Origin of the sequence: Brytella acorum (genome assembly GCF_029309905.1) — a bacterium.
Lineage (GTDB): Bacteria > Pseudomonadota > Alphaproteobacteria > Acetobacterales > Acetobacteraceae > Brytella > Brytella acorum.
In genome coordinates, this window is record NZ_JARBJP010000011.1 from 1 (window position 1) to 52852 (window position 52852).

The 52852-nt window shown below is 61.0% G+C and carries 61 protein-coding genes, 2 tRNA genes and 1 pseudogene; 39 read left to right on the plus strand and 25 right to left on the minus strand.

The genetic code is table 11. The annotated features are described in order from the left end of the window. Positions 1 to 196: 196 nt before the first annotated feature. The gene (locus PWM43_RS13145) at positions 197 to 1309 is read right to left on the minus strand and encodes an FAD-dependent oxidoreductase (RefSeq protein WP_289842981.1); all 1113 of its coding nucleotides are present in this window, start codon (positions 1307 to 1309) and stop codon (positions 197 to 199) included. 54 nt (positions 1310 to 1363) lie between these two features. On the opposite strand from PWM43_RS13145, the gene PWM43_RS13150 reads away from it, so the two are divergent. Together PWM43_RS13150 and PWM43_RS13155 are read left to right on the plus strand one after the other, a co-directional pair. After that, positions 1364 to 1813, plus strand: a complete 450-nt coding sequence (locus tag PWM43_RS13150) for a MarR family winged helix-turn-helix transcriptional regulator (RefSeq protein WP_289842982.1) — start codon at positions 1364 to 1366, stop codon at positions 1811 to 1813. 344 nt (positions 1814 to 2157) lie between these two features. Continuing rightward, complete coding sequence (locus tag PWM43_RS13155; RefSeq protein ID WP_289842983.1) at positions 2158 to 3105, plus strand: GlxA family transcriptional regulator; 948 nt, start codon at positions 2158 to 2160, stop codon at positions 3103 to 3105. A 20-nt stretch (positions 3106 to 3125) separates the two neighbouring features. On the opposite strand, the gene PWM43_RS13160 is transcribed toward PWM43_RS13155, so the two are convergent. Beyond that, the gene (locus PWM43_RS13160) at positions 3126 to 3701 is read right to left on the minus strand and encodes a TetR/AcrR family transcriptional regulator (protein WP_289842984.1); all 576 of its coding nucleotides are present in this window, start codon (positions 3699 to 3701) and stop codon (positions 3126 to 3128) included. Between the two features lie 76 nt (positions 3702 to 3777). Between PWM43_RS13160 and PWM43_RS13165 the strand changes: the two genes are divergently transcribed. Next, positions 3778 to 5154 carry a carotenoid oxygenase family protein gene (locus tag PWM43_RS13165; protein ID WP_289842985.1) on the plus strand — a complete coding sequence of 459 codons (1377 nt, stop codon included), beginning with the start codon at positions 3778 to 3780 and terminating at the stop codon, positions 5152 to 5154. A gap of 91 nt (positions 5155 to 5245) precedes the next feature. Here PWM43_RS13165 and PWM43_RS13170 read toward each other — a convergent pair whose 3' ends face one another. Further along, entirely contained in the window at positions 5246 to 6061 is an 816-nt protein-coding gene (locus tag PWM43_RS13170) for a DJ-1/PfpI family protein (protein ID WP_289842986.1), read from the minus strand. A 245-nt stretch (positions 6062 to 6306) separates the two neighbouring features. Here PWM43_RS13170 and PWM43_RS13175 point away from each other — a divergent pair, with 245 nt between their 5' ends. Beyond that, positions 6307 to 7053 (plus strand): SDR family oxidoreductase, encoded by a 747-nt coding sequence (locus PWM43_RS13175; protein WP_289842987.1) that lies wholly within the window; start codon positions 6307 to 6309, stop codon positions 7051 to 7053. A gap of 49 nt (positions 7054 to 7102) precedes the next feature. Next, complete coding sequence (locus tag PWM43_RS13180) at positions 7103 to 7582, plus strand: YybH family protein (protein WP_289842988.1); 480 nt, start codon at positions 7103 to 7105, stop codon at positions 7580 to 7582. Between the two features lie 461 nt (positions 7583 to 8043). Here PWM43_RS13180 and PWM43_RS13185 read toward each other — a convergent pair whose 3' ends face one another. Then, a complete protein-coding gene (locus PWM43_RS13185; protein ID WP_289842989.1) occupies positions 8044 to 8928 on the minus strand; it encodes a LysR family transcriptional regulator in 885 nt (294 codons plus the stop codon). Positions 8929 to 8973: 45 nt separating this feature from the next. On the opposite strand from PWM43_RS13185, the gene PWM43_RS13190 reads away from it, so the two are divergent. The 8 genes from PWM43_RS13190 (at position 8974) to PWM43_RS13225 (ending at position 13889) form a co-directional block, all read left to right on the plus strand. Continuing rightward, positions 8974 to 9204 (plus strand): hypothetical protein, encoded by a 231-nt coding sequence (locus PWM43_RS13190; protein WP_289842990.1) that lies wholly within the window; start codon positions 8974 to 8976, stop codon positions 9202 to 9204. Then, a complete protein-coding gene (locus PWM43_RS13195) occupies positions 9197 to 9832 on the plus strand; it encodes a glutathione S-transferase family protein (protein ID WP_289842991.1) in 636 nt (211 codons plus the stop codon). The genes PWM43_RS13190 and PWM43_RS13195 overlap by 8 nt, the downstream gene beginning before the upstream one ends. Positions 9833 to 9857: 25 nt before the next feature. Continuing rightward, positions 9858 to 10952 (plus strand): alkene reductase, encoded by a 1095-nt coding sequence (locus tag PWM43_RS13200; RefSeq protein ID WP_289842992.1) that lies wholly within the window; start codon positions 9858 to 9860, stop codon positions 10950 to 10952. Between the two features lie 107 nt (positions 10953 to 11059). Next, positions 11060 to 11734 carry a peroxiredoxin-like family protein gene (locus tag PWM43_RS13205; protein ID WP_289842993.1) on the plus strand — a complete coding sequence of 225 codons (675 nt, stop codon included), beginning with the start codon at positions 11060 to 11062 and terminating at the stop codon, positions 11732 to 11734. A 70-nt stretch (positions 11735 to 11804) separates the two neighbouring features. Then, a complete protein-coding gene (locus PWM43_RS13210) occupies positions 11805 to 11951 on the plus strand; it encodes a hypothetical protein (RefSeq protein ID WP_289842994.1) in 147 nt (48 codons plus the stop codon). Between the two features lie 41 nt (positions 11952 to 11992). Continuing rightward, positions 11993 to 12220 carry a carboxymuconolactone decarboxylase family protein gene (locus PWM43_RS13215; RefSeq protein ID WP_394356085.1) on the plus strand — a complete coding sequence of 76 codons (228 nt, stop codon included), beginning with the start codon at positions 11993 to 11995 and terminating at the stop codon, positions 12218 to 12220. Positions 12221 to 12314: 94 nt separating this feature from the next. Then, positions 12315 to 13025, plus strand: coding sequence for an SDR family oxidoreductase (locus PWM43_RS13220; protein ID WP_289842995.1), 711 nt, complete (start codon positions 12315 to 12317; stop codon positions 13023 to 13025). Between the two features lie 165 nt (positions 13026 to 13190). Continuing rightward, positions 13191 to 13889 (plus strand): glutathione S-transferase family protein, encoded by a 699-nt coding sequence (locus tag PWM43_RS13225; protein WP_289842996.1) that lies wholly within the window; start codon positions 13191 to 13193, stop codon positions 13887 to 13889. Positions 13890 to 14049: 160 nt separating this feature from the next. On the opposite strand, the gene PWM43_RS13230 is transcribed toward PWM43_RS13225, so the two are convergent. From PWM43_RS13230 to PWM43_RS13250, 5 genes are read right to left on the minus strand one after another with little or no spacing between them, the layout of a single operon-like run. Further along, positions 14050 to 14691, minus strand: coding sequence for a DUF1109 domain-containing protein (locus tag PWM43_RS13230; protein WP_289842997.1), 642 nt, complete (start codon positions 14689 to 14691; stop codon positions 14050 to 14052). Continuing rightward, the gene (locus PWM43_RS13235) at positions 14681 to 15211 is read right to left on the minus strand and encodes a sigma-70 family RNA polymerase sigma factor (RefSeq protein ID WP_289842998.1); all 531 of its coding nucleotides are present in this window, start codon (positions 15209 to 15211) and stop codon (positions 14681 to 14683) included. The genes PWM43_RS13230 and PWM43_RS13235 overlap by 11 nt, the downstream gene beginning before the upstream one ends. Positions 15212 to 15240: 29 nt before the next feature. Then, on the minus strand, positions 15241 to 15948 hold the full coding sequence (gene msrA / locus PWM43_RS13240) for a peptide-methionine (S)-S-oxide reductase MsrA (protein ID WP_289842999.1): 708 nt from the start codon (positions 15946 to 15948) through the stop codon (positions 15241 to 15243). 13 nt (positions 15949 to 15961) lie between these two features. Further along, positions 15962 to 16288: a peptide-methionine (R)-S-oxide reductase MsrB gene (msrB, locus tag PWM43_RS13245; RefSeq protein ID WP_289843000.1), complete on the minus strand. Its 327-nt coding sequence runs from the start codon at positions 16286 to 16288 to the stop codon at positions 15962 to 15964. 3 nt (positions 16289 to 16291) lie between these two features. Next, on the minus strand, positions 16292 to 16423 hold the full coding sequence (locus PWM43_RS13250) for a hypothetical protein (protein ID WP_289843001.1): 132 nt from the start codon (positions 16421 to 16423) through the stop codon (positions 16292 to 16294). 178 nt (positions 16424 to 16601) lie between these two features. Between PWM43_RS13250 and PWM43_RS13255 the strand changes: the two genes are divergently transcribed. The 4 genes from PWM43_RS13255 (at position 16602) to PWM43_RS13270 (ending at position 18441) form a co-directional block, all read left to right on the plus strand. Next, positions 16602 to 17255 (plus strand): cytochrome b/b6 domain-containing protein, encoded by a 654-nt coding sequence (locus PWM43_RS13255; protein WP_289843002.1) that lies wholly within the window; start codon positions 16602 to 16604, stop codon positions 17253 to 17255. After that, a complete protein-coding gene (locus PWM43_RS13260) occupies positions 17252 to 17770 on the plus strand; it encodes a molybdopterin-binding protein (RefSeq protein WP_289843041.1) in 519 nt (172 codons plus the stop codon). The genes PWM43_RS13255 and PWM43_RS13260 overlap by 4 nt, the downstream gene beginning before the upstream one ends. Further along, complete coding sequence (locus PWM43_RS13265) at positions 17709 to 18002, plus strand: molybdopterin-dependent oxidoreductase (RefSeq protein ID WP_394356086.1); 294 nt, start codon at positions 17709 to 17711, stop codon at positions 18000 to 18002. The genes PWM43_RS13260 and PWM43_RS13265 overlap by 62 nt, the downstream gene beginning before the upstream one ends. 103 nt (positions 18003 to 18105) lie before the next feature. Next, a complete protein-coding gene (locus PWM43_RS13270) occupies positions 18106 to 18441 on the plus strand; it encodes a pentapeptide MXKDX repeat protein (protein ID WP_289843003.1) in 336 nt (111 codons plus the stop codon). Positions 18442 to 18738: 297 nt separating this feature from the next. On the opposite strand, the gene PWM43_RS13275 is transcribed toward PWM43_RS13270, so the two are convergent. The 5 genes from PWM43_RS13275 to PWM43_RS13295 all read right to left on the minus strand — a co-directional run bounded on the left by PWM43_RS13275 (position 18739) and on the right by PWM43_RS13295 (position 25638). After that, positions 18739 to 20931: a TonB-dependent siderophore receptor gene (locus PWM43_RS13275; RefSeq protein WP_289843004.1), complete on the minus strand. Its 2193-nt coding sequence runs from the start codon at positions 20929 to 20931 to the stop codon at positions 18739 to 18741. Positions 20932 to 21396: 465 nt separating this feature from the next. After that, a complete protein-coding gene (locus PWM43_RS13280; protein ID WP_289843005.1) occupies positions 21397 to 21699 on the minus strand; it encodes a hypothetical protein in 303 nt (100 codons plus the stop codon). A 6-nt stretch (positions 21700 to 21705) separates the two neighbouring features. Further along, positions 21706 to 23274 (minus strand): PepSY-associated TM helix domain-containing protein, encoded by a 1569-nt coding sequence (locus PWM43_RS13285; RefSeq protein ID WP_289843037.1) that lies wholly within the window; start codon positions 23272 to 23274, stop codon positions 21706 to 21708. Continuing rightward, positions 23184 to 23453, minus strand: coding sequence for a hypothetical protein (locus PWM43_RS13290; protein WP_289843006.1), 270 nt, complete (start codon positions 23451 to 23453; stop codon positions 23184 to 23186). Before PWM43_RS13290 ends, PWM43_RS13285 begins: the two co-directional genes overlap by 91 nt. Positions 23454 to 23472: 19 nt before the next feature. Beyond that, a complete protein-coding gene (locus PWM43_RS13295) occupies positions 23473 to 25638 on the minus strand; it encodes a TonB-dependent siderophore receptor (RefSeq protein WP_394356087.1) in 2166 nt (721 codons plus the stop codon). 324 nt (positions 25639 to 25962) lie between these two features. Here PWM43_RS13295 and PWM43_RS13300 point away from each other — a divergent pair. Further along, a pseudogene (locus PWM43_RS13300) lies at positions 25963 to 26100 on the plus strand (IS481 family transposase); the annotation flags it as partial. 96 nt (positions 26101 to 26196) lie between these two features. Here the strand turns inward: PWM43_RS13300 and PWM43_RS13305 are convergent. Continuing rightward, positions 26197 to 26520, minus strand: a complete 324-nt coding sequence (locus PWM43_RS13305) for a hypothetical protein (protein ID WP_289843008.1) — start codon at positions 26518 to 26520, stop codon at positions 26197 to 26199. 102 nt (positions 26521 to 26622) lie between these two features. Here PWM43_RS13305 and PWM43_RS13310 point away from each other — a divergent pair, with 102 nt between their 5' ends. Continuing rightward, positions 26623 to 27165 (plus strand): LysR substrate-binding domain-containing protein, encoded by a 543-nt coding sequence (locus PWM43_RS13310; protein WP_289843009.1) that lies wholly within the window; start codon positions 26623 to 26625, stop codon positions 27163 to 27165. Between the two features lie 159 nt (positions 27166 to 27324). Here PWM43_RS13310 and PWM43_RS13315 read toward each other — a convergent pair whose 3' ends face one another. Next, positions 27325 to 27963 (minus strand): TetR/AcrR family transcriptional regulator, encoded by a 639-nt coding sequence (locus tag PWM43_RS13315; protein WP_289843010.1) that lies wholly within the window; start codon positions 27961 to 27963, stop codon positions 27325 to 27327. A gap of 107 nt (positions 27964 to 28070) precedes the next feature. Between PWM43_RS13315 and PWM43_RS13320 the strand changes: the two genes are divergently transcribed. Continuing rightward, a complete protein-coding gene (locus tag PWM43_RS13320) occupies positions 28071 to 28637 on the plus strand; it encodes a hydrolase (protein ID WP_289843011.1) in 567 nt (188 codons plus the stop codon). Between the two features lie 1229 nt (positions 28638 to 29866). On the opposite strand, the gene PWM43_RS13325 is transcribed toward PWM43_RS13320, so the two are convergent. Then, positions 29867 to 29943 (minus strand) — tRNA-Arg (locus PWM43_RS13325). Positions 29944 to 30022: 79 nt separating this feature from the next. Then, on the minus strand, positions 30023 to 31036 hold the full coding sequence (locus PWM43_RS13330) for an alpha/beta fold hydrolase (RefSeq protein WP_289843012.1): 1014 nt from the start codon (positions 31034 to 31036) through the stop codon (positions 30023 to 30025). A gap of 174 nt (positions 31037 to 31210) precedes the next feature. On the opposite strand from PWM43_RS13330, the gene polA reads away from it, so the two are divergent. The 3 genes from polA (at position 31211) to PWM43_RS13345 (ending at position 35284) form a co-directional block, all read left to right on the plus strand. After that, a complete protein-coding gene (polA, locus tag PWM43_RS13335) occupies positions 31211 to 33994 on the plus strand; it encodes a DNA polymerase I (protein ID WP_289843013.1) in 2784 nt (927 codons plus the stop codon). Positions 33995 to 34070: 76 nt separating this feature from the next. Then, positions 34071 to 34685 carry an SCO family protein gene (locus tag PWM43_RS13340; RefSeq protein ID WP_289843014.1) on the plus strand — a complete coding sequence of 205 codons (615 nt, stop codon included), beginning with the start codon at positions 34071 to 34073 and terminating at the stop codon, positions 34683 to 34685. Positions 34686 to 34867: 182 nt separating this feature from the next. Next, positions 34868 to 35284, plus strand: a complete 417-nt coding sequence (locus PWM43_RS13345; protein WP_289843015.1) for a hypothetical protein — start codon at positions 34868 to 34870, stop codon at positions 35282 to 35284. Positions 35285 to 35364: 80 nt separating this feature from the next. Here the strand turns inward: PWM43_RS13345 and PWM43_RS13350 are convergent. From PWM43_RS13350 to PWM43_RS13370, 5 genes are all read right to left on the minus strand, one after another. Next, positions 35365 to 35439: transfer RNA gene (locus PWM43_RS13350), tRNA-Gln, on the minus strand. 96 nt (positions 35440 to 35535) lie between these two features. After that, positions 35536 to 36210 carry a TetR family transcriptional regulator gene (locus PWM43_RS13355; RefSeq protein ID WP_289843016.1) on the minus strand — a complete coding sequence of 225 codons (675 nt, stop codon included), beginning with the start codon at positions 36208 to 36210 and terminating at the stop codon, positions 35536 to 35538. Between the two features lie 33 nt (positions 36211 to 36243). Next, complete coding sequence (proC, locus tag PWM43_RS13360; protein WP_289843017.1) at positions 36244 to 37068, minus strand: pyrroline-5-carboxylate reductase; 825 nt, start codon at positions 37066 to 37068, stop codon at positions 36244 to 36246. Then, positions 37065 to 37562, minus strand: coding sequence for a type III secretion system chaperone family protein (locus PWM43_RS13365; RefSeq protein WP_289843018.1), 498 nt, complete (start codon positions 37560 to 37562; stop codon positions 37065 to 37067). Before PWM43_RS13365 ends, proC begins: the two co-directional genes overlap by 4 nt. A gap of 217 nt (positions 37563 to 37779) precedes the next feature. After that, on the minus strand, positions 37780 to 38100 hold the full coding sequence (locus tag PWM43_RS13370) for an accessory factor UbiK family protein (RefSeq protein ID WP_289843019.1): 321 nt from the start codon (positions 38098 to 38100) through the stop codon (positions 37780 to 37782). A gap of 194 nt (positions 38101 to 38294) precedes the next feature. Between PWM43_RS13370 and rfaD the strand changes: the two genes are divergently transcribed. The 13 genes from rfaD (at position 38295) to PWM43_RS13435 (ending at position 49114) form a co-directional block, all read left to right on the plus strand. Then, a complete protein-coding gene (rfaD, locus tag PWM43_RS13375; protein ID WP_289843038.1) occupies positions 38295 to 39275 on the plus strand; it encodes an ADP-glyceromanno-heptose 6-epimerase in 981 nt (326 codons plus the stop codon). Positions 39276 to 39299: 24 nt separating this feature from the next. Next, a complete protein-coding gene (gene lgt, locus PWM43_RS13380; RefSeq protein ID WP_289843020.1) occupies positions 39300 to 40124 on the plus strand; it encodes a prolipoprotein diacylglyceryl transferase in 825 nt (274 codons plus the stop codon). Further along, on the plus strand, positions 40117 to 40968 hold the full coding sequence (pgeF, locus tag PWM43_RS13385) for a peptidoglycan editing factor PgeF (RefSeq protein ID WP_289843021.1): 852 nt from the start codon (positions 40117 to 40119) through the stop codon (positions 40966 to 40968). Before lgt ends, pgeF begins: the two co-directional genes overlap by 8 nt. Further along, positions 40965 to 41906 carry a hypothetical protein gene (locus PWM43_RS13390; RefSeq protein ID WP_289843022.1) on the plus strand — a complete coding sequence of 314 codons (942 nt, stop codon included), beginning with the start codon at positions 40965 to 40967 and terminating at the stop codon, positions 41904 to 41906. The genes pgeF and PWM43_RS13390 overlap by 4 nt, the downstream gene beginning before the upstream one ends. Before the next feature lie 145 nt (positions 41907 to 42051). Continuing rightward, positions 42052 to 42984: a ribose-phosphate pyrophosphokinase gene (locus PWM43_RS13395; protein ID WP_289843023.1), complete on the plus strand. Its 933-nt coding sequence runs from the start codon at positions 42052 to 42054 to the stop codon at positions 42982 to 42984. 25 nt (positions 42985 to 43009) lie between these two features. Then, a complete protein-coding gene (locus PWM43_RS13400; RefSeq protein WP_289843024.1) occupies positions 43010 to 43606 on the plus strand; it encodes a histidine phosphatase family protein in 597 nt (198 codons plus the stop codon). Positions 43607 to 43720: 114 nt separating this feature from the next. Further along, complete coding sequence (locus PWM43_RS13405; protein ID WP_289843025.1) at positions 43721 to 44377, plus strand: 50S ribosomal protein L25/general stress protein Ctc; 657 nt, start codon at positions 43721 to 43723, stop codon at positions 44375 to 44377. A 21-nt stretch (positions 44378 to 44398) separates the two neighbouring features. Next, positions 44399 to 44977, plus strand: coding sequence for an aminoacyl-tRNA hydrolase (gene pth / locus PWM43_RS13410; RefSeq protein ID WP_289843039.1), 579 nt, complete (start codon positions 44399 to 44401; stop codon positions 44975 to 44977). Then, positions 44977 to 46071, plus strand: coding sequence for a redox-regulated ATPase YchF (gene ychF / locus PWM43_RS13415; RefSeq protein WP_289843026.1), 1095 nt, complete (start codon positions 44977 to 44979; stop codon positions 46069 to 46071). Before pth ends, ychF begins: the two co-directional genes overlap by 1 nt. 124 nt (positions 46072 to 46195) lie before the next feature. Beyond that, on the plus strand, positions 46196 to 47452 hold the full coding sequence (locus PWM43_RS13420; RefSeq protein WP_289843027.1) for a glutamate-5-semialdehyde dehydrogenase: 1257 nt from the start codon (positions 46196 to 46198) through the stop codon (positions 47450 to 47452). Next, entirely contained in the window at positions 47452 to 48066 is a 615-nt protein-coding gene (locus tag PWM43_RS13425; RefSeq protein WP_289843028.1) for a nicotinate-nucleotide adenylyltransferase, read from the plus strand. Before PWM43_RS13420 ends, PWM43_RS13425 begins: the two co-directional genes overlap by 1 nt. Positions 48067 to 48175: 109 nt before the next feature. Beyond that, positions 48176 to 48637 carry a ribosome silencing factor gene (gene rsfS / locus PWM43_RS13430; RefSeq protein WP_289843040.1) on the plus strand — a complete coding sequence of 154 codons (462 nt, stop codon included), beginning with the start codon at positions 48176 to 48178 and terminating at the stop codon, positions 48635 to 48637. Between the two features lie 21 nt (positions 48638 to 48658). After that, positions 48659 to 49114, plus strand: coding sequence for a 23S rRNA (pseudouridine(1915)-N(3))-methyltransferase RlmH (locus PWM43_RS13435; protein WP_289843029.1), 456 nt, complete (start codon positions 48659 to 48661; stop codon positions 49112 to 49114). 29 nt (positions 49115 to 49143) lie between these two features. On the opposite strand, the gene PWM43_RS13440 is transcribed toward PWM43_RS13435, so the two are convergent. Both PWM43_RS13440 and PWM43_RS13445 read right to left on the minus strand, forming a co-directional pair. Then, positions 49144 to 49902 (minus strand): CHAP domain-containing protein, encoded by a 759-nt coding sequence (locus tag PWM43_RS13440; protein ID WP_289843030.1) that lies wholly within the window; start codon positions 49900 to 49902, stop codon positions 49144 to 49146. Between the two features lie 149 nt (positions 49903 to 50051). Further along, on the minus strand, positions 50052 to 50402 hold the full coding sequence (locus PWM43_RS13445; RefSeq protein WP_289843031.1) for a RidA family protein: 351 nt from the start codon (positions 50400 to 50402) through the stop codon (positions 50052 to 50054). 275 nt (positions 50403 to 50677) lie between these two features. Here PWM43_RS13445 and PWM43_RS13450 point away from each other — a divergent pair, with 275 nt between their 5' ends. From PWM43_RS13450 to PWM43_RS13460, 3 genes are read left to right on the plus strand one after another with little or no spacing between them, the layout of a single operon-like run. Next, on the plus strand, positions 50678 to 51319 hold the full coding sequence (locus PWM43_RS13450) for an MBL fold metallo-hydrolase (protein ID WP_289843032.1): 642 nt from the start codon (positions 50678 to 50680) through the stop codon (positions 51317 to 51319). Positions 51320 to 51327: 8 nt separating this feature from the next. Continuing rightward, positions 51328 to 51861 carry a DUF192 domain-containing protein gene (locus PWM43_RS13455; RefSeq protein ID WP_289843033.1) on the plus strand — a complete coding sequence of 178 codons (534 nt, stop codon included), beginning with the start codon at positions 51328 to 51330 and terminating at the stop codon, positions 51859 to 51861. Continuing rightward, positions 51858 to 52823 (plus strand): NAD-dependent epimerase/dehydratase family protein, encoded by a 966-nt coding sequence (locus tag PWM43_RS13460; RefSeq protein ID WP_289843034.1) that lies wholly within the window; start codon positions 51858 to 51860, stop codon positions 52821 to 52823. The genes PWM43_RS13455 and PWM43_RS13460 overlap by 4 nt, the downstream gene beginning before the upstream one ends. Positions 52824 to 52852 lie beyond the last annotated feature (29 nt).

The following is a 52852-nucleotide window of genomic DNA, read 5'->3' on the forward strand; positions in this document are numbered from 1 at the left end:
CGCTCGGAATCCCCTTCACGCAGGCCATTCAGTAAAGAATAGAGCCTCAAAGGAAGTATCACGTCTACATATCAAATTCCGCAACAGAGCCAGGACGAATAAGAAGCGGGTCCACAGAGCTTTGTGATGATTGCGCATGGGGAGCAGATGAGGCTCTTCTCCCTGAATGAACGACGCGCCAACGACAGGCGCATTTTCACTCATGCACGCGAGCGCGATAGTGCTCAAGAACATGCTCTACTCCTGTAGATGAGAAAACGCTTTTCAAACCCTGTGCAGCGCCTTCGGCAGCCACAGCCGCACGTGCGTACATGATGCGCTCATAGCGGCCAACCGAAGACCAGCCATCGGTCGAAGTCAGAGCATCCGCCAGGTCTACGGCGTCAGCGAGCGCAAGGTTGACCCCCTCGCCCGAAAACGGAGACATAAGATGCGCGGCGTCACCAAGGAGAGTCAGACCAGCCTGACTCTCCCAGGAATGTCCCACGGGCAAGGCGTAAAGCGGCCTCACACCGATAAATTCTCCCGTTTCAATCACGTCCCGTAATTCCGGCGCCCATCCGTCAAACGCATTTTGCAGTGCCTGCCGCACGTTTTCGCCGGGCCAGCTTCCCCACTCTCTGGCTAGGCTCTCCGCCAACCTAACGCCAGCGTACCCACGAATATGGCCATAACCATTTCTTTGCGTAATCAGCGCGCGGTTATCGCCTACCGCGAACATCTTGCCGTTACCGGTCAGTTCACCGACGCGAGGATGACGGTCCACATCGAACCCCAGCTCAACCAGCGTAACACCTTCATAACGCGGCACGGCCACGCTCAGCAGAGGGCGAACACAGGACCACGCACCATCCGCACCTATGACAACATCAAACTGTTCTTGCCACCCGCTGCCACCCACCATAAAGGCACCCTTTTCAGGAGCAATTCGGGTTATTCGCTGCCCCCAGCGAACAGTCCTCGGCGTAAGGGAGTTCAGCAGGATCCGACGCAGCGCGGATCGATCGATTTCAGGCCGATCATCCGTAGAGTCATTGCGATCAAACAGGAGCACACCCCCGGGGTCATAAAGGCGATCTCCCTGATCCTCCGGACGGGCTGCCGCAATAAATTCCTCTCGCAGACCGGCCCGTTCCATCGCGTACTGACCTGTCTCACCATGCATATCGAGAGAACCTCCCAGAGGGCGTTCCTCCGCGTGCTGGTCCCGCTCCAGCACCACAGGACATTTGCCCTGAAGCTGCAGTAGACGGGCAAGCATCAGACCACCTGGACCACCCCCTATAATCGCAATCCGCTGCATTGCCATATCCCCGCATTCGATTAATATAGGTGCCTATATACAAACATAGGAACCTATGCAATGGACAATCCTGACGACTGGGATCCTCTTCGTCATCCTGGTCACTATTTCAGCCGGATCGCCCGCGGACTGACGCGGGTCGGCGACGTGCGATTGCGGAATCTGGGACTTGCGACAGCGCAACTTCCGGTACTGACGGCCCTCAAGGACGGCGGAGAATTATCGCAAAAAGAACTGGCAAAATGGGCGAAGGTCGAGCAACCGACCATGGCCCAGATGCTGTCACGTATGGAGCGGGATGGGCTGGTGCGACGTGTGCCAGATCCCGAGGACAAACGCTCCCACCTCATTTCATTGACGGATGCGACCGTGGAAAAACTTCCGGCGGGACGCGCAATTCTCCGTCAGGGCAACTCTGAGATGACGAAGGGCCTGACCGACGATGAGATAAAAACGCTCGTCTCTCTCCTGAGACATGTGCTTGAAAATGTCGATTCCATGGAACCGTGAGCAAAAATCCCATCCCATCAGCAGTCGCGCACCGAGCGCTGTCATCAGCGCCACGGACATTGCGACAGCACCTATCATGAGAAATTGCGGAAACCCGACATCCTCGCCGATAAAGAGATTATCGACGACAACACGTAGTGGGTGATCGATCGGGAGTTCCGCATCGATGATAGCGCGGCAGGTCGGGAACTTGGCTATGTCGGATGGATATCACGTTCTGAGGGCTTGTACGGATATGAGCCTCAAGACGCTTCCAGAGTTGAAAGCCCATGTAGTTATCCTGCGCCTCAATCGTTCAAAAAAAATATATGGCCTGAATTCCATTTTTCCCTTAAATCAGGACCATGCATCACATTGGCTTTTTTATCTGCCCGAATCACCGGATTCTCGATCTCGCAGGCCCTCTGGGGGCTTTCGAAGAAGCGAACATCCTCATTGAGGGGGACGCCTACCGCCTGACCGTGATCTCCAAATTCGGAGGCATCGTCGTCGGGAGTTCGGGTGTTCCCATCGACACGCAACCCAGCCTCGACACGGCTTTTGACACGGTTCTGTTCATCGGTGGAAACATCGGGTCTTTTCAAAATCCCGACACCATCGCAACCGCAAAAGACCTCACGGCAAGAAGTGTCCGCGTCGCGAGTGTCTGCACGGGCGCGTTCCTCCTTGCAGAAACCGGACTGCTCGACGGTCGTCGCGCAACGACGCACTGGCGCCTCGCACCGGAACTGCAACAGCGCTATCCCCAGATCAGGGTTGATGCGGACCGCATCTTCATCTCGGACCACAATGTGTGGACTTCCGCGGGGATTTCCGCGGGGATCGATCTGGCACTGGCGCTCATCGAAACTGACCATGGCATCGCGATCGCACGCGACGTCGCCCGTGAGCTTGTCGTCCCCTACCGCCGCTCCGGAGGGCAGTCACAGTTCTCGGCCATGTCCCAGATGGAGCCGGAATCGGACCGTATCCGCATGGCGCTTGCCTTCGCGCGGGATCATCTGGTCGAGCCGCTCCCGATCGAACGTCTGGCCGAAGCTGCTCGATTGAGCGTCCGTCAGTTCGGGCGCGCTTTTCGCAGTCAGACAGGCGAGACACCGGCCAGAGCAGTCGAACGTCTGCGCGTGGAAGCAGCATGTGGCCGCCTGCAAAGCGGGTCGGAACCGATCGAACGGATCGCGCAATCTGTTGGCTTTTCCGATCCGGAACGCATGCGCCGCGCGTTCGTCAAGCTGCACGGCCACCCGCCGCAGGCGATCCGGCGCGCGGGTCGGCAGGACAGTTCGCCCTGAATGACGACAGCGATATGATTTCAAAAAGATATGGTGCCCATCAGCGCCTCCACCGGATCATGAATGAACCCGTCCGCCTTCAGCATGACCAGGCCGTGGAGCTGCCCCCATCTGACATGCGCCGACAGATGCGACGCCGCCGAATCTGAAGCCGTAATGCGATCGACAAGCGGCTGAAAACTCGCGGTTGCTGCGCGTTTAAGGGCGCTATCGGGTGCGGCCCCCGGAACCAGCCCCGATGCGAACATCAGGCGGTAAAGCTCCACATTCCGCTCCCCGAATACAAGATAGGCGGCTGCCATCCTGTTCAGCGCGGTCACGTCATCTCCGTCCGACGCGGCTTCGAGAAGAACCTCGGTGAACCGCTCGAAGCCGTCTGTCGCAACGGCGGCAAGAAGATCTTCACGGTCGCTGAAGTGGCGATAAGGCGCCGACTGGGCCACGCCAGCCCTGCGTGCCAGCGATGCCATGGAAAGACCTTGTGCCCCGTGAGCGGCGATTTCCGCCCGGGCGGCATCAAGCAACACTTTGCGCAGATCGCCATGGTGGTAGGTCTTGCGAGAATCGGAGGATTTGGCATCTGCGTTTCGCTTCATGTGATGGCATATAACATTTAATTTGACACGCGATCAACGAATGACGATGTGATGGACTATCACATAGGAGATCGTCATGGCTCTGATCCTGAAATCCCACACGCTCCCGTGCTCGGGCACACCTTATCTCGTCAATAATTTCAAACCGATCGAGGCTGAAACGACCGCTTTCGATCTGGAAGTCATTGGTCATGTCCCAGAAGCCCTGAACGGTCGCCTGCTCCGTATCGGTCCCAACCCTGCCGGCGCTCCAGACCCCGCGCATTATCACTGGTTTTCAGGTTCAGGCATGGCGCATGGCCTGCGCCTGCGGGATGGCAAAGCGGTGTGGTACCGCAGCCGTTATGTCCGGGACGCATCCGTGGCCGCCGCTCTGGAATTGCCACTGCTCGGAGGGCCCGGCGCTGGTCTGCGCGATGGCAGCGTGAACACGAATTTTACCAGCGTCGGTGGAAAACTCTATGCTGTTGTCGAAGCGGGCAGCCTTCCGGTCGAACTGAGCTACGATCTGGAAAGCGTCGCCCGTACCGATTTCAACGGAACCCTTGAAGCCGGTTTCACCGGCCATCCAAAACTCGACCCCGTAACCGGCGAACAGCACGCCCTTGCGTATGAACCCGGACAGCCTGTGCGCTATATTTCGCTTGACCAGAACGGATATGCCACAACAAAAGCGCGGATCGACCTGCCCCATATTCCACTGATCCACGATATGGCATTTACCGCGTCGTTCATCGTCATACCCGATCTGCCCGTCACGTTTCAGCCCGAACGTTCGGAGGCTCAATTTCCCTGGCTTTGGGATGAGCGACGGGACGCGCGTATCGGACTGTTGTCACGCAACGGAGACGTCGCAAACATTCAATGGTTTGAGGCCCCACGCTGTTTCGTCTTTCATTTCATGAATGCCTATGACGATGGCGAACTGACCATCATTGATCTCGCACGTCATCCCCGTATGTTCGACTGCGATCACCATGGACCGAATGAAGGCGCGCCCACACTCGTCCGCTGGACGCTAGACCGGCGCTCCGGGCGCTTGAGCGAGACGCCTCTTGACGATCACGGGACGGAATTTCCACGGATCAATGACCGGTTCGGTGGCCACCCCTACCGCTTCGGTTACACAGCCCACTGGGGCCGGGATGTGCGCTTCGGACCCGCCATGAAACATGACATGATGCGGGGAAGCACGGAAATACATCACTACGGCCCCGACCGCATGACCCTGGAGCCCATCTTCGTGCGCAAGCCAGATGCCCTTGCCGAAGACGAAGGCTGGATCATGTCTTATGTGTACGATGCGGCCCGAAATCTGAGCGACGTCGTTATCCTGGATGCTCAGGATTTTACTGGGGAGCCTGTCGCTACAATACGCCTGCCGGTCCGGGTTCCGTTTGGCTTTCACGGCGAATGGATCGCCGACGACATCCTTCCGCCGCCCGCGATCTGAAACGAACGGAAGGTTTCCGAACATCCGCAGTTAAATACCGATACGCATCGAGGACAGTATTTCTGTCTTCGGAGTGTATCGGCGCGACCGACTAAAGGATTGGACGCATCAGCCCATCCTGAGAGCCCGGAAGTTTTTTATAAACCACGTCACGAATTGCTGGGGGCGCCTCCGCAGGGTTTCCAGCATGGAATGGTGGCAGCGGATCATACTGCACAAGAAGCTGCACTTCCTGGGCGGCCTGCACTCCACGGAGTTCAGCCGCGATCGCCAGACCGAAATCAATCCCGGCCGTCACGCCACCGCCACTCATGAAGCGACCATCCTTGACGATACGCGCCGGATCCGGAATGGCCCCGTACTCCTTGAGCACGTTCAGAAACGCCCAATGACAGGCACTTCGCTGTCCCTTTAGCACACCTGAAGCCGCAAGGATGATCGAACCCGTACAGACGGATGTCACATATTTCGCCGTTCCGGACAGACGGCGCACATGCCTCAGCATCTCGGGTTTCATCATGGCCGAAAGATTCAGGGCACCGGGCACGCAAATGACATCGACCTTGTCGATATCGGAAAGTTTTTCCGTCGGCCCGAAGACAATACCCTTTTCCAGCGTAACGAAACCGCCCTCAGGACTGGCAAAACGAATATTTGTGTTGGGAATACGTGACAGGATTTCATTGGGCCCTGCAAAATCGAGAAGTGTCCCGTTCGAATAAATCGCAAACAGAAAATCGATAGGCTTTTCGGCTGTACCCGGCACAGCCGCCCGTGCGCTTTGCGGCAGAAGGCGCGTTGCCGCCGTTGCGGCAATCGTAGCACCCCCCGCAAGCATCATGCGTCGCCGCGCACTCCCTGCTTCGCTCAACTCTTCCGCGAAGGTTTCATCGAAAATTTCAGGCATCTCCGTCTCCTCATTTCTCCTGCCCCATAGGGCTGGTTGCTGGACGGTCTTGAGACGTAGTGCCCTACGAGAATTTCCCAAAGGACCTATTTCCCTTGTTTTGCGCCATATTCGAAATGGCAAAGTTTAATGTCTTAAAATAAGGGAAATATGTCCTTTAGGTCATGGTCCGTTTTGCTAGGATCAACGGGAACGGTGATCGCGTCGGGGACGCCAGTCACGTTTTTCTAATATGAGGATCTGATATGAGACTTTCGGGAAAAACTGCCCTCATCACGGGTGGTACGAGCGGTATCGGCCTTGCGACCGCAAAGCGATTTATCGCAGAAGGAGCCCGTGTTGCCGTCACTGGCCGTGACGAAACCCGGTTTGCCGATGTGCATGCAGAACTCGGCGGCGAGGCGCTGGTTCTGGCTGCTGATGTGCGGTCTGTCGAAGACATGAAATCCGTTGCGGACAAGGTTCAGAAATCATTTGGTGGACTCGACATTCTGTTTGTAAATGCCGGCTACGTCATTCCGACACCATTACAATCAATTGATGAACGTCAGTATGACGACGTTATGGATGTCAGCGTCAAAGGCGCCGTACTCACGATGCAGGCGGCACTCCCCGCGCTGCGTGAGGGATCATCCGTGATTCTGACGACGTCGTTCATCGACCAGACCGGCAAACATGGTCTGTCGCTGGTCGCAGCCGCCAAAGCGGCGGTCCGTTCATTTGCAAGAAGCTGGTCCTATGAACTGCTTGGTCGCAAAATACGCGTCAACGCGGTCGCTCCCGGCGGAATCGAAACGCCGCTTCTGAACAAGATCGGTCTTTCTGAAGCCGAGGTGGAAAACTTCAAAACACAGTTCGCTGCGAGCGTCCCTCTGGGGCGAATGGGCCGGGCCGAAGAAATTGCCTCCGCTGTTCTTTACCTTGCAAGCGACGAATCCCGCTACGTCGTCGGCACAGAACTGGTCGTCGATGGCGGTTGTTCGCAACTTTAAAACAAAGATCCGATCGCCTTCACCATCGTTCATCACCGGGACAACCGTCATGACATTTACAAAGCCGTTCTCCTCTTTTCTGGGTGCCTCGATGGCGCTCGCTCTGCAATGCGCTCCTGCAATGGCAGCCAGTACGCAATCGCCGGATGCGGCGGCCGTGGAGGCTGTGACCGAGCAGTTTGCTGCCGAGCTCGCCAAAGGTGATCTCAAGGCGATTTCGCATCTCTACACCGATGATGCCAGACTGCTGCCTCCCAACGCAGACCCGATTTCCGGTCGCGCCGCAATCCTCGCCTATTTCGAGAAAACCCTGCGGCCGGATCTCGTAGGGGGCGCCAAATTCGATCACTACGAGATTTATGGTGGTGAAACATCCGCAGTCAGCCTCTCTCAAATCAGGATGCTCGATACCAAAGGTCAGGTCGTTGAACGCGGCAAGCAGACGATTGTCCTGCTTAAACAGGATGGAAAATGGAAGATCCATCGCGATATGTGGTCAGATAATTCGCCCGCCAATACTGCCAACTGAGAACAGAAGCAGAGTGAAAATATCATTCACGAGCGCTTTGAACTCCGAGCTCGTTGTGGAGCGTGCGTCTAACTAACCTACATTCAGGTTGTTAGGCGCAGGACTCACTGACCAGACTCAGAGGATGACGGTGGCATCGAGTGCAATCGCGAAGAAGAAGGTCGTAGGGCCATGACCCGCAAACCAGTCGGATTGTGGCCGTCCACGCAAGCTCCGTCGGCGCGCTGGTCAAAGAACTGACAGCACGGTCGAAAGAAGCAGGGCTTCATCTCAGGTAGAGCATTTCAAGCTGGAGCAGCGGTTCAGGGAGACATACGCCTGACGGAAACAGGCCATGAAGCCCATCCGCTGGAACTCGCCATCGACATGGATATTACATACATGAAACGATATGCCATGCCTCTTGAGGCATGAATACTCATCGTGAAAAACCCACACGATCATTGTACCTGCATGATCGTTTACCCAGATGATGTCATGAGATTCTGTACAAATTCCGCGAACTGGCGTGCTTTCGCGGTCATCATGTTACCGGCTGGGAAAACCGCCCAGAGATCGATGAGAGGCAACGACCACTCTTCCAGCACCCGCACGACGGAGCCGCTCTCCAGTTCCGGCGCGAACATCCAGTCCGACGTGATGGTCAGGCCCATATCTGTCAGGATCGCAGCGCGCAACCCTTCGGCGGCGCTGACGCGCAGCCGCCCAGAAACGGAAACCGACACCGCCGCTCCGTCCCGCGTGAACGACCAGACGCTCGGCAATTGGCTGTAGATGACGGTGTCGTGGTGTGCGAGATCCGCCGGATGCCGCGGCAATCCCGCACGCGCCAGATACGTGGGCGTTGCGATCACCGATCGCCGACCGGTCACGATTTTTCTCGCAACAGCCGTGGAGTCGGAAAGCGCGCCCATACGCAGGGAGATATCGACACCCTCCGCCACGAGATCGATCATCCGGTCGTCGAGGAGGAAATCGACATCGAGCTGAGGATGCGCCGCCAGAAACTCGGGTAATTTCGGAATCACATGCAGGCGCGAAAACGTCGTCGCCGCCGACACTCGCAATCGCCCGGACAGCCCGCCGCCCGCCCCCTTGGCGGCGAGTTCCGCTTCGTCCGCTTCCTGGATGGCGTTGCGCGCGCGTTCATAGAAGTTCTGTCCGGCCTCGGTCGGCGTCAGGCCGCGCGTCGTGCGGATCAGCAGACTAACCTGAAGCCGGGCTTCGAGTTGCGCGACGGTCTTGGAGACCGCCGGCTGCCCCACGCCGAGCTGACGCGCCGCGGCTGAAAACGAGCCCGTCTCCACCACACGCACGAACGTGGTCATTGCCTGATATCGGTCCATGCCATTCCTCCGAGGAATGGCCTTTATCGCCCCGAGATGACTGCCGTGTCGAGCGGCATGGAGGATATCGTCTGCGTCACCCGGACAGGCCGGGCCAGAGAGAAAGAAAGCCCGATGTTCGGACCCTTCATCGTCGCAGCGTCCGAACCGGCCATCGCACACGGCATGCTCGCCTTCCAGCTCACCGGCAGCCCGCTTCATGCCCTGCTGGCACTGGTCGGTCATGCCCTCTCAAGCCCGCAGGCCCGCCATAAAGGAGAAAACGAGGATGCTTGATGTCTATGCTTTCGCGACGCCCAACAGCGTCAAGGTGCCGATCGCGCTGGAGGAACTGGGATTTCCCTATACGCTGCACGGCGTCAATGTCCGCAAGGGCGAACAGAAGACGCCAGAGTTTCTCAGGCTGAATCCCAACGGCAAGGTGCCGGTCCTCGTCGACACGCCCGAAAACGGCGATCCGTTCATCCTCACGGAATCAGCGGCGATCCTCGTTTATCTCGCCGAGAAAGCCGGTCGGCTCCTGCCGGCCAGCGGGGAAGAGCGCGCCCGCGTTTTCGAGCAGCTTTTCTTCCACGCCTCCGGTCTGAGCCCCGCTTTCGGACAGTCCGGCTTCTTCCAGCGCTTCGCCGCCGAGCCTCAGCCCCTTGCCCTCGAGCGTTTCGCCAGCGAAGCGACGCGCACGCTGGGCCTGCTCGACGGCGTGCTGGCGGAGCGCCCGTTCGTTGCCGGGGAAGACTTCACCATCGCGGACATCGCCCATTTCGGCTGGCTGTGGCGTCGTGGTTTCCCCAACATCACATTCGACGACACACCCAACATCGCGCGCTGGTACGAAACGGTCGAAGCACGCCCGGCCGTCCAACGCGGCATCGCCCGCGTCGAGGCACTCGTCCCGCAAGACTGACATCATTCCCAGCAAGGAAAACATCATGTCCATGCTTTTCATGCCTTTCAGAGCGGGCGCGCTGTCGCTCGACCATCGGGTCGTCATGGCGCCGCTCACCCGCATGCGTTCTGAGCCCGGCGACAAAGCTGGCGCGCTCATGCGCGAATACTACACCCAGCGCACATCGCATGGCGGCCTCATCGTGTCCGAAGCGACGCCTGTCGCGCGGGAAGGATACGGTTATGCCGGGGCGCCCGGCATCTACGACGATGCGCACATCGACGGCTGGCGTGCGGTAACCGACGCCGTGCATGCCGGGGGCGGCAGGATCGTCATGCAGCTCTGGCATGTCGGACGGCAGTCCCATCGCGATCTTCAGCCGGACGGCGGCGCACCGGTGGCACCCTCCGCGATCCGGGCGGAAGGGGATGCCTATACGCCGAACGGGGCGGCACCGTTCTCCATGCCGCGCGCCCTGGAACTTCATGAAATTCCCTGTGTGATCGAACAGTTCCGGCAGGGCGCGGCGCGCGCGAAAGCAGCCGGTTTCGATGGCGTGGAAATCCACGGCGCGAACGGCTACCTGCCCGACCAGTTTCTGCAGGACGGCACCAACCATCGCACCGACGACTATGGCGGTCCGATCGAAAACCGCGCGCGCTTCCTGCTGGAAGTGACGCAGGCGGCCATCGATGTGTGGGGCGCGGACCGCGTCGGCGTGCGGCTGAGTCCAAGCGGCACCTACGGTTCGATGTCCGACAGCAATCCGCAGGAGACCTTCGGCTATGTCGCGGAGAAACTGGACGAAATGGGCATCGCTTATCTCCAGGTCGTCGAGCCGCGCATCAAGGGCACGGAACTGGTCGCCGAGAGCGATGCGGTCGCGGCGCGGACGCTGCGCCGTGCCTTCAGAGGCACGCTCATTGCCGCTGGCGGTTTTGATAGCGCCAGTGCCGAGGCGATCATCCGGGCAGGCGACGCCGATGCCGTCGCTTTCGGGCGGGCGTTCATCAGCAACCCGGATCTGCCGGAACGTCTGCGACGCAATCTGCCGCTGAACCCGTATGACCGTTCGACCTTCTACGGCGGCGGCGCGCATGGCTACACCGATTACCCGGCGCTTGAAACCGTCGGCTGAAACCCCATTCCGGCCCGGAATGACCGATAGTCGGCCGAGCCGTCATCCCGGATGAAGCAGATCGCTCTATTCTGCGCATGTCACGACGAGCCACAGAGGAAACAATCATGTCACTTCAGGCAAAACTCGATGCTTTCAAAGCCGATTTCGAAGCCGGCAAGCCACCTTATAACGTGCCTCATGCCGTTATAGAGGTGATGCACCGCGCTACCGCCGAACTGATCGCATCCGGCGCCGCCGAGAAGGCGCTCAAGGCACGCGACAGGGCTCCGGCTTTCACTTTGAACGATCCGGACGGCAACCCCGTCTCCTCCGCCGACCTTCTGGCGAAGGGCCCGCTGGTCGTCAGCTTTTATCGCGGTGTCTGGTGCCCTTACTGCAACATGGAACTCCAGGCGCTCGAAGCGGCCCTGCCGTCGTTCCGCGAACTCGGCGCGAATCTGATCGCCATTTCCCCGCAGACGGCGGTGAACAGCCGCAAGTCTGTGCGTCAGAACCATCTCGATTTCCCGATCCTGTCGGACACGCACAACGATGTGGCCGCGAAGTTCGGCCTGCGCTTCGCGCTGCCGGATTATCTGGTCGAACTCTACCAGAACCTGAAAAACGACCTCCCGGGCTTCAATGGCGACGACAGCTGGACCCTGCCGATGCCAGGCCGTTTCGTGATCGGTCAGGACGGCGTGATCCTCTATGCCGAGGTCAACCCGGACTATACCCGCCGCCCTGAACCCGAAGACATGCTCCCGGCCCTGCTGAAGCTCAGGAACGTCACGGCCTGATATCCTGATTATCGGACTGCTCGAAGACGTCGCCGAATTCGCCCGGAAAAAAAGAAAGTGAAATGAAACGATGACGCCACGAGAAAAAGGCAATGCCGCGACACGGGCCCTGATGGGGGCCGAGCAGTCCGAGCGTCTGGCCAATGCCGCCAGCTCCGACACATTCGGCGCCGACATCGCCGGCTATGCCGTGGACCATGTTTTCGGCGATATCTGACGCGTGACGGCCTTGATCAGGCGCGCAGAAGCCTCATCACCATGACGGTCATGGTGGCATTGCGGCAGCCTCATGAATTCGGCTTGCATATGGGTTTCGCGCTCGACCACGGCATGAAGCTGCGCGAGATCGAGGAAGCGCTGATTCAGATGCTGCCCTATGTCGGTTTTCCCGCGATCTCCGGCGTCATGCCGGTGGCCACCAAAATCATCGCGGAACGCGGCCTGGACAAAACGGCTGGCTATGCCGGTCACCGCGGCCTTCTCTGAGAAAGGCTGGAGATCGCAGGCATCGAAACGCGACGCAACCGGGTCTGCGGTCTCTTTTTCACCGCCTCCCGCTCACCCCCCCGGAGATCTGACAATGCAACGAACCTTTCTGATTACCGGCGCCAGCAAGGGCATCGGCCTGGCTCTGGCACATAATCTGGTGAAGCAGGGTCAGCGCGTTATCGGCCTGGCGCGCAATCGTACGGAAGATTTTCCAGGCACCCTTGTACAGGCGGACCTGGCCGACAGCGATGCAACGGCACGTCTGTGCGCCGAGCTTGTGGAGCATTACGATTTTGACGGTGTGGTCAACAACGTCGGCTTTGTCGGAGCGCAACCTCTTGAAGAGGTTTCCCTGTCGGTTTTCGATGAAGTCATGCGCGTCAATCTTCACCCGGCTGTCCTGACGGCACAGGCTCTTCTACCGGGAATGAGGGCGCGTGGTTGGGGACGCATCGTCAACATATCCAGCCTGACAGCCCTCGGGGCCATACAACGGACCGCTTATGCCGCAGCGAAGTCGGCACTGATCAGCTTTTCGCGGGGGTGGGCCCTCGAACTTGCCACGACAGGGATCACGGTCAACACCGTCGCTCCTGGCCCGACAGAGACCGAATTGTTTCGCGCCAACAACACGCCCGGCAGTGATGGTGAAAAATGCTATCTGTCGGGCATCCCCATGAAGCGGTTCGGGAGGCCGGAAGAAGTGGCGGCGGCGATCGCGTTTGTGCTGTCGGAAGACGCATCGTTCATGACGGGGCAGACCCTGCATATCGACGGCGGAGCCTCGATCGGAAAAGCCTGAGGCGCCGCTGATGCTCGATCCGGTCTCTGACGGATCCCCGCTCATCCTGCGAGAACGACCCCGACGGCTGAACGAAACGCCGGTCTCGCATCGCTCGTCTCCACAACAGTCGTCATTTTCCCCACCACGAGCATCCCGGCCGACATATCGAAAGGATGGACGCCCATGATCCGCTTTTACTACCACCCGACGCCGAACCCCGCGAAAATCGCGCTGTTCCTCGAGGAAGCCGGACTTCCCTATGAAGTCGTGCCGATCGATACCGGCAGAGGGGAGCAGCATACGTCGACTTTCCGCAAGATCAATCCGAACGGCAAGCTTCCGGCCATCGTCGATACGGACGGCCCCGGCGGCCAGGATGCCCGAGTTTTTGATTCCACGGCCACTCTTCTCTATCTGGCCGAAAAAACGGGGCGCTTCCTCGGCACCAATGCCGACCGACCGGAACTCCTGTCCTGGCTGATGTTTCTGGGCACCGGCCTCGGCCCGTTCTCCGGTCAGGCCGTGCATTTCCAGCATGTCGCGCCCGGCGGTCTCGACTATGCGCTCAACCGCTACCGGCGGGAAATAGAGCGGCATTATCAGGTGCTGAACGATCATCTGGAAGGCCGCTCGTTCGTGGTCGGTGACGAGTACACCATTGCCGACATGTCGGCCTGGGGCTGGCTCGACCGTGCGCCGCGCGTGATGAAAGGGTCAGGCACACCTCTGGCGCCCTGGCCCAACCTGGCGCGCTTCATGAACCTCATGAACGCACGTCCGGCCGCTGCCCGTGCCCGTGCCGTCATGGCCACCCATAGCTTCAAGACCGAGATGGACGAGCAAGCGCTGCGCGCCCTCTATCCCTCGAATTTCCCGAGATAATCGCGAAAGGTCCGGTCCACGTCTTCATCGAACACCTATGCCTATGCGCCGGAGAAAATCGGAAACGCAGGATCGGCTTGTCCAAGGTTAACGTTTCTTGGAACGTCCCCCTGAAAGCCGATCTTCGGCCGCCGTCTGGCCCAGGATGACGACGTTTACCTTACCAGCGGATCAGCGGAGGCAGGATCAGACGCGTCACGAGCGTCACGATGCCGCACGCCACCGAATACCAGACGGCGACATAAAGCGGATCGTCGAAGGGGCAGGCCAGCACGAAGGCCAGCGCGCCGAAAGCCGCCGCGGCGATGCCCACCGCCCATGCCGTGCCGCGCGCATCCACCGATGCGCCGCGCCGCGCGAACAGGCCGAGCGCCAGCACCGCCGGCAGGGACAATTCCACAATCTTCCGCGCGCAGACGATGCCATGCGCCGGATCGAGCCGCTGCCAGAACACGGCAGGCCCGGCCTGAAGCACGTCCACCAGCCACCCGAGCGCGAGTGCCACGAGGGCGAGCATGCCCACGATACGCAGACCCCGTCGTGGCGAGCGTGTGGGATCGAGCGACAGCAGGGCCGTCGCTCCACCGACGGCGGCAATCACGACCAGGCTCGCGGCCTTCCACCAGAAGCTCGGCATCCCCATGGCGTCAGGCATGTCCGAACGCATGAGACCCAGCTTCAGCACGAAGACAATCTCGATCACGCCAAGGGCCAACAGGATCGTCGCGTCCCGCCACGGCGTGCGCCGTCTGACGGGCCGCAGGCCGGTCGCGAGCCGATCGATCAGAGGATCAGTCGACATCACTACCTCGCATTACTAAAGCATTCATGCGGTTCAGACCGCGATGAATGTTGACCTTGACCAGCGTGGCGGACTGCCCCGTCCGGTGTGCCGCCTCCTCGATACTCAATCCACGCAGCTTAACGAGGCGGATGGCTTCCGCCTGCGCTGGCTTCAACTGCCCGAGCAGGCGTTCCAGCGCATAGGCCGTCGTCACCTGCTCCTCATGATCCGGCACAGGCAGATCGTCGTCGAGCGGCGCATCATTCGCCCGGCTGGCGGCCCGCAACCGATCGATCCACTTGTATCGAGCGATCGCCGCGATCCAGGGGCCGAACTTCTGGGACGGATTGAACGTATGCCGTTTCTCGTGAACGGCAAGCAACGTGTCCTGTACGGCATCGTCAACCATGGATAGCGGCAGACGCCCGAGAAAGAAGCGTCTCAGCCAATCCTGCGCCTCGGCGAGCACGTGGCGATAGGCATCGGCGTCGCCTGCCTGAGCCGCCGCCATCCAGCGGCTCCAATCCGCTTCCGTCACGAACCCTCCGTCCCTGGTTACGACGAGAGTCAGCTCCCGCCATCGTCGGCCAGCGTCAGCACCGGCTGCGCGCGCCAGAACGATGCGAACAACGCGTGCAGCGCCTCGATCCGTGGTGCGTCATATGTAGCGATATACGGATGATCCGGATAGCGTGCCGCGAAATTTTGGTGATCCGCTCCGGCCACATAGAATCCGTGATCCGGGGCCACCTGCGTTGCGATGGGCCTTGCGAAGACATGCGTCGCGTCGAGCTGTGCGATATAGGCATGCGCTTCCCGAGCCTGCTGCGCGGATCGGGTGTAGAGCACGGAGCGATATTGCGTGCCCTCATCCGGGAATTGGCGGTTCACCTGTGTCGGGTCGAGCGCAACAGAAAAGAAAATGCGCATCAACGTGCCGTAGCTGACCTGCACTGGATCAAAATCGACTTCAACCGACTCTGCGTGTCCCGTATCGCCGCTACTGACGGTCTCATAATCCGCCGTGTCGCGCGCACCGCCGTCGAAACCCGCGCGGGTCGCGGTCACACCACGGACATGTTCGAAGACGCTCTGCACGCCCCAGAAGCAACCGCCCGCGAAGACGGCGCTCGCATGATGCGTCGCGGGCGCCGGCTCCATCAGAGCGGGTGCCGGAAGAATACGGGGGGCGGGTTCGCCCGTCGCTGCGTGGCAGGCGGCGCCGAAGGTCGTCAGCGCCATCAGGGAAACGCCGAAAAATCCTGATCGTGTCATGATTCCAGTTCCTTCAGGTCGTATGGAATGAAAGGGCCACACCGTTCATGCAGTAGCGCAGGCCGGTTGGCTGCGGCCCGTCATCGAACACGTGGCCAAGATGACTGCCGCAGGTCGCGCATCGCACCTCCGTGCGCTCCATGCCGAGGCTGTCATCGCTACGTTCCTGCACGGCGTGCGGCAGCGCACGCTCGAAACTCGGCCAGCCGGTGCCGCTGTCGAACTTTGCGCGTGCATCGAACGCTGCCGTGTCGCATCCGGCGCAGGCGAAGCGACCGGGGCGATGCTCTGTCAGAAATGGGCTCGAATACGGCATTTCGGTGCCTGCCTCGCGCAGCACATTCTATTGCGCGGGCGTCAGCAGGCGGTGCCATGCGGCGTCGGTGTGCGTGACGGGATAGGGCTCGGTGGCCCGTGCACGACCGAACGCCGCCATGGCAACGGCGGCAAGAAAGAATTGGCGACGGGATGGCATGCTGTGTCCCCCTCGTTTTGAGTTGTCACAGCGTTCTTCGCGAAAATTCCCTGTCCGGTTACGCGGGTAAGAAGAATTTTTTATTTCCGTCAGGACATGGCGGAAACTGTAACCTTTCGCGTCTCGCCGACGAACGCATCCACATCAACGCTTGACCATTCAGTTGGAAAGCCCGGACATGCTCTCATCACGCCGCGTGCGACCGCGTCGCACGCCATTGCCCGTCATTCGCGTCACCCACTGGATCGGCGCATTGTCGATGCTCGCCATGATCGGCAGTGGCTGGCAGATCTATAATGCCTCGCCCATTCTGCCTTTCGAATTCCCGGCCTGGGCCACGTTGGGCGGCTGGCTGGGGGGCGGGATCGCCTGGCATTTCGCGGCGATGTGGGTGCTGATGGCTGCCGGCATCGTCTATATGGCGTATGGCGTGCTGTCAGGGCATTTCCGCCGCGATCTGCGGCCCAAAGGCCCGCGCGCCGTTGGTCGTGATATGGCGCAGGCGCTGCGCTTCAGGCTGTCCCATGCCGCCGGTCATTACAACGCCGTCCAACGGCTGCTTTATACCGGCGTGCTGATTGTAGCCCTGCTGACCATTGCAAGCGGGCTGTCCATCTGGAAGCCGGTGCAGCTCGGATGGCTGACATGGCTGTTCGGCGGCTACGATATCGCCCGTCGCGTTCATTTCGCGATGATGACGCTGATCGTCGCCTTTCTCGTCATTCACATCGCTCTTGCCCTGCTCGTGCCATCGACCCTGTTCGGCATGGTGATCGGCCGTCGCCCGAGCGGGGCGCCTGAAACGAGCGTTCAGGAGGGAGCCCCCCGATGAGCCAGAATCGCCTCGATCGCTCCGAGATCGCTCCCGAATTGCGACGGATCGAGCGCCGTCTGATGCTCAAAGGCGCCCTGTCGCTCGGCGGGCTGTCGATGCTGTCCGGCTGTGCGCTGGACGACGAGCCGTCCGTGGAGCGCGCGCTCAGCGCGATGTCGCGTTTCACCGACCGGATGCAGGCCCTGCTGTTCAGTCGCCAGCGTCTCGCGCGGGAATTCGATGCTTCGCAGATCACGCATCCTTTCCCGTTCAACGCCTATTACGGCGAGAGCGAAATCCGCACCGTCGATCCGGCTGGCTGGCGTCTGGAAGTCGGTGGTCTGGTCTCGGACAAACGCGCATGGTCGCTGGCGCAGTTCCGCGCGCTGCCGCAAAAAACGGCAAATTACACGTCATATCTGCGTCGAGGGATGGAGTGCGATCGGGGAGTGGTCCGGCGTGCCGCTGTCGATGTTCCTGCAACGGGTCGGCGCGGATCTTCGTGCGAAATATGTCAGTTTTCGCTGCTTTGACGATTATTCGACCAGCATCGACATGGCGACCGCGCTGCATCCGCAAACCATTCTGGTGCTGGACTATGGAGATCATGCCCTTGCGCCTGCCTATGGCGCGCCGATGAAGGTCAGGATTCCAACGAAGCTGGGCTACAAGAATCCGAAATATCTTGCGTCCATCGAAGTCACCGATCGCTTTCCCGGCGGCTACTGGGAGGATCAGGGCTACGACTGGTTCGGCGGGTCATAAAAAAACACGCGTCCCTGTAACCCGACGACGTGCCTCATCGAAGAATGGAACAGAGAGGCGGAATGTTTCCTCCTCCACATCATCAACAGATCAGGAAATGACCATGTCTATTCGCAATATCGCCATTGCCGCCGCTTTTTCGTCCGCCGTCGTTCTGGGTGGCGTCGCTCACGCACAGGACGCCATGTCGCACGATGCCATGGCCCCGAACCAGATGGCTCCGAACTCGATGGCACATGACGGCATGTCGAAGAACGGCATGGCGCACAACACGATGGCTCCGAATGCGATGTCTCATAACGGCATGTCTCATGGCGGCATGAAGAAACATGACGGCATGGCGCATCACGGCATGAAGAAGGACGCGATGTCCCACGACAACATGAACCATGACAACGCGAAGGCCGCTCCGCAGGACAGCATGGCGAAACCGAGCTAAGCCCGGTTTTACGAGCCATCCGGTCGGCAGGCGTAATCATAGTGTAATAACCGACATGACGATGACAGACGCGAAACGGAGATCGTCCCTGCGTCAGCCAGTCTGGCAACTCGCACCTGTCTGATTCATTGTCTATACGATTACTGCGGCTGACCGACTTGGCGAGGCAACTCAAATCGGAGTCTGCCCAGCTCTGGAGGCAGTCGACGACCCATCTTCTCTTTGTCGTCGACCACAGGTCCTTACCGGCCTACGATTGCCCAATTCCGCCGTCCGTCCGGTCCCATCCTCAACCCCTCACCAGCGGGTAGAGAGCGTCACGAAGGCCGCGCGCCCAGGCGCCCAGGCGCAGGCGACGGAACGAGTGCAGATCGACACGTATTTGCGGTCCGTCATGTTAGTGCCGTTGAACTGGACGCGGGTGCGTCGATAGTCGAGATGAGCCTCCAGATCCCAGACGAGTTGGGATGGAACCGCGAAAGTTTCGGGCAGGGACCCGGCAGTGTTACCCGTATAGCGCAAACCGCTCCCCAATCCTGCGGCCCAGTCGTGCCCGAAGTGAACGTCGCGCTGCACGAAGACCGAGGCCATATGCGACGGGATCGCCACGGGCCGCTGGCCTGTCTCGCCAGCGATGGTGGTCTTGGTGATCCGCGGATCCTGATAGGTGTAGGAGACGATGAAGTCGATCTTATAGGGAAGACGCCCCATTCCTTCGAATTCGAAACCGCGCGTCCTTTGCTGTCCCGTCTGGATTTCGAAGGACGTATGGGCGGGGTCCGTGGTAAGGACATTGTTCTCGACGAGATTGAAGATATCCGCCGTAAGCATGAAGTTCTGGACAAATGAACCGAGCTTGCCCGGCTTGTATTTCACGCCGAGCTCAATCTGCTTTCCGAAGGTCGGCACATAGGACGCGTTGTCGTAAGTCAGACCCACCTGCGGCTGGAACGACGTCGCATATGACACATAGGGGTTGAGTCCGATGGCCGTCTGATACAGCAATCCGACGCGACCCGTGAACGCATTGTTGTTCTGCGGCGTCTTGCCGTTCCTCAGGTTGTTGACGGTCAGGCTCTGGGTAAAATCACCCCGCCCCGAGAGCGTGAGGTAGAAATGCTTCCAGGAAACCTGCTCCTGGGCGTAGATGCCGGTGTCCGTCTCGGTCTCGTTGCTGTTCGTGGTCGTGGCGTAGGTGGGCCAGGCGATTGCGGCGTAGACGGGATTGTAGAGATTGAGGGAAGCTACCTTCCCCTGCCCACGGCGGTTGGCCATGAAATCGCTCCGGAAATCCACACCGAAGAGAACTTCGTGATGGACGGGCCCGGTATGAAACGTGACGTCGGAACGGGTATCCAGTGTGACGTTGTTATAGTTCGCGGATTGAAGGAGCGCCTGCCGGGTGATGGTCTTGTCGTTCGCGGAGAGCGCGGAGGTCGTGACGAAACGATAGGCCAGGTCGAGATGTGCGTACCGCATGTTCTGCGTGACCGTCCAGTTTGGCAGGAGATGGCGGACGAACGAATATCCGACGGCCGCCTGCCTCTTGGAATAGACGTCGAAGCTGGCGTCGCTGGAGAGGAAGTCGCGTGCGATATACCCATAGGGCGAGGCGAAGACTGTCCCGACGGCGGGGAGGAACTGGGCGGTGGACCCGGCATCCAGCTGCTCATAACTCGCGAGGATAGTGAAGTCGGTCTGTTCGTCTGGATGCCAGCGCAGGGACGGTGCGACATAGATCTCATTGTTTTTGATGTTGATGGCATAGGTTCCGGATTTGCGGATCAATCCGTTGAAACGCCACAGTAGTGTTTTCCCGCTATCGAACGCGCCTCCCACATCCGCCGCACCCTGCACGCGACCGTAAGACCCGGTCTGGAAAGCGAGTTCATCGACCAGGTCCCGGGTGGGACGCTTGCTGACCGCGTTGATGATCCCCCCGAGTTGCCCGGAGCCGTAAAGCGCCGAAGACGCTCCACGCAACACGTCCATCTCCTCAAGTCCCCAGGGCTCAATGCTGAAAGACTGGGAAGACGCAGCGTCCGGCGTGCGTGTTCCGTCGAGATAGATATCCGGCGAGAAGCCCCGGATTGTCCCGAAATAGCCGCGCGGGTCGTCCTTGGATCCGTAATCGGATACCCCCGCCGAATAGCGTACGGCCTCGGACAAGCTCCGCGAGTTCAGCATACTCATTCGGCTCTGCGTGATGACCGTAATAGCTTGGGGAGTCAGTTCGACCGGAACGGATGTCTTGGTTGCCGAAGTCGTCACGCGCGGCAGGAGCGCACGACGTTCGGACGTAACGAGGATGTTCTCCTGGCGCCCGGCTTCCGCGTCCCGGGACTTGTGCGCCTCGTGTGCGTGCTCCGTCTTTTTTTCATGAGCCGTTTTATGCGTGCTCGCCCGGGTGTAGCCAACCTCCGCGCCACAAGTGGCTTCGATCACAAGGGAAAGACACAGACAGAGTTTGCGGCGGGAGCGGCCAGACATTTTCGTTCCGAAATTTCGAAAAATTGATGCAAGTCGGCCCGATATTGAGAACCATTCGCACTTTCGTCAATAAAAGAGTTTCTGACACACCCCGTGGTGGGAATCGCGTGGGCTATCCCCTCTTTTTATGATCCACTTCCCGCCTCGAAAATGCTTTTCCAAGTCCGATCGGGTTTGAGCGCCCTCCAGACATGGAAGGCGTCTCCGCCGCCGCGTGTCTGCCACCATCCTCTCTAAAGCCTGTGGGAATTCACATGAGTCTCGAGTTATGATTCAACCTTCGGATGGAACGGTTTGTGCTGACAGACGTCCAATGGGCCCAGGTCTCATCGATGAAGACCAGCCGTTCCGGATCGAGATAGAACAACGTCTCCGGTTGGTCATAACGTCTGATATCGCTTCTCGATGACCGCCCATCCGTGATCATCCACCAGCATCTGGGCGAGGGGGTGATCCGTGACGGGGTCAGCCAAAGGGGTGCGACGTGGATGACCGAGCCGCGTTGCGCCAGTTCAGAAAAGTGCAGATCAAAGCCGTGGCAATCGTGCTCAGGCTAAAAGTGCCGACCCACAGGACGATCGCAAATCCAATCGTGTTTTGATTCATCATCACCAAGCGCAGATCGCATGCCAGAAGAACGAGCGCGCCGATGCGCAGGGCGTTGCGCCGCGCGCCACAACAGGGCCGTCCAAACATAGCGCGTCCGCCGTGCACAGTGCCACCTGCCAGCAGAAGCGTGCCGACCAACATCAAAAGACTAATCGTCATAAGCATCTATTCCGATGTCGAGATCTGACGGCCCTTCGATATCCCGCCATGCCGCGTTCGTGAGATGGCGGTCGCAACTCCCAGGGCGAGAGCCGTCGCCACCATCGCCGTCCCCTGCTCGACCCCCGTCGTCCAGGGTGCGCTGAGGACGACGATGCCGGCCAGAGCGACAACGGTAGCGCTGCCCAGAATCCTCCAGCTCCAGACCGCAGGTGTCAGCACCGCTCCAGCAAGCGTTGCACCCCAGACAATGAAAACCACCTGCACTTCATGATCCGCGCGCGCCAGCATGGACGCAGGCAATATCCTGTTGACCAGGAAATAAGCCGAGAATGCCAGTGGTGTTCCGGCAATCATTCCGGCGTTCAACCGCTCCATGACTACGAGTCCGCGTGTGCGTCCCTGTTTGCGACGGCGGATCGTCCAGAGTCTCAATCCACTTGCGATCACGCACGCCAGCAGCATGCCGGATACGAAATACAGCCATCGCGTCGGCCCGGGTGCGAAGCGGGCGATATGCAGCCCGTACAGCACGGCAAACGTCGCCATGACCGGCCGATCTTCACGATCCTCTTTCAACAGTCGGCCGTTGGTCCCGTCGATCTGCAGCACATGGGTCGCATAGCCGATGCGATCGTCGTTGGCGCCGGTGATGATGATCGAGGATGCCGCGTCCTTTGGATTGAAGACATAAACCTGACCCAATCCCGCTCGACCGAGCTTTTGATCCGCCATTTGGAGCATCGCAGCGACCGGTGCCAGCGTGCCGGGATGCCCCGATACGGGCCGCGCCACCGTCGCGGGACTCATGTCAGTGTCGAAGGCGCCGGGCGCATGGTGATAGGCAGCGCCGATGCCCCAGGGAAACAGCAGCGTGCCAAGGGTTACGGCCCCCGTAAAGCTAATCATCAGATGAAACGGGAGTGCCGCGACACCCATGAGGTTATGAGCGTCGAGCCAGCTTCTCTGCCCTTTGTTCGGCCTGAATGTGAAGAAATCGGAGAATATCCGGCGATGCACGACGATCCCGGTCAACAGCGTCAGCACGAGCACCATGGCCGCGACAGCGGCTAGAAGCCTGCCCCAAGGATAAGGCAGTTGTAGTTGGAAGTGGAACCGATAGAAGAACTCGCCTCCCAGCGTATCTCTGATTCCGTCCGGCGCGCCGGTCACCGGATCGAGCGCACGCTGGACATAATGCCCGTTCTGCAACCACAACGCCCAAGTGTAGGGCGCACGGGGCCCAGCCGCCGACAGATACCAGGCCGGCGAATCAGGCGCGTGCGCCTGCAGCCACGCGATGGCGGCAGCCGTTGCCGGCACGGCCTGTGCGGTGCGCCCCGCCAGTTCGGGACGCATCCAGACACTGATTTCAGGACGGAAAACGCTGAGCGCTCCCGATAGCGCGATCGCGTACAGCACCCAGCCCGTCACGATCCCGACCCAGTTGTGCAGCCAGGCCATCGAGGCGCGTAGTCCGCCCTTCACGATATCCACCCATGTGACAGGGCGACCGCTGCAAGGAGCATCACGGTGGCCGCCGTGCTGACGCAGGCCCTGCGCGTCGAGCGGCATGCGCAGCAGAACATCGCGACAAGCGGCCATACGAGCAGCGCTGCCAACATGCCCGCGACGACATTATCCGCTCGCGGCCATGGCAGCCATTGCGCCAGAACGACACCCACCAGAGCCGCAACCAGATATCCCCCGACCGCAGCCAGAGCCACCCTCACGACGACCGTCGCCCGTATCAAGCGGACGCTCGAAAAAGTTTCACCAGGTAAAGCCAAGGGTGCCCTGTGCGTTGCGTCGCTCTCCATACCAGCACCACTCGTCATACGGTGCATAGCCGTAGCAGCTCGCGACATAGCGCTTGTTGAAAAGGTTGCGTACGCTCGCGGAAACAGTCCAGCCCCGCAGGGAGTGGGACAGTTTACCCAGATCGTAGCGCGCGGAGGCGTCGAAGACCGTGTAGCTCGGCACGTTCAGGTCCCCGAACGAAGCCGTCCCGCCATAGGCGCTGGCCGCATGGCGCAGACCAGCGCCTATGCCGAAGCCCCGCATTGGTCCTTCCGGCAGGGTGTAGAAGGCAAAGAGTGATGCATTGCCGCGCCCGGCCTGCACGAGCGGCTTGCCGGTCGAATCGTCGCGTGTGCGTTGCGCGCTGTAGGCCGCAGTGATCATGAGCCCCTTGTAGGCGTCGATATGGGCCTCGAACTCGAAGCCGTCCGAATGGACCTTTCCGCTTTCCGTGCTGTAACCGAGATTGCCGACGGCCACGAGCACGTTGGTCTGCTCGATATGGAAGCCTGCGGCACTCAGCAGGATGGGCGTGCCCGGGATCTGGTATTTCGCGCCGCCTTCGAGCTGTTTTCCGATCGAAGGATCGGCCTGGCGTGTGGTGCGGCCGCCGTCGTTCGACACCACGCCCGACTGCGGCTGGAACGAGGTCGAATAGCTGATGTAGGGGGCCAGGCCGAAATCGAAGTGGTAGAGGCCCGACGCGCGGAAGGTGATCTGCCCTGGGCTCTCGTGCGATCGGCTGCCGCTCAGATGTTCGGTCTGGTTGCTGCGGTACCAGTCGTTGCGCAGGCTGCCCATGAGGATGAACCGGTTCAGCCGGATCTCGTCCTGACCATAGGCGCCGATCTGGTGCTGATTCGTCAGGTAATTGGCGATGGTGGGCAGGGGCGAGATTGTCTGACCATAAACCGGATGCAGGACGTTGATGTTCGGCGCGCTGCCGAAGCCTTCGACTTCCGTCGCGCGACTTTGCTGATAATCGAAACCAGCCATGATGGTGTGTCGGAGAATTCCGGTTTTCACGTGGCCCCGAAACTGATTGTCGAATGCCAGATTGTTCATCTGCTCGTTGGCGGAGATGGCGCCGCGGTTGAAGTTGCCCGCATTTTCTTGTGCCAGATCGGGCAGATACGTCACCGGATCGGTGTAAACGCCCGTGCCATAGACGCTTTTGTAGGCCGTCTGGATATTGTCGTAACGCCCCCGTGACGTGAAGCTCCAGTCGCTGTTGAAGCGATGGGTGAAGATGTAGGTGAGGGAGCCCTGCTTGCGGTTGAATTCCTCGAACGAGGGATCACCGTCGTAAAAGTCGCGCGGGATCCGGCCGAACGCCGCGTGCGTCAGTGAGCCGTGAAGCGGGACCGAGCCGTAGGACGCGTTTTCCGGGTCGTATTGATAATTGCCCAGAAGCGTCAGCGTGGTGGGGCCATCACCACCGATGGTGACGGCGGGGCTTATGCTAAAACGCTGGCTCCCGGTCTTCGTCAACTGGCTATGCGACCCATTCGCCGTGCCGTAGAGTCGGTAACGGACGAAACCGTTATCGGTGGCCCATCCACCCACATCCGCATCGACGCGGTAGAGATCAAAGCTGCCGCCGGTCGCGGCGACGGAGCCGTAGAATTTCGAGGCCGTCGGCAATTTGCTCGACAGCGCGACCAGGCCGCCCGGGCTCGATTGTCCATAAAGAGCCGAGGCAGGCCCTTTCAGGATCTCGATCGAGTCGAGACGCGAGGTGTCGGTCTGGGCGGTAGCATAGCCGTTCGGGCTCGACTGCAGTTTCAGACCGTCGAGAAATGTCGGAACAGTGAAGCCACGCAGCGCGAACAGGTCGTAGCGCGTGGCCGTCGAACCGCGCTGGTCCTGTGTGATGCCGGCTGCATAGCGCACCGCTTGGTTTAGGTTCAGGACGCCCCGGATATCCATTTCGTTCCGCGTGATAACGGTGACGGATTGCGCGGTGTCGACGATCGGCGTGTCGCTCTTGGTGGCGGACGTTGCCATCGTGGCCGCCTTGCGGGCCCGGACTACGATCCGTTCCTCTCGCTGATGGGTCTGTTCCCGCGCAGCGGGTTTCTTCGTTTCGGCTGCGTGCGCGACCTGTAGCGTCAATACCGTGCCCGTCAGGACCAGAATGTGTCTCGAATCCCATTTATTGAACGCCACATTCATCCTCCTCTTAGCGGATCGGGTTATGACAATAATGAGAGTAAGTCGCAATAAGGCAATGCGGCGCATGAAGGCGATGTAACATTTTGTCAGATTTTCAGCGGGAACCCTTGCAGAAATCGTCCTCCATTTTTCGGTCCGGGAGACAAGCCAGACCCCGACCTGAGAGAGGGTGGTCTGGCGATGTCCGACAGGGACTGGGTCGCGGAGATGACGTTGTCGGCCACAGCATCTCCGCTCCGGGGCGCTTCGGGCGGCGGTCTCGGAACTGGCTCGTCCTCGAAGGGACGGTATGATTTCGGGAGAAGGTTCAAGACCCTGAGTGATCTCACACCCTACGAATATGCCTGCAAAATCCGGACTTCAGAGCCCGAAAAATTCATCATCAATCTATGTCATGAAACCCCGCGCCTAAACACGGTGGACTGATTGCAGGTCAAGAAAATCACCAACGACGACCTCGACACCCTGTCCGGTCAGTTTTTCGGACCGTTCGTCGATCGTGCGAACCATAGCCCGGACCTTTCATTCTTGCTGCACCAGCTTCTTATAGGCCTCATGACCGACGGCGCCCGCTGCGCCACTCACCAATATTGGCTTCGTCATGTTGTTTCTTTCAAGGAGCCTGTCCGAAAAGCTTATGGTCCCAGAACTCTCTTCATGGCGGCCCTCTGCATTGATCTCGGCATCCGGTCGACGCCTCAAAACATCTGCAGGCGTGCCATTACCAATGGCCGGGATTGTTGCGACAGGCGAGGAAAGAGCCAGTTCCTGCGCATAGGTTCCGGGCTGCACGCCCATCAGGACATCCAGCCGGTTAAGCTGTACCTCCAGAGCGACCCGCAGCACCGGAACAGTCTCCCGTGCGGACTGGAGAAGTGCCTGAGCCTGATCAACCTCACGCTGAGAAGCTACGCCTCGCGCGCGCCTTTGCTGGACAAGATCCAGAAGATGCGCGTCTGTCGTAACCTGACCATCGGCAACACGCAGCCGCACCATGAGCCTGCCGTACGGCTGCTGTCACGCGGTTCGCCGCGAGGCGAGGTGCATACGCTGCTGGACACCGGCGCGCTGGATATCGCGGTCGGATGTTTTGATTTTGGTCTGGAACGCCATTGTGGTGTGCGGCTGTATGAACAGTCGCTCGCCTGCTGCTTCAATCCCGATCTGATTGATCCGGACGCCCCGCTCACGGTTGAGCGTTATCTTGCGCTGCCGCATATGCTCATGACGTTGAAGGACGATATTCAGGGATGTCTGTCTGACGCTTTGGGTCGGATCGGTCAGGAACTTAACGTCGTGCTTGCCGCGTCAGACTTCCTGACCGCCCTCGCCACAGCCGCCGCTGTTCTGGCGACACTTCCGGGTCGTATCGCGTACCAGCATGCGAAACATTTCGGTCTGATTTTGCGGCCTGTACCACTGGATCTGCGACTTCCTGCGGTTTCGATGGTCTGGTCTGTCCGCAGCGACCGTGATCCTGCTGCCAGGTGACTGCGGGATATTGTCGCTTCGATACTGGAGAGCGATATCAAGGCTTCCAATCCATGGATGTAGCCGGGAATATGCATGAGAGTTTCCGTATCGTACGTCTAATTCCGCAAGTGTCTCATTGATGGTTCATGATCACCAGTGACGGCTTTGCTACTTCTGTTACGTACCTTGAGAAGGTCGGAAAGGCGCGAGCCGGTCCGAAAGATAAAGTCGGTTCATCCGGCGTAATTCGTCGGGAGCGTCTGGTGTTGTGGGCGCTTCCTTTGCGATCATGCTTCTAAAAATTTTCATGATGTTGAGAACGACGGTGGCGATGTCTGCCGCCAGAATATCATCCAGCCCCGGTGCGCAAACACGTAATGCCGCGGCTATTCCGGTTACCGCATGTCTTCGTGCACGGTCACGGATTTCCATTTTGTCTGTCCGTGCCTCCATCAGAGCGGAGAGTGACTTTACGCGGGGATGGAGCGTGACAAGCAACTCGATCAGCACGTCCGCCAGCGCATCAGGCGAAAGGGTGGCTGCGCGTCGGGCGAGTGCGGCGTACTCGTCTTCCAGAATGGCTATATGCCGCTGCACAAGCGCATCCGCCACGGCTTCCTTGTTCGGAAAGAAACGATAGAGCGAACCGATCTTCGCTCCGGCACGCACGGCGATCTCCGCCATGGTTGTCGCTTCATATCCTCGCTCGGCCATAAGATCGGACGCAGCTGCCAGCAGTTCCTCCACGCGCTGACGTCCAGTTGCCCGCAAAGGTTCGAGAGGTGTCCGTTTTACCCTTGAAGAATTTGAGCTCATCCTCAAATAATACTCCTGCTTGAGTGTACTCTCAAGTTCTGAAAGTTCCGTATATCCCGGACAACGCCTGGGGCAGAGATCCGAACATCCATAGGGAAGGTCTTATCATGATCTCACTTCCAATTCGCCAGACAGCTCTTGTCCTGATTGATCTTCAGAAGGGAATAACGGGGCTTCCTCTCGCTCCGATTTCTGGAGAAGACGTTGTCGAACAGTCGAAAAAACTTGCAGCACGTTTCCGGGCTGCCGGCTCGCCCGTCATTCTGGTGAACGTCGCATTTGCCGCCGATTTTGCTGATGCCGTGAATACGGCTGTCGATCGCTCCTTTTCGCCACCGGGCGGTTTCGCGCCAGACTGGACCGAACTGGTTGACGGTCTCGCCGAGCCGAATGACCTGCTGGTCACAAAGCGACAGTGGGGAGCCTTTTACGGCACGGATCTCGACCTTCAACTGCGGCGACGTGGGATCACAACCGTTGTACTCGGTGGAATCGCGACCAATCTGGGGGTGGAATCTACCGCTCGTGCGGCACATGAGCATGGATACAATGTCGTGCTTGTGGAGGATCTCATGTCCACTTTTTCGCAGGAGATGCAGCGCTTTGCCTGCGAGGAAATTTTCCCTCGTCTTGGCCGCGTGGTCACGAGCGATGCGATCACGCTGGATGCGTGATCGCATTGCGTTCGGCATGGCGTCTGCGGGCCTTGGGCGAGCCAGACCGCGAAATTAAGACGCCATTACCAGCCTGGAGTGTTGATACATGACGTCCAGGAACGTGGGAAACCGTGAGCGTCAGATTGCTTGAATAAAAAAGCGGAAGGCAGTCTGTTATTGATAGGCATTACTGTAAGGTAATGCCTCAAGCTGCTCCACGATCGCAGGTCAAAATGTCAGCAAGCGGTTTCGGTCCCGTCGGTTGCCGGTTCGGACGCGCTTTTGTCTTTTCGCTTGATGCGATCATATCTTTAGACACGCACCCGTTAAGTCATCCGAAATGTGCGGAGGCATCGTTCTCGGATAAAGCGACAACGGGCAGATTGAACCGTTGTCCGATGGCTTCTGCAATGGCTCTTACAGAAACGCCTTCTTCTACGCTTGCATGATAGCGGGCACCCGCGACCTGCTTTTCGAGCGCGAGGCGGAACAGATGAACTGTATCGGAGACGTGAGCAGGCGGACCAACGTTTTACACTTTTTTTCAATATACACAGATCGCCCGGTCTGATGGGCAAGGTCAATCACAAAGGTTACCAAGCCTTGACGGTGCGTATCGTGGATTTGCGACAGTCGTGCCAACGACACATTTACGCCCCGTTCAACTAAAGATTCAGCAGCGACCTCCGAGATAACGCGAGGATTGGAATGTCTGCCGTTAAAAATATCCTCGTCAGCGCACTCACCTGCGACCGCTTCGCCAAACAACGTCGTGGACGTAATAACAAATGGTCGATCGGAGCTTCAAGCTCTCGGCCTATCGCTTCGATTACCCGTTGATCCTTCTGACAGTTGGCGACGTGGTTCGCGAAGTTATGGTCGAAACAGGCGGCTTACCATGGTGACATCGCCCGGATCGCTTCAACCTGCGCACGCGTTCACCAGCACGCGGTCATAGGAAAAAGGGGATGGAAACGAGGGGGGTATCGGAAGCCCGCAGGCTTGCCCCGTGGATGCCGTCCCCACGGCCCGCGCAACGTCGCCACCCGTAGACTCGCCGGGACCGGATGCATGAGACACCATATTGTGGCGATCATCCGACACAGACACTGGTCGAAGTGGATCGGTATACAGGAGCAGTCGATCAGCGGAACCTGGCCCGAAACGCCACGGCGCGGATGACCGGATTGTCCAACCCTGTCGAGGATGCACAAACCTTGGCGGAAAATTGCGGGGAAATAGACCGTTGGCGGACCCGAAAGGATTCGAACCTTCGACCTTCGCCTTCGGAGGGCGACGCTCTATCCAGCTGAGCTACGGGTCCACGCGCTCCTCATAGCCAATCCTTCGGGGGGACGCCAGTCCCCATGGCCGATGATTCTGCGGGGCGTGCTTTGCATGATCTAATGCGACGAAGCCATCCACGCACTGGCGGCGATATCTCCGCCGGATGGCAGCCAGCGTTCGGGTTTGAGAATCCAGCTGACGATGTCCTGCGTCGCCCGACCGCCACGGCGGTCGCGCAGGAGAAGATGATGCCCGGCCGGGATCATGTCGCGCCGGGCGGTCGAAGGCAGTGCGCGCCAGAAACTGTCCATCGGACCGGCGGGCACGAGCTGATCGTTGTCGCCGTACAGCACCAGGAGCGGTGTGCGTGCGTGTGAGACCTCTCTGCGCGCGGTGGCCATGAGATCGACCAGCCCCCGGACGGCATGGAGTTTCGACGCATGAAGGGTCAGGGGGTCGAAATAAAGACGTCGCAGAGCGGCTGGATTGTCGCTCGGCACGACATGGACGGGCAGGGCGCTTCCATCGAGCGTCCATGCGGGTGCGAGAAAATCGAGCGTGGCCAGAAAGGCCCGTGAAGCCGGGTCTAAGCGCCAGATGGCGGGGGAGACGAGGATCGTGCCCGCGACGGGTGTCGGGTTCGGTGTTTCGTCGAGGCGCAGGGCGACGGCGCCGCCCATGCTCTCGCCCATGATATAGAGCGGCAGATCCGGCCACATATGATGCAGCCACGCGGCCTCTTCCCGCGCGTCCGCGATCATCCGTTCCGTGCTGCTCCACCATCCGCGCTGCGGGGCCTCGCCAAAACCGCGCTGGTCGGGCGCATAGACGGCCAGACCCGCTCCGGCCAGGATCGGGGCGGGCCACTCCCATGCGTCCCGGCTGTCTCCATAGCCATGCAGGGCCAGAATGACGGCGCGTGGCTGACCTTGCGATGGCCAGATCCTGACCGGGATGCGGGCGCCGTCCGAAGCCGTGAAATGAAGCGATGGCGGTATGAGAGCGGCTTCGTCGCCGTGGGGACGAGGCACATGACGGGGCGGTGAGGCGCAGGCCGTGATGAAACAGCATGCCACGAACGGGAGATTCCGCAGGAGGCGTTTTGAAACGCGGTTGAGTCGGCCTATCATATGTCCAGTATCCGTCGCGTGGCGCGATCGGCCAAGTCGTGAACCTGTTCGTGGGTTCTGTCGCACGCGGCCAAGCGCGCCTTCAGCGTCCATATTGCCGGTATCGGAGTGTTCCTTGCCCTTTCTGACGTCCTGTTTTCATGTTCGAACGATGTTTCGTACGGAGCTTGCCCGATGAACGAGGCTTCAAAGCAGGACGCCCGGCATCTGGTTCTGATCGACGGATCGGGTTTTATTTTTCGCGCTTTTCATGCCCTGCCGCCAATGGCGAGCCCCGATGGCGTTCCCGTCAACGCGGTGTTCGGGTTCACGAACATGCTGACGCGCCTGTTGCGCGATCATGTCGGGACGCACCTGGCCGTGATTTTCGATGCGGGACGCATCACGTTCCGCAACGAGATTTATCCTCAGTACAAGGCGCATCGGCCTCCAGCGCCGGAAGATCTGATTCCGCAATTCGCGCTGATCCGTGATGCGACGGCGGCTTTTGGCGTACCCGGGATCGAATTGCCGGGATGGGAGGCGGACGACCTGATCGCGTCCTATGCCGAGGCCGTTACGCGCGACGGCGGTCGCTGCACGATCGTTTCGTCGGACAAGGATCTGATGCAGTTGGTCGGCCCGCGGGTCGAACTGCTTGACCCGATCAAACAGAAGCCGATCCGCGAAGCCGAAGTGATCGCGAAGTTCGGCGTGCCGCCCGATCGGGTGATCGACGTTCAGGCGCTGATGGGCGATTCGACGGATAATGTTCCGGGCGTTCCAGGGATTGGCCCGAAAGGCGCGGCGCAACTGGTCAGCGAATACGGCGATCTGGACGCCATTCTCGCGGCCGCGCCGGGCATGAAGAAATCGAAACGTCAGGAAGCGCTTGTCAACCACGCCGAGGATGCACGCGTGTCCCGGCGTCTCGTGACGCTGGCATGCGATATTCCATTGCCGATGCCGATCGATGCTCTGGCCTGTCACGACCCGGAGCGTGAGGCCCTGCGGGACTGGCTGGAGAAGATGGGCTTCTTCTCGGTCATTCAACGCATGGGGATCGGCCTTGCCGCGACGCCACGCACGCCTTCGCGCGGCGCGGCTCCGGTTTCCAACGCATCGGAGCTGTCCGCGAATGCGGAGGCGGAGAGCCCCGGCTTCGGTCCTTATGAAGCCGTCACCTCGCTCGATCGGCTGGATCAGTGGATCGCGGAAGCCCACGCCGCCGGACGCTTCGCCCTCGATACCGAAACGGATAGCCTGGACGCATTGAACGCCAATCTCGTCGGCATTTCTCTGGCGACGGCCCCGGGGCATGCAGCCTATGTGCCGCTGCGTCACGAAGGGTCTCTGGAGCATCCGACGGGCCAGCAGCTTGCTGTCGATGAGGTGTTGAAGCGCCTTGAGCCGTTGCTGGTCGATCCGTGTGTTCTCAAGATCTTCCAGAATGCGAAATACGATCTTCTCGTGCTGGCGCGCGCCGGGATCGCGGATGTCACCCCGATCGACGATACGATGCTGCTGTCCTATGCCCAGTCGGCTGGCGAGCATGGGCATGGCATGGATGAATTGTCGGTGCTTCATCTCGGCCACCAGCCCATTTCCTATGATTCCGTCACGGGCACCGGGCGCAATCGTATCCCGTTCGCGCAGGTGCCTGTCGAGCGGGCCACCGATTATGCGGCCGAGGACGCCGATGTGACGCTGCGCCTGTGGGAGGTGTTGAAGCACACGCTGCGCGAGCGGCAGTCGGTCGCGGTCTATGAAGACCTCGAACGGCCGTTGATCAAGGTTCTGGCGGCCATGGAGCAGAAGGGCATCAAGGTCGATGGGCCGGAGCTGCACCGGCTGTCGGCGGATTTCGCGCGGCGCATGGAGGAGATGGAGAAAGATGTTCATGCGCTGGTCGGGCGGGACTTCAACCTCGGCTCTCCCAAGCAGCTTGGAGAAATCCTTTTTGACGAGATGGGTCTGCCGGGCGGCAAACGCACCAAGGCCGGCGCCTGGGGGACGGATTCTTCCGTATTGCAGGATCTGGCGGATGCGGGCCATCAACTGCCGGTGCGCATTCTCGAATGGCGGCAACTGGCGAAGCTGAAATCGACCTATGCCGATGCCCTGATCGGGCAGATGGATGCCGGAACCGGCCGCGTGCACACATCCTTCCAGATGGCGATCACGACCACCGGCCGCCTGTCCTCGAACGAGCCGAACCTCCAGAACATCCCGGTTCGGACCGAAGAAGGCGGCCGTATCCGTCGCGCCTTCATCGCGGAAAAGGGCAATGTGCTCGTTTCAGCGGATTACTCGCAGATCGAGCTGCGTCTTCTGGCCGACGTCGCGGATATCGCGCCGCTTCGCGAGGCTTTCGAGCTGGGTCAGGACATCCACGCGCGCACGGCTTCGGAAGTGTTCGGGATTCCGCTCGAGGGCATGGATCCGCTGACGCGTCGTCGGGCCAAGGCGATCAATTTCGGCATCATCTACGGCATTTCGGCTTTCGGCCTTTCCCGCCAGCTCGGCATCCCGGTGGGCGAAGCCCGGCGCTATATCGACGCGTATTTCGCCCGCTATCCCGGCATCCGCGATTACATGGACCGCACGCGGGACGAAGCGCGCGCGAATGGCTACGTCACCACGCCATTCGGACGGCGCTGCTACGTGCCCGGCATTCGGGAGAAAAACGGCGCACGGCGTGGGTATGCCGAGCGGCAGGCGATCAACGCGCCGTTGCAGGGAGGGGCGGCCGATATCATCAAGCGCGCGATGGTGCGCCTGTCGCGCGAACTGCCCCGTTCCGGGCTTGAAGCGCTACTTCTTCTGCAGGTTCATGACGAACTGCTGTTCGAGGTCCGCGAGCCCGATGCCCAGGCATTGGCGGAGCTGGCCAGACGTGAGATGGAACAGGCCGCCGTCATCAGCGTGCCGCTGGTGGTCGAGACCGGGATCGGTCTGAACTGGGCGCAGGCGCACTGACCGGTCCTGGAGGCCGGAAACGGACCACGATCGGACGAGCGGTTATTAAAGAACCACATGGGGCGAAAGAGCAGTTATGAGCCTTGGTAAAATCTGGAACCCCCGCCGCATTCTTGGCGTGGCGATGGTGCTGGCGCTGGCGCTGGGCTGGACCGCCTTCAGGGCGGCCTCGCGTTACGGCATGCCGCTGGAGAGTCAGGGCAACGAAATCGGCGGTACCTATCGCCTGACGGCTCTGGGTAACGGCAGCGTGACGGAAGGGGATTTCAAGGGTAGCTGGGTGCTCATGTGGTTCTTCGACACGCATTGCCCCAGGACGGTCTGTGGCCCGACGATCAAGGCCATGAGCGATGCCACATCGTTGCTGGCCAAGGCTCACATCGCCGTTTCGCCTCTGGCGGTGACGCTCGATCCTTTCAGGGATCAGGCGGAGCAGCTTCAGGATTACGTGCTTCCGATCGGCCATGAAGTCATGCCGATGACGGCGGCTCCCGTCATCGTGGAGAGAGTGGCGCACGAATTTCATGCGCCGGTGGACGTCATCAAGGCGCCGGATGGTACTGCCTATCATCGCCCGGCGCCGCAGATCGTCATCATGGATCCGACCGGGCATTACGCGGGTACTGTTGATGCGACGATCAGTGGCGAAGATCTGGCAGCACGTTTGCAGGCACTGGCCCGGAAGAACTGAGGTTATGTTATTTATAACTTTTAAAGAGTTATAAATAACATAAATGTGATACGGAAGCTCTGGAAAACGTCAGGGCATTACCCACGTTAGTTGCATGCCCGGCTCGTCGAACCTGGGCAGACGCCGCCGTTCGATCGGGCAGGGCGACGACGCCAGAAAGTGTCCCGGACAGGACCAGTGTCATGTTCACCGAGACCATTATGATTACGTTTGATACGGCGCGTCATGCCCAGGCTGCGGCGGACGATCTGATCGTCAACGACGTGCCGTCAACCGACGTCCGGCTCTTCGCGCAGAAGGACGGGCAGAGCGCCGAGGAAGCCTGCACGGCGGCCAATGAAATGCATCGACCGCCCAGCCTCTGGACCTGGCTGATCCTTGATCGCGAGGGTGGCTGCGCGGATCGCGACCGTCTTCACATGGTTTATGCCGATACGATTCGGAACGGCCGCGCGGTGCTGCGGGTAACGGGAGAAGGCCCGTTGAGCCACGAGCAGGTCATGCGTATCCTGCAGGCGCACAAACCCACCGACATCATTTTCCGTGCACCGTTCATATATAGCGAGAACGCCGCGTCCTACATGTCGGATATGGCCTGATATCCGGATGGCAACGTCGGGCTTGTGGCCCGACGGGTTCGCCAGCTGCCATAGGCAAAGGAGAGATCTGAAGAAAGCTCTGGCTGGGGCGGGAGGATTCGAACCTCCGCATGGCGGAATCAAAATCCGCTGCCTTACCGCTTGGCTACGCCCCAAGGCTTGCACAGGCTTTTAATCACGTGTGGCGGCGGCGTAAAGCACCTCTCTCGTGACGGGAAATATTCTTGTGTCGTCTCCGGTCTGATTTCGTATCAGAGAACGATGTCTGCGGCGTGATCCTGTGAGAAATCGGGCAGGCTGCCATGGTCGTTTTCGCCGGTCAGGCGGGTGGTGGATGGCTTGAGCATTCCGAACCGTTCCGCCCGGTCGAGAGCTTTGTCCAGGGTCGCCATCGTCGTGGCGAGATCCGGGCTGTCATCCTGTTCCCAGGCGCGCAACGTGTATGTCCAGATACCCGTCACAGCCTGAACGCGCAGAGCGCCGCCAAAGCCCGACAGGTCGATACCCGCGAGGTCCGCGATCCAGCGCATGGTGTCGAGCGTCGTGGCGCCCAGGAGTGCCGCCAGTGCCGGATCGTAGGGCAAGGCATGGAGCGCGGCGCGCAGTCCCTCGCGATATTGCTGGAAAACGTCGAGTCTGCGCATCAGCAGGTCGAAAAGCCGCTCGCGCAGCGTCGCACCCATGCCATCGTCCCGCATCGCCGATTCGTCGGCCATCTGACCGATCCGCAGCAGGATCGTGTACTTGAAGGGAAAGCGCGATCTCACGGCGTCGACCGGCGCGCCGACCTCGAGCGCCACATCGACCAGAGACAGGCGTGCCCACCCGTCAGACGCGGCCATGCGCATGGCGGTCTCGATGAAGGTGGCGTCGAACGTCTCCAGATCGGGAGCGTCAGCGGTGTCGGACGGGAAGGAATGAGACACGGTCGGGCTCCGGTAGAAAAACGGGATCTGGGATTAACGTGCGAGTTCGGCCGCGCGTTCCGCGGCGGCGGTGATGGCCTCATCAATCGAGGCTGGCCACGCGTTTGGTGCCATCAGGCACGAGAGGGCCCGGGCGGTGGTGCCGTTCGGACTGGTCACGTTCTCGCGCAGCACATGGCTTTCGGCTGATGACGCCGCCAGTAGCGCGCCCGCGCCCGACACCGTCCCGCGCGCCAGGAGGCGCGCTGTTTCAGGGGGTAGGCCGCGATCGATTCCCGCTTTTTCGAGAAGCTCGGCGAGCAGAAACACATAGGCGGGCCCGCTGCCGGAAATGGCGGTCACAAGGTCGAGCTGCCGTTCGTGCGTGACCGGCGCCACGCCGCCCACGGCCCGGAGCAGGGACAGGGCCTGTTCGCGTCGCGTCGGACTGACGTCGTGGTCGGCAAAGATTCCCGTCACGCCCTGACCTATGGAGGCGGGCGTGTTCGGCATGGCCCGGACAACGGACACGGTCGCGCCATGACGGGCCGCCGCTTCACGCAGCGAGGCGCAGCTGCGTCCCGCCATGACCGAAAGCAGCGTGGTCCCGTCGAGGCATGACGAGATCAAGGCGATGGCGTCTTCGGCTTTGGCCGGTTTGACCGCCAGCACCACGAAATCCGGCCTGAAATCCGGCGGAATATCCTGCGGCGTGCGCGCCAGATGATGTGGTGTCGGCACGGACGCACGGTGACGATCCAGCACGACGGACGGCGCTATGGCGTCGCACTCGCGCCATCCGTCCCACAGCGCGCCCCCCATATTGCCGCACCCGACCAGCAGGAGGGCGGGCGGCGGGAGATTGACGGCATGGGTCATGCTTCGCCGTGACAGTCGAGCATGGCGGCCTCCAGGGCTTCCGACGGCGGCTTCCCGCCCCATAGAACGAACTGGAAAGCCGGGTAGAAGCGCTCGCATTCCGTCAGGGCGATGTCGATCATGTCTTCCATGCTTTCGGCGGCGAGCGTGGTGCCGCCCCGCAAAAGAACGGATTGCCGGAATACGGGCGTTCCAAAATCCAGGTCCAGGCTGAAATGCCCGATCCAGAGACGCTCATTGGCCCGCGCGATCAGTTCGTAAAGGGCGCGACGGCGCTCGGGTGGACATTTAAGATCGAAAGTGCAGGTGAACTGCATGGCCGAGATTTCACGGGACCAGGCGAAATACAGGCCGTAATCGCACCATTTTCCAGGTGCTTCTGCGGCCATTTCCGCATCGTTTCGCCTGTCGAAGGCCCATTCATGGCCATTGACGATCTGTTCCATGAGATCGAGCGGATTGCTGTCGCGCGAGGAGAGGGAAACGGCGGGCATGTCGAACTCCCTGGGCCGTGGAGGCGAACTCCGGCACCTGAAGGCCGGGTGGCGCTCCTGATGGCTTCAAATGCATGCACACTGCGGACAGCGGCATGAATCTCACGTTAGGGGCGGGACTCAAGCTCCGCAACCCATGCCTGAAAGGATCGGCGCGCGGAGCCGGTCATTCCGGCAAAAAAATGAGCAGCCTGAGACGGGTCCATCGTGGAATGATTTATGCGTGATCGCCCGATCTGTGCTGATCATGACCCTTTTCGCCGTCATGTTCCGAGGCGCGGTGGGCTTCGAGTGCGTGGATGCGATGTTCCAGGGTCGAGAGACGGGCCTCGGCGGCTTCCTGGGCGACGCGGGCGGTCGCGGCCATGTCGCGGACCACGTCGAGTTCTTCGCGGCGGACGAGGTCGAGGGAGGCGAGCACTTCGTCGATCCGGCTGCGGACGACGGAGTGGATTTCCTCACGCAGACCGTTCAGCGCCGAAAAAGCGCCTCCGGCCACTCCGGCGAGGTCATCGAAAAAGCGAGGCCGTTCGGACATGCGCGTGATCTCCCTGTTAGCACCCGCGCGGAAAACTGCATGCCGGGTGGCGCAGTCATTCGCACGAACGTTCCTTCGGGTCCAGCCCTGAAGGAGGCTCCCGACAGGGGGCTAACGTGTCTGCGGCCGGTAAGTTGTCGGCCAGTCACCGGTGCGAGTTGTCGGTCCTTGCCGGGGCGGCGTATACAGGCGGCATGATCATCGTTACCGGCGGCGCCGGCTTCATCGGCTCATGTCTGCACGCGGCGCTCAAGGCGCGCGGCGAACGCACCGTCATCGTCGATCGTCTGCGCGACGGTTCGAAATGGCGCAATCTCCGTCATCACGCGCCGGACGTGCTCGTTTCTCCCGACGAGTTGCCGGTGTTCCTTGAAAGCGCGCGGGATGTGAGCGCCGTGTTCCACCTCGGGGCGATCAGCGCGACGACGGCGCGGGACGGCGATCTGGTCTGGTCGACGAATGTCGCGCTGTCCGATCGACTGCGTGGCTGGTGCGCGCAAAACGGCACCCGATTCATCTACGCCTCCTCGGCGGCCACTTATGGCGCGGCGGACCGGCCCGAACAGTTCACCGACGCACCCGACGCCATCGAGGCGCTGGCGCCTCTCAATCTCTATGGCTGGTCCAAGCAGGTTTTCGACCGGAAGATGCTGGCGGCGCAGGCGGCCGGTGAGGCGATGCCGCCGCAATGGGCCGGGCTGAAATTTTTCAATGTCTACGGGCCGAACGAATACCATAAAGGCGGCATGATCTCGGTCGTGAAGGTCAAATACGACGAGGTGGCGCGCGGCGCGGCCGCGCGACTGTTCCGTTCCGACCGGTCCGATATCGCGGATGGCGAGCAGAAGCGCGACTTCATCTGGGTGGGCGATGTGGTCGATGTGCTGCTCTGGCTGTATGACCATCCCGAGGTGAGCGGCATCTATAATTGCGGCACGGGCGTTGCCCGGAGTTACGTCGACCTCGCCCATGCGGTGTGCGATGCGGCCGGACAGCCGCGCGATATCGCGTTCGTGGACATGCCGGAAGCGCTCCGGGGGCAGTATCAGTCCTATACCTGCGCCGATCTGACCCGTCTGCGCGCGGCTGGCTACGATCGTCCCTTCACGTCGCTCGAAGAGGGGATCACGCGCTATGTGCGCGATCATCTCGCCACGCCCGACCCCTATCTCTGACATCAAACGACCAGGCTGTCCGTCATGAAACTCGCTGTGATGTCCTTTCCGCAGATCGATCCGATCGCCATCCATATCGGATCGTTCGGTATTCGCTGGTATGCGCTGGCCTATATCGCCTCCCTGCTCATCGGCTGGATGCTGGCGCGGCGTCTCTGCGCGCTTTCGCCGCTGGTGGCGACGCATGAACAGGTGGACGATTTCGCCTCCTGGGCCGTGCTGGGCGTCGTGCTGGGCGGGCGGCTCGGCTATATCCTGTTCTATCAGCCGGGGTTCTACCTTTCCCATCCGCTCTACATCCTGCAGGTGTGGAACGGTGGCATGTCGTTCCATGGCGGCGCTCTGGGCGTGATCGTCGCGCTGATGCTGTTCGCGCGCAGGAACCGGATCAGTTTTCTGGCCTTCTCGGATCGCATCACCACCATCGTGCCGCTCGGCCTCGGACTGGGGCGCTGCGCGAACTTCATCAATGGCGAGCTCTGGGGACGTCCCGCCTCGCCGAACCTGCCCTGGGCGATGGTCTTTCCGACCGGCGGCGACGTGCCCCGCCATCCGTCGCAGCTTTACGAGGCGCTGACCGAAGGCGCGCTGCTTCTGACCATCATGCTGGTCGCGGCCAGTCGTCCCTGGGTCCGGGAGCGCTTCGGCTTCCTCGCGGGGCTGTTCCTGTTCGGCTACGCGGTCATGCGCTGTTTCTGCGAGTTTTTCCGCCAGCCGGATGCCTTCATCGGTTTCCTGCCCTTCGGCGTGACGATGGGGCAGGTGTTGAGCATCCCCATGGCGATTGCCGGACTCCTGCTCATGGCCTACGCCGTGCGCCATCCGCGGCGGAGCGCGGTGCATGTCTGAAAATGACAGGCCGCGCGGCTGGGTGTTGCAGGCCGATGGACTGGCTGGTGTAAGGCACGGGTTCTTCACCCGTCGGGGCGGTGTGTCGCCCGCGCCGTACGACACGCTGAACTGCTCGATGTCATCGAAGGATGACCCTCGCAACGTCGCCGTCAATCGTGGGCGGGTGTCGGCGTTCCTGGGCGTGGAGTCCGCGGATCTTCTGGGGCTGACGCAGGTGCATTCGGCCGATGTGAAGACGGTCCCGCGTGGGTTTGCGCATTGGCGCACGGGTCGCGGCCCGGCGGGAGATGCGCTGGTGAGCGACGATCCTGACGTGGCGTTGGGTGTGATTACGGCGGATTGCGCGCCGGTGCTGTTCGCAAGCCTCGACGGGCGCGTCGTGGGCGCGGCCCATGCGGGGTGGCGCGGGGCGGCCGGCGGTGTGCTGGAGGCGACGGTCGAGGCCATGCGGGCGCTCGGGGCCGCTGAGATCCGGGCTGTGGTCGGGCCCTGCATAGCGCCGCAAAGCTATGAGGTGGGCGCGGACATGCGCGCGGCGGTTCTGGATCTCGACGCACGCGGGGAGGGGTTTTTCGCCTGTGCCGCGCGGCCGCGGCATTTCATGTTCGACCTGCCGGGCTATGCGCTTGCGCGTCTGCGTCGCGCTGGGCTGAAGCGCATCGAGGCGATCGGTCTCGATACATTGGCCGATCCGAGACGTTTCTACAGCCATCGCCGCCGCACGCTGGCCGGCGGCGGTGCGATCGGACATCAGATCTCGGCGATCCGGGCCAGGACGCCGGATAACAGGACGCCGGATAACAGGGTGCCAGACAGGGCGCCGGACAGGGACAGGGCATGAAATTTCGTCACGCGGCGCGGTTCGCGGCTGTTTTCCTCGCACTGCCACTGGCGGGTTGCCTGAGCATGCCGCATCCGTTTTCCGATCCGGGGAATACGGCCCGGAGTCTCGCCCAGAGGACGCCGCCTCCGCGGCTGGTCGTTCCGGTTCCCGCCGAATCCCTGCTGAGCAATCAGGCGGCCGCCCTCTGGGCCCGGGAGATGGCCGCGTCTCTGGTCGAGCAGACGGTTCCGGCCATGGCCCAGGAGCCCAAGCCGGGAGACTGGGTGTTGAGGATGACGGCTTCGCTGGCTGGCGATCACGTGATTCCGCATTATGCGATCGTCACGCCGAGCGGAGCGGAGCGCGGGCATGAGGATGGCGCTCCGACTCCCGCCGCCGCCTGGTCGGCGGGAGATCCGCAGGCCATTCATCAGGCGGCGCTCATGGAAGGGCCACGGGCCGCGGCCATGCTGACCGGGATTCAGGCGGCCATGATGCAGGCCGATCCCAACAGTCTGATGCGGCGTCCGGCGCGGGTTTATTTCGATGGCGTCACCGGGGCGCCGGGAGATGGCGACAAGGCGCTGGCGCAGGCATTCGTGACGTCGTTTCCGGATGCGCGTGACAAGCTTGTGCCGTCGCGCAAAGACGCCGACTACACGGTCCATTGCGAAGTGAATGTGACGCCCGGCCCCGCCGGTACGAGCGGGCATCCGCAGGAGCATATCGAACTGATCTGGCACACCATCGCCGCCGATGGCAGCGAGGCCGGGGCGGCGATCCAGCCGCATGACATCGATGCTCATTCGCTCGACAAAAGCTGGGGCGATGTCGCTGCCATCGCGGCGGAGGAGGCGGCGGGAGGCGTCCGGCAGATCATTTCGAACTATTCGGGCCGCAATCATAAGCCACTGCCGGATGACAAAAAGGTGGCGTCGGCCGGGAAGGCTGGTTGATCCAGGCTGGTTGAGTCCTTGCTCCGGACGCATTTCTGTCATACGGGCGGGATGACTCGGGCGAGCGGGGTTGCTAGAAGGCGCGGGTTCGCGCGATCCTGCAACGGTATCATGCCGGGTCGCGCCGCATCGGAGCCCACGCCGCATGAAGATTGTCGCCTGTAACAGCAATCCGCCACTTGCCCGGGCCGTCGCGCATGAGTTGCGACTCCCTCTGTGCAAGGTTTCCGTGCGCCGCTTCGCGGATGCCGAGGTCTTCGTCGAAATCTGCGAGAACGTCCGCGGCGAGGATGTTTTCGTGATCCAGAGCACCTGCTCGCCGACCAATGACAATCTCATGGAACTGCTGATCATGCTGGACGCGCTGCGTCGCGGATCGGCGCGTCGCGTCACGGCGGTCATGCCTTATTTCGGTTACGCGCGCCAGGACCGGAAATCCGGCCCGCGCACGCCGATCAGCGCGAAACTCGTGGCCAATCTTCTCGTCGAAGCCGGTGCGAACCGTATCCTGACCATGGATCTTCATGCCATGCAGATTCAGGGCTTCTTCGACATCCCCGTCGACAATCTCTACGCCGCGCCATTGTTCAAGCGTGACATCGCCGAGCGTCATGCCGGGGAGAACCTGATGATCGTCTCGCCCGATGTCGGTGGTGTGGTGCGCGCGCGCCAGCTGGCCCAGCGCCTGAACACCGATCTGGCGATCATCGACAAGCGCCGTGAGCGCGCGGGCGTGTCCGAGGTCATGAACGTGATCGGTGACGTGGCGGGACGTTACTGCATCCTCGTCGATGACATCGTCGATAGCGGCGGATCGCTCTGCAATGCCGCCGAGGCCCTCATGAAGCACGGGGCCACAGGCGTCGAAGCCTATGTGACCCACGGCGTCCTGACCGGATCGGCGGTCGAGCGCGTGGCGGCGTCGCCCCTGAAAATGCTGACGCTGACCGACAGCATTCCGGCCCGTCCCGGCATGGACCAGGCCGCCAATATCCGCCAGATCAGCACGGCCAACCTGCTGGCGCGTGCCATGAGTGCCGTGGCTGATGAGAGTTCGGTCTCGTCGCTTTTCGACTGAATATGTTTTGACGAAGGAACGGGATATGCTGCTGCGCCGCCCCTATTGGTATCTGCGTCACGGTGAGACGGACTGGAATGCACAGGGACTGTCGCAGGGGCGAACCGACGTGCCCCTGAATGCGACCGGGCGTGAGCAGGCGATCGCGGCGGGCGAGCGGCTGGCGCGTCACTGGCGCGACGGTGTGCGTCCGATGACCTGCATCGTGGCCTCTCCTCTGGAGCGGGCCCTGAACACGGCCCGGGCCGCTCAGGCCGCGATCCGCGATGCGAGCGGCGTCGAACTGCCGCTGAGCGTCGATCCCGAGCTGGAAGAAGTCTGTTTCGGGGTCATGGAAGGCGAGCCGATGGGGGATTGGTATGATCCCTGGATCGAAGGCGAATATCTTCCGGAAGGCTGCGAAACCTTTGCCGGTCTGACGGAACGCGCGGCGCGCGCCGTCACCCGCGCTCTGGAACATGCGGGGCCCGAGGGGCTACCTCTGATCGTGGCGCATGGCGCTCTTTTTCGCGCGCTGCGCGCCGCGATGGGCTTGCCGATCAACGTCCGCCTGGCCAATGCCGTGCCGCTCTATGTGTCGCCGGAAGGCGAGGGATGGTCTCTGAAAGCCTACGCGAACTGAGCCGGGGGCCTTTTGAAGGCCGATTCGGTTGCGGTTGCTGCGCTTTTCAGGTATGGCGCCCCCTCGCGTGGGCACCCCTGGAGGCCTGCGCGCAGCATGAAGAGGAATTTTTAAGTGGCTACGAATCTGACGACTCTCGAAGTCTCGAAGCGCGCGAAGGCTGGTAAGGGGGCAGCGCGCGCAACGAGACGTGCCGGTCTTGTGCCGGGTGTGGTGTATGGCGCCAAGCAGGAAGCATCGCTGATCCAGATCGATCCGCGCGTGATCATGAAGGAAATGATCCGTGGTGGCTGGCGTTCGCGTCTGTATGAACTGCCGATCGACGGCACGCCCGTCCGCGCCCTGATGCGTGAAGTGCAGCTTCACCCCGTCTCCGACCAGCCGATCCATATCGACTTCCAGCGTCTCGCGCCGGGCGAGAAGGTGCACGTGACCGTTGCCGTTCATGTGACGGGCGAAGACGTCGCTCCGGGCATCAAGCGCGGCGGCGTTCTGAATCTCGTGCGTCATTCCGTGGAAGTTCTCGCGGATGTCGATCACATCCCGACCAGCTTCACGGTTGATCTCAGCAAGCTCGACATTCATGACAACGTGCGCTGGGATGATCTCGAAGGCACCGAGAACGTCACGCCGATGCTGCAGCTGCCGAACTTCGTGATCGCCACGATCGCGCCGCCGACGGTCGATGCCGAGATGGTCGCCGAGGAAGAAGCCAAGGCCGCCGCGGCTCTGGCCGCCGCCGCCGCCAAGCCGGGTGCGAAGAAGAAGTAAGATCGATCATTCATGGCGGGGATGTTGCTTTGGACCGGGTTGGGAAATCCCGAACCCGGTATGCGGCGTCAGCGCCATAATATCGGTTTCATGGCGGTCGACAGGATCGCCGAGCGCCACGGCTTTTCGCCGTGGCGTGCGCGTTTCCGGGGGGAAACCTCGGACGGTGAGATCGGCGGGCACAGGATTCTGTTGCTCAAGCCCATGACCTACATGAATTTATCTGGCGAAAGCGTCCAGAAAGCCGCTCATTTCTTCAAAATCCCGGTTGTCGATATTACCGCCTTCCACGACGAGCTGGACCTTGCGTTTGGCAGGCTGCGTGTCAAACGGGGTGGCGGTGCGGCGGGACATAACGGTCTGCGGTCCATGGACCGGTGTCTGGCTGATCCCGGATACCAGCGTGTGCGTCTCGGGATCGGGCATCCGGGCGCGAAGGAGCGTGTAACCGGCCATGTGCTGGGCGATTTTGCCAAGGTCGAACAGAATGAACTCGAAGCGTTTCTCGACGCCGTGGCGGATGCCGCTCCGTTGCTGGCACGTGGAGAGCCGGAAGCGTTCATGACGAAAATAGCTATGCTTTGCGGGGAGAAGCGCTGATGGGCTTCAATTGTGGCATTGTCGGACTGCCCAATGTCGGCAAGTCGACGCTTTTCAATGCATTGACGGAAACTGCCGCAGCGCAGGCCGCCAATTATCCGTTCTGCACGATCGAGCCGAATGTGGGGCGCGTGGCCGTTCCGGATGCGCGGCTTCAGAAGCTTGCCGAGATCGGCAAGTCGCAGAAGATCCTGCCGACCAGCCTCGAATTCGTGGATATCGCGGGGCTGGTGCGTGGTGCGTCGCGCGGCGAGGGGTTGGGCAACCAGTTTCTGGCCAACATCCGTGAGGTCGATGCGATCATCCATGTGCTGCGCTGCTTCGAGGATGATGATGTCACGCATGTCGAGGGCGGCGTCGATCCCGTTCGCGACGCGGAAATCATTGAAACCGAGTTGATGCTGGCCGATCTCGACAGTCTTGAGAAGAGAGAGCCGGCGTTGCAGAAGCGCGCGCGCGGCAATGATCGCGAGGCCGCGGCCCAGCTTGCGGTGATCGGGCCTCTCCTGGCGGCGCTGCGCGACGGCAAGCCCGCGCGCACGGCCGTTCCCGCCGGTGAGGAGGAGACCGTGCGTCGTCTCCAGCTCATGACCAGCAAGCCTGTCCTGTATGTCTGCAATGTCGAGGAAAGTGCCGCGGCGACGGGCAACCGTCATTCGGACGCCGTGAAGGCACTGGCGGCATCCCAGGGCGCGGCCGCTGTCATCGTTTCGGCGGCCATCGAGGCCGAAGTCAGCCAGCTCCCGCAGGAAGACCGGGCGGAATTTCTCGAAGGGCTCGGGCTTCACGATTCGGGCCTCGATCGTGTCATCGCCGCCGGATACAGGCTGCTGGGGCTTCAGACCTACTTTACCGTTGGTCCCAAGGAGACGCGCGCCTGGACGATTACGGCGGGGACCAAGGCGCCGCAGGCGGCGGCGGTGATCCACAACGACTTCGAACGCGGGTTCATTGCCTGCGAGACCGTCGCTTACAACGACTATGTCGCCTGCGGCGGTGAAGTGGGAGCGAAGGAGGTCGGCAAGCTCAGGATCGAGGGTAAGGAATACGTCGTTCAGGATGGTGACGTGCTCCAGTTCCGCTTTAACGTCTGACGTGGTCCCCGGGCATCGTCTTCGAGTCCGGAGCCTTCTGAAAGACCATCGGAAAGATTCGTCCGTTTCTTGATCTGACGCGCTTCCGAACATGCGTTATGTCTGGTTGCCGGAGGTCAGAGGGATGGATGAGATATCAGCGACCAGGGTCATGGACGGCCTAACGGACGCGGCACGCGCGGCCGCGCGCCGTCTGGCTGTGTCCCCGCCAGCGCAGCGTGATGACGCGTTGCGTGCGGCGGCGGCGGCCATCCGTGCGGCGTCCCAGGCTATTCTCGCGGCCAACAGGCTCGACGTCGCGGCCGCGACGGTGTCGGACGCGTTTCTGGACCGTCTGACCCTGACGCCAGCGCGTGTCGAGGCCATGGCCAAGGGTCTGGAAGACGTTGCGGCGCTGCCGGAGCCTCTGGGAAAGATCCTTTCGGAATGGACGCGCCCCAACGGCCTGCTCCTGCGTCGCGTGGCAGTGTCTATCGGCGTGATCGGCATGATCTATGAGAGCCGTCCGAATGTCGGCGCGGATGCCGCGGGATTGTGCATCAAGTCAGGCAATGCGGTCATTCTGCGGGGCGGTTCCGATAGCCTGCATTCGGCCCGGGCGATTCACCGCGCGATCGTGACGGGGCTGGAAGCGGCGGGGTTGCCAGCCGCCTGTGTCCAGGTCGTGCCCGATTCGGATCGGGCGCATGTTTCCGCCATGCTGGGCGCCGCCGGTCGGATCGACCTCATCATACCGCGTGGGGGCAAATCGCTGGTCGAACGCGTCCAGCGTGAGGCGCGGGTGCCGGTGCTGGCCCATGCCGAAGGGCTTTGCCACACCTATATTCATGCGGGCGCTGATCCTGAGATGGCGCGTCGCGTGCTGGCGGATGCGAAAATGCGCCGGACGGGAATTTGTGGAGCGACGGAGACGCTGCTGATCGACGCGGCGATCGCGCCTTCCTTCCTGCCGGTTCTGGTGGAAGACCTGAAGGGTCTGGGCTGTCGCTTCGTGGCCGATGAGCGCGCGCGCGACATCGTTGCGAGCCTCGATGCCGCCACACAAGCCGATTTCGCGACGGAGTGGCTGGATTCCAAACTCTCGATCGCCGTCGTGGACGGCGTGGAAGCGGCGCTCGCCCACATAGCGCATTATGGCAGCCATCATACCGAGGCGATCATCACCGAGGACGAGACGGCGGCGACGGCCTTTCTCAACGGGACCGACAGTGCCGTGGTGATGTGGAACGCCTCGACGCAGTTCTGTGACGGCGGGGAGTTCGGGTTCGGGGCCGAGATCGGGATTGCGACGGGCAAGCTCCATGCGCGTGGTCCCGTGGGCCTCGAGCAGTTGACGACGTTCCGCTATGAAGTGCGCGGGACCGGTCAGGTGCGCGGTTGATGGTCTCCATTCCGACCTACGGGGACGACCGTCGTTCCGCGATCGGCCTGCTCGGGGGGTCGTTCAACCCTGCTCACGCCGGACATCTCCAACTCGCCCGATATGCGCTCATGCATCTGCGGCTGGATCAGGTCTGGCTGATGGTCACGCCCGGCAATCCGCTCAAGCCGCGAGAGGGCATGGCGTCCTTCGCGGATCGATTGCGCAGTGCGGAAGCGATCGCCGACGGGCGGTGCATCGTGGCGACGGATATCGAGATGAGGCTCGGCGCCCGCTATACGGTCGAGTCGCTGCGGCGCCTGAAACTGCGTTTTCCTCGCGCTCGGTTCGTCTGGCTGATGGGCGCCGATAGTCTGGCGAATTTTTCGCGGTGGCGCCGCTGGAGAAGGATCGCATCGCTCATGCCGTTGGTGATCTTGCCCAGACCGGGCAGTAATGCGGACGCGATCGCGAGTCGGGCGGCGTCGTGGATGCGACATATTCGGCGTCCCGCGCGGCGCGCGCCGGTCCTGTCACGTTATAAAGGTGATGCTTGGACTTTTCTTCCGGCCCCGCAGAACGGTATATCGGCGACAGCGTTGCGCGATTCGGGCATTACCGCGGGCACGCCCTGATTGCAAACCCGAACCGGAGTTTCAAGTCATCGCCAGGAAGCCGCCTACAGAATCCACCGCTTCGCCTCCCAAACGTCGGAGCACCAAACCCAGCACGCCATCGCCAGCCCTGGCTGAGGCCGCCAAGGCTGCGGGGACACCGCGCAAAAAAGCCTCCGTTGCGGGGCCCAGACCCGGCAAGCCAGTGACACGCGAGGTCGCGGAGCGCGAAGCCCTCGAGAAGGCGCTGGCGGTTATCGTGAAAAGCCTTGAGGATGACAAGGCTGAGGACGTGATCGTGCTCGATCTCGCCGGTCGTGCCAGCTTCGCCGATCGCATGGTGATCGCAACGGCGATCGTTGACCGTCAGATGGCGGCCATCGCGCAGCATATCGAGCAGAAGCTGGCCGAAGACGCCGGGATCAAACGTGTCCGGATCGAGGGCGCCAACGGTTCCGACTGGGTGCTGATCGATGTCGGCGATATCGTGATCCATCTCTTCAAGCCCGAAGCTCGGGCGCTCTACGGCCTGGAGCGGATGTGGGGCGAGGATCTCGATGATGGTTCGGAAGAGTCGATTACGACTCTCTGAGGCGGGAGAGCCGGTTTGTCCATGCGGCTGATCGCGGTCGGCCGCATGAAAGCCAGCCCGGAGCGCGATCTTTTCGAACGTTACGCCGGGCGCATACGTCCGCGACTGGACCTGACAGAACTGGCGGAGTCCAAAGGTTCCGCTGCGGAAGTGCGTCGTCGCGATGCGACGGCTCTTCTCGCCTGCTGTCCGGCGAACGCGCTGGTGATCGCCCTGGATGAAGGCGGAGCCACACCCGATAGTGGGGAACTATCCCGCATGTTGGAGCGTTGGACCGACACGGGGCGGCCGTTACATTTCCTGATCGGTGGGGCTGAGGGGCTGGAAAACCGGGTGATCGATCGAGCGGATGCCACGCTGTCGCTAGGTCGCCTGACATGGCCACATATGTTGGTGAGGGGCTTGCTCGCCGAACAACTTTACAGGGCCCAGTGCATCAGCACAGGCCACCCTTACCACCGGTCTGCACGTCCCTGAAACGGGACGACATGAAGTTCTTGCGCGTGTTAGCGGTTTTCGGCCGCGATCGTTTCTTCGATCGTTCTGGCGCTGGCTGGAGCGGATGCGACTTCCGTGCTCGAAACAGGGTGGCGAAGAGCGTCGTAATGGCTCCAGGCGGCGGCGACAGCGCGAGAATCGACTTCCGTCTTGCTCGGTCGGTCGATGTTGTTGTTCGCAACCATCACGCCATTATCGGCGCGCGCGTAAATAAAGCCGTAGGTCGGATAAATGCTGCCGTAGTCCCGGGTGCGGCCGTTGAGTGCCACGCGGACGGCGGACCAGTCATTATTGGGAGAAACGTCGATGACGCGGGTGTTGTGCGAGATCCCGCGCTGGCCCCAGTGAGACTGGTCGATAATGATCGTGCGGCTGTTCTCGACTTCCCGTACGACGGCGACATGTCCGAACGGCATGCGGCGAATGGCACGGAAATTGAGAACTGATCCTGCCTCGGGAGCCTGACCACGAGCATAAACGCCGCGGGCATTGTACCACCAGTCAGCGGCGTTCCCACGCAGCACGACGTCAGATGCAGTTTTTGCAAACGCCACGCACTGGATCACATGGCCGCTGCCATGACGACGGACGTAGCGGGCATGATGCACATTGCTGTGGTGACCGCTGGCATGTCTTTGATGCGGGTTGACGTGATGCGTCCTGGCCGAGGCGTCAGACGAGGAGAGGCCAAATCCGATCAGAGCAGAAAGAAACGTCAGAGAAGCAAATACAGGGCCACGGTAAAGTTTCAGGCGACTTCTCTGCATGACGGTAACAAATTCCTGCGTTTGGTGAAGAGGCTGTAAGAGGCACGTAACAGGGTTTTTGCAACCCTGACAAGCCGTAGACGCAGGGCGATTCGCATTTTTATTGTGGCCTGCACGACACGACGGTGTGCGCATCGTGCAGTGACGCGTTATTTCGTGGCGACGACCATGATCTCGACCAGAACGCGCGGATCGGCCATCAGGGCCTGCACGCAGGCGCGGGCGGGGGCCAGCCCTTCGGGAAGCCAGGCGCTCCAGATCTCGTTGAGGGCGGCGCGATCGTTGATATCCTTCACCCAGATCTGGGTCTGGAGAAGGCGGGTCTTGTCGGTGCCGTGCAATTCCAACAAGGCGTCCAGCTGCGCCAGAATATCCGTGGTCTGGGCCTTGATATCGACATTGAGGTCACGGGCGACGACGCCCATGGTGAAGATGAACCCATGATATTCGACGACTTTCGAGAGGATCGGGCCGGGTTCCGTGCGAATGATGCGACTCATGAAAGTTTCCTTATGAAACGTATTGATAAAGCGTGCTGAGTGTGTGCCGCGGTCGCGAGGTGGTCAACCGGCATGGTTGCGCGGTCTATTGCCGCGCGGTATCGCCCGAGGGTCATTGGTCCGCCCGCTTTGGTGCGCGGGGCAAGCCAGGAGAATCTTTATCCGCCCAAACCGAATCGGCCGATCGGATAAAGATGCTCGTCAAAACAGAGAATTGAGAGCCCAGCCCGTGAACCAATATAAACGGACGAGGCTCCAGCGGGGAGAAATCGGCGATGCGGGTCAGAACCGTTCAGGTCACGCCATTGCAACAGAACTGCACGCTGATCGAGGATCCAGAGACAAAGCGGGCCGTTGTGATCGATCCGGGCGGCGACGCCGAGGCGCTGGCGGAGACTCTGAAAGATTTCGAGGTCGAGGCCATTCTTCTGACGCATGGCCATCTGGATCACGCGGGCGGTGCCGATGCCCTGCGTGATCTTCTCTCCGCGCGTCAGGGCAGACCCGTCCGGATGCTGGGGCCTGACGAGCGCGATCGCTTCCTGCTGACCTCCATTGAACAGCAGGCGGCGGCTTTTGGCCTGACCGGCATGCGCAATGCCCATCCGGATCGCATGCTGAACGATGGGGAGGTCCTCAACCTGCTGAACCGGACGATCAAAGTGGCGCATGTGCCGGGCCATACGCCCGGTCATGTCGTGTTTATCATGCGGCCTGAGAAACTGGCGATTGTTGGCGACACGCTGTTCCGTGGCGTCATCGGTCGCACGGATTTCGCTTATGGTGATCATGAGGGGCTCATTGCGGCCATTCGTGAAAAACTGCTGACCTTGCCGGACGATGTAACGGTGGTTCCGGGGCATGGCTTGCCCACGACGATCGGAGAGGAACGTCGCAGCAATCCTTTTTTTCAGTGAAAGTCGTCATGCGAAAGCGTCAGGGAACGTATCGGCTGCTTGTCGGGGTATTGGTAATCGGGGCGTGGCTGGTGGGGGCGTCGGCTTTCGCGGAGGATGGCGCGACCATGGCTTCGGAGGTTACGGAAGCGCAACCGGAATTGCCCAAGGCTCCTCTCGTCATTACCTTGCGTGACGGTCGGAGATCACAGTTTTCCGTTGAGGTTGCGCGGCGTGCGCGGGAATTGGAGGTGGGGGAGATGTTCCGCACCTCCATCCCACCGGATGGTGGCATGCTTTTCCTGTGGCCTCGGCCGTTCGAAGCGGAAATGTGGATGCGTCATACGCTCGTTCCCCTCGATATTCTTTTTGTCGGCGCGGATCATCGCATTCAGGCGATCGCCGAAAATGCGGTTCCCTTAAGCGAGGCGCACATAAGTGGGCGGGGTCCGGCTGCCGCGACAATCGAACTGGCTGGCGGGACGACCGAGAAGCTGGGGATAGAAGTTGGTGACGCTGTTTCGTCTCCGGCGATGACAGGCGGGATACGTTCATCAGAATGAAGATATTGGTTACAGGTATCGCGGGGTTTATCGGCTCCTATGTCGCGGAATTTTTTCTCAACGAGCGTTGTGCGGTCATTGGGATCGACAATCTCAACAGCTATTACGACCCGGCGCTGAAGAGGGCGCGGCTTTCTCGGCTGGAGGGACGGGCAGGCTGCACCTTCGTGGAAGGCGACATCAGCGATCGAACGGTTATGGCCGAGTTGGTGTCACGTCATCCTGACATCACGCATGTCGTTCATCTGGCAGCGCAGGCGGGGGTGCGTCAGTCGCTCATTGACCCGTATGCCTACGTCAATGCGAATGTCATGGGACATGTCACGCTGCTCGAAGCGGTTCGGCAGCTCAAATCTCTCGAACATATCGTCTATGCGTCGTCATCTTCCGTTTATGGTCTGAACACGAGCCTGCCTTTCCGCGAGGATGATGAGGTCGATTCCCCCGGATCGCTCTACGCGGTCACCAAGCGAGCCAACGAGCTGACGGCGCGTGCCTATGCCCATCTCTATGGTTTGCCGCAGACCGGGCTGCGCTTCTTTACGGCTTATGGTCCGTGGGGGCGGCCGGACATGGCTTATTATGCTTTTGCTCGGGCCATCATGACGGGGCAGCCGCTGACGCTTTACGCCGGCGCGGGACTGGCGCGGGATTTCACATATATCGACGATATCGTCAGAGGGGTGGTCGGCGTGGTGACGCATGCGCCAGCGAGCGGGACGCGTCTTCTCAATCTGGGTGGGGATCATCCTGCGCCTGTGCGTCGGCTGGTTTCCCTTCTTGAGGAAAAACTCGGTCGTGAAGCGATGATCGTGGAAAAAGAACGTCCTCTATCGGATGTCGAGGCCACCTGGGCGTCCATAGAAGCGATTGAGACGCTGACGGGCTGGAAGCCGCGAATCTCTTTGGAGGCTGGTATTGATCGATTCGTGGTTTGGTTTTTGGGATATGAGGGTGTTTGAGGTTGGCTGATTAGGTGTTTTAGGGATTT

Excerpts from the sequence above, each read along its gene's own strand:
- PWM43_RS13145 (WP_289842981.1), bottom strand. The coding sequence starts at position 1,309 with ATGGCAATGCAGCGGATTGCGATTATAGGGGGTGGTCCAGGTGGTCTG.
- PWM43_RS13150 (WP_289842982.1), top strand. The coding sequence starts at position 1,364 with ATGGACAATCCTGACGACTGGGATCCTCTTCGTCATCCTGGTCACTAT.
- PWM43_RS13155 (WP_289842983.1), top strand. The coding sequence starts at position 2,158 with ATGCATCACATTGGCTTTTTTATCTGCCCGAATCACCGGATTCTCGAT.
- PWM43_RS13160 (WP_289842984.1), bottom strand. The coding sequence starts at position 3,701 with ATGAAGCGAAACGCAGATGCCAAATCCTCCGATTCTCGCAAGACCTAC.
- PWM43_RS13165 (WP_289842985.1), top strand. The coding sequence starts at position 3,778 with ATGGCTCTGATCCTGAAATCCCACACGCTCCCGTGCTCGGGCACACCT.
- PWM43_RS13170 (WP_289842986.1), bottom strand. The coding sequence starts at position 6,061 with ATGCCTGAAATTTTCGATGAAACCTTCGCGGAAGAGTTGAGCGAAGCA.
- PWM43_RS13175 (WP_289842987.1), top strand. The coding sequence starts at position 6,307 with ATGAGACTTTCGGGAAAAACTGCCCTCATCACGGGTGGTACGAGCGGT.
- PWM43_RS13180 (WP_289842988.1), top strand. The coding sequence starts at position 7,103 with ATGACATTTACAAAGCCGTTCTCCTCTTTTCTGGGTGCCTCGATGGCG.
- PWM43_RS13185 (WP_289842989.1), bottom strand. The coding sequence starts at position 8,928 with ATGGACCGATATCAGGCAATGACCACGTTCGTGCGTGTGGTGGAGACG.
- PWM43_RS13195 (WP_289842991.1), top strand. The coding sequence starts at position 9,197 with ATGCTTGATGTCTATGCTTTCGCGACGCCCAACAGCGTCAAGGTGCCG.
- PWM43_RS13200 (WP_289842992.1), top strand. The coding sequence starts at position 9,858 with ATGTCCATGCTTTTCATGCCTTTCAGAGCGGGCGCGCTGTCGCTCGAC.
- PWM43_RS13205 (WP_289842993.1), top strand. The coding sequence starts at position 11,060 with ATGTCACTTCAGGCAAAACTCGATGCTTTCAAAGCCGATTTCGAAGCC.
- PWM43_RS13210 (WP_289842994.1), top strand. The coding sequence starts at position 11,805 with ATGACGCCACGAGAAAAAGGCAATGCCGCGACACGGGCCCTGATGGGG.
- PWM43_RS13215 (WP_394356085.1), top strand. The coding sequence starts at position 11,993 with ATGACGGTCATGGTGGCATTGCGGCAGCCTCATGAATTCGGCTTGCAT.
- PWM43_RS13220 (WP_289842995.1), top strand. The coding sequence starts at position 12,315 with ATGCAACGAACCTTTCTGATTACCGGCGCCAGCAAGGGCATCGGCCTG.
- PWM43_RS13225 (WP_289842996.1), top strand. The coding sequence starts at position 13,191 with ATGATCCGCTTTTACTACCACCCGACGCCGAACCCCGCGAAAATCGCG.
- PWM43_RS13230 (WP_289842997.1), bottom strand. The coding sequence starts at position 14,691 with ATGTCGACTGATCCTCTGATCGATCGGCTCGCGACCGGCCTGCGGCCC.
- msrA (WP_289842999.1), bottom strand. The coding sequence starts at position 15,948 with ATGACACGATCAGGATTTTTCGGCGTTTCCCTGATGGCGCTGACGACC.
- PWM43_RS13250 (WP_289843001.1), bottom strand. The coding sequence starts at position 16,423 with ATGCCATCCCGTCGCCAATTCTTTCTTGCCGCCGTTGCCATGGCGGCG.
- PWM43_RS13255 (WP_289843002.1), top strand. The coding sequence starts at position 16,602 with ATGCTCTCATCACGCCGCGTGCGACCGCGTCGCACGCCATTGCCCGTC.
- PWM43_RS13260 (WP_289843041.1), top strand. The coding sequence starts at position 17,252 with ATGAGCCAGAATCGCCTCGATCGCTCCGAGATCGCTCCCGAATTGCGA.
- PWM43_RS13265 (WP_394356086.1), top strand. The coding sequence starts at position 17,709 with ATGTTCCTGCAACGGGTCGGCGCGGATCTTCGTGCGAAATATGTCAGT.
- PWM43_RS13270 (WP_289843003.1), top strand. The coding sequence starts at position 18,106 with ATGTCTATTCGCAATATCGCCATTGCCGCCGCTTTTTCGTCCGCCGTC.
- PWM43_RS13275 (WP_289843004.1), bottom strand. The coding sequence starts at position 20,931 with ATGTCTGGCCGCTCCCGCCGCAAACTCTGTCTGTGTCTTTCCCTTGTG.
- PWM43_RS13280 (WP_289843005.1), bottom strand. The coding sequence starts at position 21,699 with ATGACGATTAGTCTTTTGATGTTGGTCGGCACGCTTCTGCTGGCAGGT.
- PWM43_RS13285 (WP_289843037.1), bottom strand. The coding sequence starts at position 23,274 with ATGCCGCTCGACGCGCAGGGCCTGCGTCAGCACGGCGGCCACCGTGAT.
- PWM43_RS13310 (WP_289843009.1), top strand. The coding sequence starts at position 26,623 with ATGCGCGTCTGTCGTAACCTGACCATCGGCAACACGCAGCCGCACCAT.
- PWM43_RS13315 (WP_289843010.1), bottom strand. The coding sequence starts at position 27,963 with ATGAGCTCAAATTCTTCAAGGGTAAAACGGACACCTCTCGAACCTTTG.
- PWM43_RS13320 (WP_289843011.1), top strand. The coding sequence starts at position 28,071 with ATGATCTCACTTCCAATTCGCCAGACAGCTCTTGTCCTGATTGATCTT.
- PWM43_RS13330 (WP_289843012.1), bottom strand. The coding sequence starts at position 31,036 with ATGATAGGCCGACTCAACCGCGTTTCAAAACGCCTCCTGCGGAATCTC.
- polA (WP_289843013.1), top strand. The coding sequence starts at position 31,211 with ATGAACGAGGCTTCAAAGCAGGACGCCCGGCATCTGGTTCTGATCGAC.
- PWM43_RS13340 (WP_289843014.1), top strand. The coding sequence starts at position 34,071 with ATGAGCCTTGGTAAAATCTGGAACCCCCGCCGCATTCTTGGCGTGGCG.
- PWM43_RS13345 (WP_289843015.1), top strand. The coding sequence starts at position 34,868 with ATGTTCACCGAGACCATTATGATTACGTTTGATACGGCGCGTCATGCC.
- proC (WP_289843017.1), bottom strand. The coding sequence starts at position 37,068 with ATGACCCATGCCGTCAATCTCCCGCCGCCCGCCCTCCTGCTGGTCGGG.
- PWM43_RS13365 (WP_289843018.1), bottom strand. The coding sequence starts at position 37,562 with ATGCCCGCCGTTTCCCTCTCCTCGCGCGACAGCAATCCGCTCGATCTC.
- PWM43_RS13370 (WP_289843019.1), bottom strand. The coding sequence starts at position 38,100 with ATGTCCGAACGGCCTCGCTTTTTCGATGACCTCGCCGGAGTGGCCGGA.
- rfaD (WP_289843038.1), top strand. The coding sequence starts at position 38,295 with ATGATCATCGTTACCGGCGGCGCCGGCTTCATCGGCTCATGTCTGCAC.
- lgt (WP_289843020.1), top strand. The coding sequence starts at position 39,300 with ATGAAACTCGCTGTGATGTCCTTTCCGCAGATCGATCCGATCGCCATC.
- pgeF (WP_289843021.1), top strand. The coding sequence starts at position 40,117 with ATGTCTGAAAATGACAGGCCGCGCGGCTGGGTGTTGCAGGCCGATGGA.
- PWM43_RS13390 (WP_289843022.1), top strand. The coding sequence starts at position 40,965 with ATGAAATTTCGTCACGCGGCGCGGTTCGCGGCTGTTTTCCTCGCACTG.
- PWM43_RS13395 (WP_289843023.1), top strand. The coding sequence starts at position 42,052 with ATGAAGATTGTCGCCTGTAACAGCAATCCGCCACTTGCCCGGGCCGTC.
- PWM43_RS13400 (WP_289843024.1), top strand. The coding sequence starts at position 43,010 with ATGCTGCTGCGCCGCCCCTATTGGTATCTGCGTCACGGTGAGACGGAC.
- pth (WP_289843039.1), top strand. The coding sequence starts at position 44,399 with ATGTTGCTTTGGACCGGGTTGGGAAATCCCGAACCCGGTATGCGGCGT.
- ychF (WP_289843026.1), top strand. The coding sequence starts at position 44,977 with ATGGGCTTCAATTGTGGCATTGTCGGACTGCCCAATGTCGGCAAGTCG.
- PWM43_RS13420 (WP_289843027.1), top strand. The coding sequence starts at position 46,196 with ATGGATGAGATATCAGCGACCAGGGTCATGGACGGCCTAACGGACGCG.
- PWM43_RS13425 (WP_289843028.1), top strand. The coding sequence starts at position 47,452 with ATGGTCTCCATTCCGACCTACGGGGACGACCGTCGTTCCGCGATCGGC.
- PWM43_RS13435 (WP_289843029.1), top strand. The coding sequence starts at position 48,659 with ATGCGGCTGATCGCGGTCGGCCGCATGAAAGCCAGCCCGGAGCGCGAT.
- PWM43_RS13440 (WP_289843030.1), bottom strand. The coding sequence starts at position 49,902 with ATGCAGAGAAGTCGCCTGAAACTTTACCGTGGCCCTGTATTTGCTTCT.
- PWM43_RS13445 (WP_289843031.1), bottom strand. The coding sequence starts at position 50,402 with ATGAGTCGCATCATTCGCACGGAACCCGGCCCGATCCTCTCGAAAGTC.
- PWM43_RS13450 (WP_289843032.1), top strand. The coding sequence starts at position 50,678 with ATGCGGGTCAGAACCGTTCAGGTCACGCCATTGCAACAGAACTGCACG.
- PWM43_RS13455 (WP_289843033.1), top strand. The coding sequence starts at position 51,328 with ATGCGAAAGCGTCAGGGAACGTATCGGCTGCTTGTCGGGGTATTGGTA.
- PWM43_RS13460 (WP_289843034.1), top strand. The coding sequence starts at position 51,858 with ATGAAGATATTGGTTACAGGTATCGCGGGGTTTATCGGCTCCTATGTC.